General features: G+C 64.5%; 55 protein-coding genes and 2 tRNA genes (2 of these 57 only partly in view). 25 read left to right on the forward strand and 32 right to left on the reverse strand.

The features are described 5' to 3' along the window. A protein-coding gene (locus SynRS9909_RS02100) for a queuosine precursor transporter (RefSeq protein WP_240307720.1) crosses the window boundary here: on the reverse strand, positions 1-211 show its beginning. It extends 554 nt beyond the left edge of the window; the window shows 211 of its 765 coding nt (coding positions 1-211); it begins with the start codon at positions 209-211; the stop codon falls past the left edge of the window. A 2-nt stretch (positions 212-213) separates the two neighbouring features. On the opposite strand from SynRS9909_RS02100, the gene SynRS9909_RS02105 reads away from it, so the two are divergent. Further along, positions 214-855 carry a DNA-3-methyladenine glycosylase gene (locus SynRS9909_RS02105; RefSeq protein WP_007100715.1) on the forward strand — a complete coding sequence of 214 codons (642 nt, stop codon included), beginning with the start codon at positions 214-216 and terminating at the stop codon, positions 853-855. After that, complete coding sequence (locus SynRS9909_RS02110) at positions 852-1898, forward strand: aspartate carbamoyltransferase catalytic subunit (protein WP_007100714.1); 1047 nt, start codon at positions 852-854, stop codon at positions 1896-1898. Before SynRS9909_RS02105 ends, SynRS9909_RS02110 begins: the two co-directional genes overlap by 4 nt. On the opposite strand, the gene SynRS9909_RS02115 is transcribed toward SynRS9909_RS02110, so the two are convergent. The 6 genes from SynRS9909_RS02115 to SynRS9909_RS02140 all read right to left on the reverse strand — a co-directional run bounded on the left by SynRS9909_RS02115 (position 1841) and on the right by SynRS9909_RS02140 (position 4677). Next, on the reverse strand, positions 1841-3352 hold the full coding sequence (locus tag SynRS9909_RS02115) for an NAD(P)/FAD-dependent oxidoreductase (RefSeq protein WP_007100713.1): 1512 nt from the start codon (positions 3350-3352) through the stop codon (positions 1841-1843). The genes SynRS9909_RS02110 and SynRS9909_RS02115 overlap by 58 nt on opposite strands. Before the next feature lie 77 nt (positions 3353-3429). Further along, entirely contained in the window at positions 3430-3771 is a 342-nt protein-coding gene (locus tag SynRS9909_RS02120; protein WP_007100712.1) for a DUF565 domain-containing protein, read from the reverse strand. Positions 3772-4024: 253 nt separating this feature from the next. Continuing rightward, positions 4025-4225, reverse strand: a complete 201-nt coding sequence (locus SynRS9909_RS02125; protein ID WP_007100711.1) for a hypothetical protein — start codon at positions 4223-4225, stop codon at positions 4025-4027. Between the two features lie 42 nt (positions 4226-4267). Beyond that, a complete protein-coding gene (locus SynRS9909_RS02130; protein WP_007100710.1) occupies positions 4268-4426 on the reverse strand; it encodes a hypothetical protein in 159 nt (52 codons plus the stop codon). After that, complete coding sequence (locus SynRS9909_RS02135) at positions 4423-4584, reverse strand: PCP reductase family protein (RefSeq protein WP_007100709.1); 162 nt, start codon at positions 4582-4584, stop codon at positions 4423-4425. Before SynRS9909_RS02135 ends, SynRS9909_RS02130 begins: the two co-directional genes overlap by 4 nt. 20 nt (positions 4585-4604) lie before the next feature. After that, a tRNA-Ala gene (locus tag SynRS9909_RS02140) sits at positions 4605-4677 on the reverse strand. A 57-nt stretch (positions 4678-4734) separates the two neighbouring features. Between SynRS9909_RS02140 and SynRS9909_RS02145 the strand changes: the two genes are divergently transcribed. Continuing rightward, entirely contained in the window at positions 4735-4932 is a 198-nt protein-coding gene (locus tag SynRS9909_RS02145) for a DUF2555 domain-containing protein (protein WP_007100708.1), read from the forward strand. Between the two features lie 41 nt (positions 4933-4973). Further along, entirely contained in the window at positions 4974-6257 is a 1284-nt protein-coding gene (coaBC, locus tag SynRS9909_RS02150) for a bifunctional phosphopantothenoylcysteine decarboxylase/phosphopantothenate--cysteine ligase CoaBC (RefSeq protein ID WP_255479199.1), read from the forward strand. On the opposite strand, the gene SynRS9909_RS02155 is transcribed toward coaBC, so the two are convergent. Then, on the reverse strand, positions 6230-6547 hold the full coding sequence (locus SynRS9909_RS02155) for a hypothetical protein (RefSeq protein ID WP_050752582.1): 318 nt from the start codon (positions 6545-6547) through the stop codon (positions 6230-6232). The genes coaBC and SynRS9909_RS02155 overlap by 28 nt on opposite strands. Before the next feature lie 116 nt (positions 6548-6663). Between SynRS9909_RS02155 and SynRS9909_RS02160 the strand changes: the two genes are divergently transcribed. The 5 genes from SynRS9909_RS02160 (at position 6664) to SynRS9909_RS02180 (ending at position 11996) form a co-directional block, all read left to right on the forward strand. Continuing rightward, positions 6664-7488, forward strand: a complete 825-nt coding sequence (locus tag SynRS9909_RS02160; protein ID WP_007100705.1) for a photosystem II manganese-stabilizing polypeptide — start codon at positions 6664-6666, stop codon at positions 7486-7488. Between the two features lie 120 nt (positions 7489-7608). Beyond that, a complete protein-coding gene (gene sat, locus SynRS9909_RS02165) occupies positions 7609-8778 on the forward strand; it encodes a sulfate adenylyltransferase (RefSeq protein WP_007100704.1) in 1170 nt (389 codons plus the stop codon). A gap of 46 nt (positions 8779-8824) precedes the next feature. Then, on the forward strand, positions 8825-10675 hold the full coding sequence (gene ftsH3 / locus SynRS9909_RS02170) for an ATP-dependent zinc metalloprotease FtsH3 (RefSeq protein ID WP_007100703.1): 1851 nt from the start codon (positions 8825-8827) through the stop codon (positions 10673-10675). Between the two features lie 7 nt (positions 10676-10682). Then, entirely contained in the window at positions 10683-11336 is a 654-nt protein-coding gene (locus tag SynRS9909_RS02175) for a bifunctional 4-hydroxy-2-oxoglutarate aldolase/2-dehydro-3-deoxy-phosphogluconate aldolase (protein ID WP_007100702.1), read from the forward strand. Positions 11337-11375: 39 nt separating this feature from the next. After that, on the forward strand, positions 11376-11996 hold the full coding sequence (locus SynRS9909_RS02180) for a hypothetical protein (RefSeq protein WP_007100701.1): 621 nt from the start codon (positions 11376-11378) through the stop codon (positions 11994-11996). On the opposite strand, the gene aroC is transcribed toward SynRS9909_RS02180, so the two are convergent. The 3 genes from aroC to SynRS9909_RS02195 are packed head-to-tail and all read right to left on the reverse strand — an operon-like array spanning position 11974 to position 14826. Next, a complete protein-coding gene (aroC, locus tag SynRS9909_RS02185) occupies positions 11974-13080 on the reverse strand; it encodes a chorismate synthase (RefSeq protein ID WP_007100700.1) in 1107 nt (368 codons plus the stop codon). The genes SynRS9909_RS02180 and aroC overlap by 23 nt on opposite strands. A gap of 39 nt (positions 13081-13119) precedes the next feature. Continuing rightward, a complete protein-coding gene (locus SynRS9909_RS02190) occupies positions 13120-13974 on the reverse strand; it encodes a cyclopropane-fatty-acyl-phospholipid synthase family protein (RefSeq protein WP_007100699.1) in 855 nt (284 codons plus the stop codon). A 3-nt stretch (positions 13975-13977) separates the two neighbouring features. Further along, entirely contained in the window at positions 13978-14826 is an 849-nt protein-coding gene (locus SynRS9909_RS02195; protein ID WP_007100698.1) for a class I SAM-dependent methyltransferase, read from the reverse strand. Between the two features lie 319 nt (positions 14827-15145). Here SynRS9909_RS02195 and SynRS9909_RS02200 point away from each other — a divergent pair, with 319 nt between their 5' ends. Genes SynRS9909_RS02200 through SynRS9909_RS02210 form a run of 3 tightly spaced genes read left to right on the forward strand, consistent with a single transcriptional unit; the run spans position 15146 to position 18155 of the window. Further along, on the forward strand, positions 15146-16279 hold the full coding sequence (locus SynRS9909_RS02200) for a glycine betaine/L-proline ABC transporter ATP-binding protein (RefSeq protein WP_007100697.1): 1134 nt from the start codon (positions 15146-15148) through the stop codon (positions 16277-16279). Further along, a complete protein-coding gene (locus tag SynRS9909_RS02205) occupies positions 16279-17175 on the forward strand; it encodes a proline/glycine betaine ABC transporter permease (protein ID WP_007100696.1) in 897 nt (298 codons plus the stop codon). The genes SynRS9909_RS02200 and SynRS9909_RS02205 overlap by 1 nt, the downstream gene beginning before the upstream one ends. Next, entirely contained in the window at positions 17172-18155 is a 984-nt protein-coding gene (locus SynRS9909_RS02210) for a glycine betaine ABC transporter substrate-binding protein (protein ID WP_038000867.1), read from the forward strand. The genes SynRS9909_RS02205 and SynRS9909_RS02210 overlap by 4 nt, the downstream gene beginning before the upstream one ends. Here SynRS9909_RS02210 and SynRS9909_RS02215 read toward each other — a convergent pair. Next, on the reverse strand, positions 18119-19417 hold the full coding sequence (locus tag SynRS9909_RS02215) for a hypothetical protein (RefSeq protein ID WP_007100694.1): 1299 nt from the start codon (positions 19415-19417) through the stop codon (positions 18119-18121). The genes SynRS9909_RS02210 and SynRS9909_RS02215 overlap by 37 nt on opposite strands. A gap of 69 nt (positions 19418-19486) precedes the next feature. Here SynRS9909_RS02215 and SynRS9909_RS02220 point away from each other — a divergent pair, with 69 nt between their 5' ends. Both SynRS9909_RS02220 and SynRS9909_RS02225 read left to right on the forward strand, forming a co-directional pair. Beyond that, on the forward strand, positions 19487-21226 hold the full coding sequence (locus tag SynRS9909_RS02220; RefSeq protein ID WP_038000864.1) for an alpha-amylase family glycosyl hydrolase: 1740 nt from the start codon (positions 19487-19489) through the stop codon (positions 21224-21226). Next, positions 21208-22020, forward strand: a complete 813-nt coding sequence (locus SynRS9909_RS02225) for an HAD-IIB family hydrolase (protein WP_007100692.1) — start codon at positions 21208-21210, stop codon at positions 22018-22020. Before SynRS9909_RS02220 ends, SynRS9909_RS02225 begins: the two co-directional genes overlap by 19 nt. Before the next feature lie 24 nt (positions 22021-22044). On the opposite strand, the gene SynRS9909_RS02230 is transcribed toward SynRS9909_RS02225, so the two are convergent. From SynRS9909_RS02230 to psbA, 4 genes are all read right to left on the reverse strand, one after another. After that, positions 22045-22503 (reverse strand): cupin domain-containing protein, encoded by a 459-nt coding sequence (locus tag SynRS9909_RS02230; protein WP_007100691.1) that lies wholly within the window; start codon positions 22501-22503, stop codon positions 22045-22047. Positions 22504-22552: 49 nt separating this feature from the next. Beyond that, on the reverse strand, positions 22553-22798 hold the full coding sequence (locus SynRS9909_RS02235; protein WP_007100689.1) for an acetolactate decarboxylase: 246 nt from the start codon (positions 22796-22798) through the stop codon (positions 22553-22555). Beyond that, positions 22728-23090, reverse strand: coding sequence for a thiamine pyrophosphate-binding protein (locus SynRS9909_RS13885; RefSeq protein WP_240307719.1), 363 nt, complete (start codon positions 23088-23090; stop codon positions 22728-22730). Before SynRS9909_RS13885 ends, SynRS9909_RS02235 begins: the two co-directional genes overlap by 71 nt. 151 nt (positions 23091-23241) lie before the next feature. Then, positions 23242-24321 carry a photosystem II q(b) protein gene (gene psbA / locus SynRS9909_RS02245; RefSeq protein WP_007100687.1) on the reverse strand — a complete coding sequence of 360 codons (1080 nt, stop codon included), beginning with the start codon at positions 24319-24321 and terminating at the stop codon, positions 23242-23244. A 150-nt stretch (positions 24322-24471) separates the two neighbouring features. Between psbA and SynRS9909_RS02250 the strand changes: the two genes are divergently transcribed. Beyond that, positions 24472-26088 carry a photosystem II high light acclimation radical SAM protein gene (locus SynRS9909_RS02250; protein WP_050752447.1) on the forward strand — a complete coding sequence of 539 codons (1617 nt, stop codon included), beginning with the start codon at positions 24472-24474 and terminating at the stop codon, positions 26086-26088. Here the strand turns inward: SynRS9909_RS02250 and SynRS9909_RS02255 are convergent. From SynRS9909_RS02255 to SynRS9909_RS02265, 3 genes are all read right to left on the reverse strand, one after another. Then, complete coding sequence (locus SynRS9909_RS02255; protein WP_007100685.1) at positions 26052-26843, reverse strand: CPBP family intramembrane glutamic endopeptidase; 792 nt, start codon at positions 26841-26843, stop codon at positions 26052-26054. The two genes, SynRS9909_RS02250 and SynRS9909_RS02255, sit on opposite strands and share 37 nt — an antisense overlap. Before the next feature lie 68 nt (positions 26844-26911). Further along, complete coding sequence (gene clpS / locus SynRS9909_RS02260; protein WP_038001626.1) at positions 26912-27226, reverse strand: ATP-dependent Clp protease adapter ClpS; 315 nt, start codon at positions 27224-27226, stop codon at positions 26912-26914. 38 nt (positions 27227-27264) lie between these two features. Then, complete coding sequence (locus tag SynRS9909_RS02265; RefSeq protein ID WP_007100683.1) at positions 27265-28494, reverse strand: LL-diaminopimelate aminotransferase; 1230 nt, start codon at positions 28492-28494, stop codon at positions 27265-27267. A 95-nt stretch (positions 28495-28589) separates the two neighbouring features. Between SynRS9909_RS02265 and SynRS9909_RS02270 the strand changes: the two genes are divergently transcribed. From SynRS9909_RS02270 to SynRS9909_RS02280, 3 genes are all read left to right on the forward strand, one after another. Continuing rightward, entirely contained in the window at positions 28590-31310 is a 2721-nt protein-coding gene (locus SynRS9909_RS02270) for a TIGR03960 family B12-binding radical SAM protein (protein ID WP_007100682.1), read from the forward strand. A gap of 249 nt (positions 31311-31559) precedes the next feature. Then, the gene (locus SynRS9909_RS02275; RefSeq protein WP_007100681.1) at positions 31560-33527 is read left to right on the forward strand and encodes an Rne/Rng family ribonuclease; all 1968 of its coding nucleotides are present in this window, start codon (positions 31560-31562) and stop codon (positions 33525-33527) included. Positions 33528-33546: 19 nt separating this feature from the next. Then, complete coding sequence (locus SynRS9909_RS02280; RefSeq protein WP_038000858.1) at positions 33547-34185, forward strand: ribonuclease HII; 639 nt, start codon at positions 33547-33549, stop codon at positions 34183-34185. On the opposite strand, the gene SynRS9909_RS02285 is transcribed toward SynRS9909_RS02280, so the two are convergent. After that, complete coding sequence (locus SynRS9909_RS02285; RefSeq protein WP_007100679.1) at positions 34115-34636, reverse strand: DUF1997 domain-containing protein; 522 nt, start codon at positions 34634-34636, stop codon at positions 34115-34117. The two genes, SynRS9909_RS02280 and SynRS9909_RS02285, sit on opposite strands and share 71 nt — an antisense overlap. 51 nt (positions 34637-34687) lie before the next feature. On the opposite strand from SynRS9909_RS02285, the gene pheA reads away from it, so the two are divergent. Then, positions 34688-35533 carry a prephenate dehydratase gene (gene pheA, locus SynRS9909_RS02290; protein WP_007100678.1) on the forward strand — a complete coding sequence of 282 codons (846 nt, stop codon included), beginning with the start codon at positions 34688-34690 and terminating at the stop codon, positions 35531-35533. Here the strand turns inward: pheA and SynRS9909_RS02295 are convergent. From SynRS9909_RS02295 to SynRS9909_RS02335, 9 genes are all read right to left on the reverse strand, one after another. Then, positions 35530-36474, reverse strand: coding sequence for a methyltransferase domain-containing protein (locus SynRS9909_RS02295; RefSeq protein WP_007100677.1), 945 nt, complete (start codon positions 36472-36474; stop codon positions 35530-35532). The two genes, pheA and SynRS9909_RS02295, sit on opposite strands and share 4 nt — an antisense overlap. Continuing rightward, positions 36468-37124, reverse strand: a complete 657-nt coding sequence (locus tag SynRS9909_RS02300; protein WP_007100676.1) for an LON peptidase substrate-binding domain-containing protein — start codon at positions 37122-37124, stop codon at positions 36468-36470. The genes SynRS9909_RS02295 and SynRS9909_RS02300 overlap by 7 nt, the downstream gene beginning before the upstream one ends. Positions 37125-37180: 56 nt before the next feature. Continuing rightward, the gene (gene rpsJ / locus SynRS9909_RS02305; RefSeq protein ID WP_006042265.1) at positions 37181-37501 is read right to left on the reverse strand and encodes a 30S ribosomal protein S10; all 321 of its coding nucleotides are present in this window, start codon (positions 37499-37501) and stop codon (positions 37181-37183) included. 122 nt (positions 37502-37623) lie between these two features. Beyond that, the gene (gene tuf / locus SynRS9909_RS02310) at positions 37624-38823 is read right to left on the reverse strand and encodes an elongation factor Tu (protein WP_007100675.1); all 1200 of its coding nucleotides are present in this window, start codon (positions 38821-38823) and stop codon (positions 37624-37626) included. Between the two features lie 42 nt (positions 38824-38865). Next, complete coding sequence (fusA, locus tag SynRS9909_RS02315; protein ID WP_007100674.1) at positions 38866-40941, reverse strand: elongation factor G; 2076 nt, start codon at positions 40939-40941, stop codon at positions 38866-38868. Positions 40942-41028: 87 nt separating this feature from the next. Next, positions 41029-41499 (reverse strand): 30S ribosomal protein S7, encoded by a 471-nt coding sequence (gene rpsG / locus SynRS9909_RS02320; protein ID WP_007100673.1) that lies wholly within the window; start codon positions 41497-41499, stop codon positions 41029-41031. A gap of 83 nt (positions 41500-41582) precedes the next feature. Beyond that, positions 41583-41957 (reverse strand): 30S ribosomal protein S12, encoded by a 375-nt coding sequence (rpsL, locus tag SynRS9909_RS02325; protein WP_007100672.1) that lies wholly within the window; start codon positions 41955-41957, stop codon positions 41583-41585. Between the two features lie 75 nt (positions 41958-42032). Next, complete coding sequence (locus SynRS9909_RS02330; RefSeq protein WP_007100671.1) at positions 42033-42359, reverse strand: hypothetical protein; 327 nt, start codon at positions 42357-42359, stop codon at positions 42033-42035. A gap of 28 nt (positions 42360-42387) precedes the next feature. Then, entirely contained in the window at positions 42388-44085 is a 1698-nt protein-coding gene (locus tag SynRS9909_RS02335) for a phosphodiester glycosidase family protein (protein ID WP_007100670.1), read from the reverse strand. Positions 44086-44176: 91 nt separating this feature from the next. Here SynRS9909_RS02335 and gltB point away from each other — a divergent pair, with 91 nt between their 5' ends. Beyond that, complete coding sequence (gene gltB / locus SynRS9909_RS02340; RefSeq protein ID WP_007100669.1) at positions 44177-48784, forward strand: glutamate synthase large subunit; 4608 nt, start codon at positions 44177-44179, stop codon at positions 48782-48784. Positions 48785-48802: 18 nt separating this feature from the next. Then, entirely contained in the window at positions 48803-49144 is a 342-nt protein-coding gene (locus tag SynRS9909_RS02345) for a YciI family protein (protein ID WP_007100668.1), read from the forward strand. On the opposite strand, the gene SynRS9909_RS02350 is transcribed toward SynRS9909_RS02345, so the two are convergent. After that, positions 49104-50507, reverse strand: coding sequence for a TolC family protein (locus SynRS9909_RS02350; protein ID WP_255479200.1), 1404 nt, complete (start codon positions 50505-50507; stop codon positions 49104-49106). The genes SynRS9909_RS02345 and SynRS9909_RS02350 overlap by 41 nt on opposite strands. A 105-nt stretch (positions 50508-50612) precedes the next feature. Between SynRS9909_RS02350 and SynRS9909_RS02355 the strand changes: the two genes are divergently transcribed. The 3 genes from SynRS9909_RS02355 to SynRS9909_RS02365 are packed head-to-tail and all read left to right on the forward strand — an operon-like array spanning position 50613 to position 53201. Beyond that, positions 50613-51863: a hypothetical protein gene (locus tag SynRS9909_RS02355; protein ID WP_007100666.1), complete on the forward strand. Its 1251-nt coding sequence runs from the start codon at positions 50613-50615 to the stop codon at positions 51861-51863. 23 nt (positions 51864-51886) lie between these two features. Further along, the gene (locus SynRS9909_RS02360) at positions 51887-52090 is read left to right on the forward strand and encodes a hypothetical protein (RefSeq protein WP_162858275.1); all 204 of its coding nucleotides are present in this window, start codon (positions 51887-51889) and stop codon (positions 52088-52090) included. After that, the gene (locus SynRS9909_RS02365) at positions 52080-53201 is read left to right on the forward strand and encodes an FUSC family protein (protein WP_007100664.1); all 1122 of its coding nucleotides are present in this window, start codon (positions 52080-52082) and stop codon (positions 53199-53201) included. The genes SynRS9909_RS02360 and SynRS9909_RS02365 overlap by 11 nt, the downstream gene beginning before the upstream one ends. On the opposite strand, the gene lipA is transcribed toward SynRS9909_RS02365, so the two are convergent. Then, positions 53189-54067 carry a lipoyl synthase gene (gene lipA / locus SynRS9909_RS02370; protein WP_007100663.1) on the reverse strand — a complete coding sequence of 293 codons (879 nt, stop codon included), beginning with the start codon at positions 54065-54067 and terminating at the stop codon, positions 53189-53191. The two genes, SynRS9909_RS02365 and lipA, sit on opposite strands and share 13 nt — an antisense overlap. Positions 54068-54085: 18 nt before the next feature. Between lipA and SynRS9909_RS02375 the strand changes: the two genes are divergently transcribed. Next, positions 54086-54159 (forward strand) — tRNA-Pro (locus SynRS9909_RS02375). Between the two features lie 11 nt (positions 54160-54170). Here the strand turns inward: SynRS9909_RS02375 and cobJ are convergent. Continuing rightward, positions 54171-54865 carry the end of a precorrin-3B C(17)-methyltransferase gene (gene cobJ / locus SynRS9909_RS02380; RefSeq protein ID WP_007100662.1) on the reverse strand. It continues 1186 nt past the right edge of the window, so only the last 695 of its 1881 coding nucleotides appear in the window; its start codon lies beyond the right edge, outside the window; it ends in the stop codon at positions 54171-54173.

The following is a 54865-nucleotide window of genomic DNA, read 5'->3' on the forward strand; positions in this document are numbered from 1 at the left end:
TGCAGAGAAACGTCACCGGGTAGGGCAGGGCGCCGACGGCAACGACGATCGGCCAGGAGCCGATGTGGCCCAGGTCCAGGAAGCGGGTGAGGCCGAGAATGTTGAGCATGCCCAGCGTGCCTAGAAACAGGCCCGACAGCACTAGGAAAACGAGTGTGCGGCGTGCCTGGTGATCGGGAGTCATCCGGTTGGCGCCAGCAGGCTTGCCCATGATTGAGGGACGCTCGGCTTCTGTCTATCGCTCCCTCAGCTCTTCCCCAGGCCTTCTTCGCGCGCCCCGCCCAGCGGGTCGCCCCCGACCTGATCGGCTGCCTGCTGGTGAAACGCCAAGCGGATGGCGAGTTGCTGTGGGGCGTGATTGTGGAAACGGAGGCGTATTCCCAGGAGGAGCCTGCCTGCCATGGCTACCGCCGCCGCAGCCCCAGCAACGAAACCCTGTTTGGTGAGCCTGGGCGGTTTTACGTGTATGTGAGCTATGGCATTCACCACTGCGTGAATGTGGTGACCGATCGGGCCGACTGGGCCAATGGCGTGCTGCTGCGGGCGGTGGCATTGCCGGGCGAGCCTGAGCGGGTGGCGGCGGGGCCTGGGCTGCTGGCCCGGCGCTTCGGCATCGACCGAGCTCATGACAGCTGGTCCGTCTGTGGTGAGAATGACCTGTGGCTGGCTCCCCGGCCTTCCGTTCTCGGTCATCCTGAGCTTGTGAGCACCACACGGATCGGCATTGCTCAGGGCCAGGATTGGCCCTGGCGTTGGTATCTCAAGGCCAGTCGGAGCGTCAGCCGGCGGGCGAGCGGCGATCGGATGCCAACAAAGGCACAGGCCTGGAGCCCTGAGGGGATCAGCGCGGTATGAGCGCCTGGAGCCATCGCCACATTCTCGATCTCGCCGCCTTCTCGCGGGAGGATTTCGCTGCCGTGCTCGAGTTGGCCCACCGCTTCCGGGCCCTGCCCGTGACCGGTGCCCGCAAGCTGCCCGCGCTTCAGGGGCGCTTGGTGGCCACGCTCTTTTTCGAGCCCAGCACCCGCACCCGCAGCAGCTTCGAGCTGGCGGCCCGCCGACTATCGGCCGACGTGGCAAGTTTTTCGCCCGCCAGCAGCTCCCTCAGCAAGGGAGAGTCGCTGCTCGACACCGCGCGCACCTACGTGGCGATGGGGGCCGATGTGTTGGTGGTGCGCCATCAGTGCACCAGTGTTCCCCAGCAGCTGGCGGAGGCCTTGGAGGCGGCCGGAGAGCGCACCGTGGTGCTCAACGGTGGCGATGGACTCCACAGCCATCCCAGCCAGGGACTGCTGGATCTCTACACCCTGGCCCAGGTTTTCGACCCTCTGCACCCTCTGCCCGAGGCCCTGCGGGGCAAGCGGATCCTGATCGTGGGCGACATTCTCCATTCCCGGGTGGCCCGCTCCAATCTCTGGGCCCTGACGGCCTGCGGCGCGGAGGTGGTGCTCTGCGGCCCTCCCAGTTTGGTGCCGCCGCAGTTCGCCGCCTTTGTGGAGGCGCCTCCTCCAGGGCAACCTGGGGATCCGGTGCCGCAGCGGGGCCGGATCAGCGTGATCCATGACCTTGATGCCGCCCTGCCAGGCGTTGATGCCGTGATGACGCTGCGTCTGCAGAAGGAGCGCATGCGCCAGCACCTGCTGACGGATCTCGACCGCTATCACCGCGCCTATGGACTGAGCCATGCCCGTTTGCAACGCTGCGGCAAGCCGGTGCCTGTGCTCCACCCGGGGCCGGTGAATCGGGGGGTGGAGATGACCGGGGCCCTGCTCGATGATCGGCGTTGCTGCCTGGTGGAGGAGCAGGTGCGGAACGGCGTGCCGATCCGCATGGCCCTGCTCTATTTGATGGCGGCGGTGGAGTCTTCAGCGGAATCGGCGCTGGGTTCGCCGGCCTGATCCCCCAGGCCGGACACGTGATTGGAGTAGTAGTCGATCGCTGCCTTGAGGGCAGCATCGGGGGAGGCGATCGAGGGGCCGCTGCCGCTCTTCATCGGGAAGGGCGCATCCGGTGCATCCAGGCCCATGTGCTGGCTCGGCATGCCGGTGAGCAGCATGGAGGCACGCTCCTGCGACACCACGGCGAACAACCACTTGATCAAAAGGGAGATGCGGTTCTCGGTGTTGGGCATGAAGGCCAGGTGGGCGACCGCCCAGAGCAGCCAGCCGATGCCGCCGGAGAATTTGAAGCCGCGCAGGTCGGCCACGGCCGAGACCCGATCGAGCACGGCCATGCTGCCGAAGTCAAACCAGCTGAAGTTGGGCCGATTGCTTCCGGCCACGATCGCGGCGATGTCTTTGCCGACGAAACCGCCGGCCTGGGTGGCGGGCCCTGCCATTCCAGGCAGCGGCTTGCCGTCCTTGGTGTGCGTGTAGCAGCAGAGATCTCCCACCACCCGGATTTCTGGGTGCCCTTTCACGGAGAAGTCGGGCTCCACCACCACCCGGCCGCCACGATCGAGATCACAGTCGATTTCCTCCGCCAACTTGCGGCCGAGGTGGGAGGGGCGCACGCCGGCGGTCCAGATCACCGTGGCCGCCTGCAGGCGACGATCACCTTCCGGTGTGCCAACCGTGACTTCGCCGGGACGCATGGTCTGAACGCGTCCCTTGAAGAGCATCTCCACCCCGAGGCCTTCCAGGGTTTTGCGGGCCGACTCCGAGAGCATCTCCGGCATCGCCCGGAGCACCCGATCACCGGGATCCACCAGCACGATCCGCGTGGTGTCGGGGTTCAATTGCCGAAACTCCCGACGCATGGCGTTGCGCATCAGTTCCGAGACGGCGCCGGCCATTTCACAGCCGGTCGGGCCGCCACCCACGATCACCACGGTCTGCAGGAATTGACGCACCTGGGGATCGGGAGTCTGTTCCGCCTGTTCCAGCGCCATCAGAAGACGGCGGCGGATTTCCTCAGCGTGCTCAAGGATCTTCATCGGTGGCGCGAAGGTGCGCCAGTCTTCATGGCCGAAGAAGGTGCTGCCCGAGCCGGTCGCCAAGACCAGGTGGTCGTAGCTGTAGGCCTTGCCGTTGAAGACGATCTGTTTCCCGGCCGGGTGGATCTGGGTGACCTCTCCGAGCAACACCTGCACATTGCGCTGCTTGCCCACCAGCTGGCGCAGCGGTGTGGCGACATCACCGCGCGACACCAGACCGGTGGCCACCTGATACAGCAGGGGCTGGAACAGGTTGAAATTGCGTTTGTCGATCAGAGTGATGCGCACTTCAGCGTTGGCCAGGGCCTTGCAGGCGCGTACGCCGGCAAAACCACCTCCCACGATCACCACGTGGGGGGCATGGCGCAGCCGCTCCTCAGGGGGCTCCAGCTCCAGGAAGAAATGCTCACCAGCCATGGGGCTTCGCTTCGATGCTCTGTCTCCGCAGACTATGGAGAACCGCCCGTTTTGTCTGTGCCCTTCAAACGGGCCCGTCACAGCAGCTTGAAGCCCTCGAGCAGAAGGCCATACAGCAGTCCGATCCTGGCCATGTCGAGCATTTGGACGCTCAGCCCACCCCGCAGGTCGGGGCGCCAGGAGCGGCGGAGGCGCACCATCACCTCCCAGATCACCACCGTCACCAGGGCGGCGATCGGATCCATCAAGCCGCTGGCACCGGCGATGCTGCCAATGGCGTTGCCGAGGAAGAACCCCGTCATCAGAACGATCAGCAGCAATGAACCCCGCCGCCAGGGGTTCTGCGCCCACTCACTCAGGCGTGTCGTCCATTCACCAACGCGGGTCTGCAGCCGAGTGGATTGCAGGCGGGAGGTCATGGCCCTGCAAGACGAACTGACTGCAGAAGAGGTTGGTTAAGAAAAAGTGGCAGGGAATCGTCCCAAGGATCCCCATCACCCAGCCCGAAGCCCTGCCAAGGCCTGTATACACCAAATAGGGAGAATGTGCCGTTGCCAAACACTACTGATAGGGTTTCGCGATCGCTCGCTCCGATCACGTCGGGCTGGCTGATGGGATTGGCATCAACAAAGCCTTTGTCGAGCGATTTGGCAAGAGGGCTAGCGCAGGATCTCAGTCTGATTCGGCCTTGGCTTTGCGTGAACCCTTGCCTTCCAGCAGTTCCAGCAACGCTTCCATCTGGGCCATGACGCCGCGCACCTCTCCCGCTTCCGGAAGCAGGCCGTCTTCCATGACGCCTTGATGCATCTCGCGCAATTCCTGTCGGATGTAGCGCAGATGACTCACCACCTGTTCCCGTTTGGACTGTGACATTGCTGCGGCGACCCTTCAGCCTCCCTTTTACCAAATTGCGGGTCAGCCCCTGCGACCCGACCGCCCGAGTTGTCCGGCCAGGGCAATCAACCCGAAGGTGAGCAGAGCCGAAGGCCTGGCGATCACACTGAGGGTTGCCAGACAGCCCAGCCCTGTCAGCCAGGTGGATCGGCGCATCGCGATGGGCGAGGGGAAGGTCATGGCTGCCCGAAGCGGGCGCGCGCCTCTGTGTAAAAACTGAGATCGATCGGATCCCGCTTCGACTCCCGGGCCATGGCTTCGATGCGTTTCCGCACGGCAGGCCGCACGAAGAAAGGCACTTCTTTGAGAGCCTGCTCGGCTTCGCTGGTCCAGTTCATCCGCGCTGACGGATCCTCGATGGAGAATAGGAGATTCGAACTCCTGACCTCTGCGGTGCGATCGCAGCGCTCTACCAGCTGAGCTAATTCCCCGATGAAGGGAATGTAGCGCTGTCCTCCAGGCAAAATGAAGCAGATGTCAGCGCCGCCATGACGCAGGATCGACTCGACGCTTTTGACGAAGAGGCTGTCGCTGTGCTGGCGCAACGGCTGGAGGAGGACGACTACCCTTCGCCCTTCGCCGGTCTCGACGATTGGCATCTGTTGCGGGCTCTCGCCATCCATCGACCGGATCTGACGCGTCCCTACGTCCATCTGATCGATCAGGAACCCTTCGATGAGGACTGAGTCGTTTGTCCGGGCCTGATCGTTTCGTTTCGGGCCCACTGGTGGGCAGGCGTGTGCTTGTCGCGGCCAGCGGCAGCATCGCTGCAGTCAAGACCCCTTTGTTGGTGAGTGCTCTTGTGCGTGCCGGTGCGGAGGTGCGCTGCCTGCTCACCCCCAGCGCCGCCAGGCTGGTGAGTCCGGTGGCGCTGGCCTGCCTCAGCCGGCATCGCTGTTATCAGGACGTCGACCAATGGCAGCCGAGCGAACCGCGCCCACTCCACATCGACTTGGCCGAATGGGCCGAGCTGGTGATCGTTGCTCCCCTCAGCGCCACAAGCCTGGCCCGATGGACGCAGGGGTTGGCGGATGGCCTGCTGGCCGGGGTGCTGCTGGCCTGCGAGCGGCCGGTGCTGGCGGCCGCGGCCATGAACACCGGCATGTGGACCCAGGCCGCCGTGCGCCGCAATTGGCAGCAGCTGCAGGTTGATCCGCGGGTGTGGGCCCTCGATCCTGCCGCGGGTCTGCTGGCCTGCGATCGCATCGGCGATGGACGGATGGCGTCGCCCGAGTTGATTGAACTGGCTGCCGTCCATGCTCTGATGCAGGCCGACCCGGACGGCCACCTGCCCAGGGACTGGGCCGGGCGCAGGCTGCTGGTGTCTGCGGGGCCGACGCTGGAAGCGCTTGACCCGGCGCGCTTGATCAGCAATCGCAGCAGTGGGCGCATGGGAGTGTTGATCGCCCAGGCGGCTCGGCTGCGGGGTGCTGCGGTCACGCTCGTGCATGGTCCGCTCAACCTGCCTGAGGCCTGGCTGGAGGGGCTGTCTTGTGAACCGGTCGAGAGCGCCGTGCAGATGGGGCGGGCCCTGGAGGCCCGCTGGCCTGAGGCCGACGCCCTGGTGATGGCCGCTGCCGTCGCTGACTGGCGGCGACGCGGTGGTCCGGCGGCGTCGAAAGCCAGCAAGGACACCACGGCGGCGGCGCTCGTGGGCGACCTGGAGCTTGTGCCCGATCTCCTGGCGACATTGGTGCAAACCAGACGGCGCGACCAGGTCTGCCTCGGTTTTGCCGCCCTCAGCGGCGATGACGCCACCCTTCAGGAGCGGGCCGACGCCAAGATCAGGGCGAAGCGCTGCGACTGGCTGTTCGCCAACCCGATCGATCGGCCTGGGCAGGGCTTCGGCGAGGCCGCTAACGGTGGCTGGTTGCTGGGGCTGGAGCGTACGCCGGCGGCGGAGACGACGCTGGAGTCGATCCCAGCGATGGACAAATCACTCCTGGCCCACACGCTGCTGGACCGGCTGCTCGAACGTTTGGATCAGGCGGCCATGCCCGCCGGATCCTGATCGAGCAGTTCGATGAACGTTTTCAACTGAAGGCGGGGGATGTAGGGCCAACCGCCACTGCGTTCCATCGCCTGAAGCAAGGTGAAGAGCTTGTTGCGATCTTCGGGAAGACTGCTTCGGAAGGGGCCGTCCTGAATGCTGCGATGCAGGCCCTCAATGCTGCGCAGGATCTCCAGCAGTGCTTCAGGCTGGTCGCTGCACGCTTCGGCAAGGTCCTGCAGGGCGGTGAGCAGGGGGACCAGCCGCTCCTGCAGTGCTCCCGGGGGAGTGGTGGCGTCGGGGCTGGACACGGGATCGCGACGGGTTGTTGAGAGCTGCAAAAGGCTAGCCAAACCTCCGGTTTGACCCCTGTAGGATCCGCCTGATCGGTGGATACCGTCGTCGTCTGGCCATTCGGCTTCCTTTCATGAGCATCCGTCCCCTGCTGGCCCTGGTGCTGGCTCTCTGTCTCACCCTGGTCACTGCATGCAGTGGTGGTGCCCAGGCGGTCGACCGCTCCAGTGCCACCCGTTACGAAGACATCGTCAACACGGGCAAGGCGAACGATTGCCCGACCCTGTCTGATGCCGCCCGTGGCTCCATTGCGCTCGATATCGGCGGTTCCTATGAATTGCGCGATGTCTGCATGCACCCCTTGCAGGTGTCTGTGAAGGGCGAGCCCGCCAACAAGCGCCAGGAAGCCCAGTTCGTGGAAGGCAAGATTCTGACGCGCTACACCTCCAGCCTTGATGAGGTGTATGGCGACCTTGAAGTGAGCGAGGAGGGTCTCAGCTTCTCGGAAAAGGGTGGCATCGATTTCCAGCCGATCACCGTGCTCATTCCAGGTGGTGAGGAGTATCCCTTCACTTTCTCCAGTAAGAATCTCCAGGCCAAGGCATCGGGAGCCGCCATCACCACCAGCACTGATTTTGAAGGCACCTATCGCACCCCCAGCTATCGCACCAGCAACTTCATCGACCCCAAGGGTCGGGCCCTGACCACCGGTGTCGACTACCCCCAGGGACTGATCGGCCTGGGTGGTGATTACGAGGAGCTGCAGACCGAGAACGTCAAGCGCTACATCGATGGCACCGGTGTGATGAGCCTGTCGATCACGAAGGTTGATCCGGAGACCGGTGAATTCGCTGGTGTGTTCACCGCCATACAGCCCTCCGACTCCGATATGGGTGGTCGCGAAATCGTGGATGTGAAGATCACTGGTGAGCTTTACGGCCGTCTGGAAGAGGCCTGATCCCCTGATCAGGCTGTCCACTCTGGGATCGAGGGGGGCGTTGCCCCCCTTTTTTGATGCCGATCCGGGGGTGTGATCTGGGAGAATCGCGCCGTCTCCCGATCGATCGCCGCGCCTGTCATGACTGCCACCACCTCCAGTTCTCAGGCCTCCGGCGTGATCGCCCCCTATGGCGGCACCCTGGTGGATCTGATGGTGCCCGCCAGCGAGCAGGCAGCCGTCAAGGCGTCGGCTTCCACCAGCATCGAGTGCTCCGATCGCAATGCCTGCGATGTGGAGCTGTTGGTGGTGGGAGGGTTCTCCCCCGAGCGTGGCTTCATGCATCGCGCCGACTATGAGGCGGTGGTGGCGGGGCATCGCACCACCTCCGGCTACCTCTTCGGCCTGCCGATCGTGATGGACACCGATCGGCAGGATCTGGCCATTGGCGACAAGGTGCTGCTGACTTACCAGGGCCAGGACCTGGCGGTGCTCACCATCGAGGACAAGTGGGAGCCCGACAAGGTTGTGGAGGCCAAGGGCTGCTACGGAACCACGTCGCTGGAGCATCCGGCGGTGCGCATGATCGCCACAGAGCGTCGTCGTTTTTATCTCGGTGGCCTGGTACAGGGGCTGGAGCTGCCGAAGCGGGTGTTCCCGTGCAAGACGCCGGCGGAGGTGCGGGCTGGCCTGCCGGAAGGTGAAGACGTGGTGGCCTTCCAGTGCCGCAATCCGATCCATCGCGCCCACTACGAACTGTTCACCCGGGCGCTCCACGCCAGCAATGTGAGCGAGAACGCTGTGGTGCTGGTTCATCCCACCTGCGGCCCCACCCAGCAGGACGACATTCCCGGCACGGTGCGGTTTCAGACTTATGAGCGACTCGCCGCCGAGGTGGAGAACCCCCGCATCCGCTGGGCCTACCTGCCCTACGCCATGCACATGGCGGGGCCTCGCGAGGCGCTCCAGCACATGATCATTCGCCGCAATTACGGCTGCACCCACTTCATCATCGGCCGCGATATGGCTGGTTGTAAGTCGTCGCTCACTGGCGAGGACTTCTACGGCCCTTATGACGCTCAGAACTTTGCCAAGGAGTGTGCCCCTGAGCTCATGATGGAAACCGTGCCCTCGCTCAACCTCGTGTACACCGAGGAAGAGGGGTATGTGACTGCTGAGCATGCGGAGGCCCGTGGGCTGCATGTGAAGAAGCTCAGCGGCACCCAGTTCCGCAAGCTGCTCCGCAGCGGCGAGGAGATCCCTGAATGGTTCGCCTTCCGTAGCGTGGTGGACGTGCTGCGGGCCGCCTGAGCTCTCAGGAACCCATTAACATTCCTTCATCAGAGGCGAAACAACCTTGAACAAGCGCTGGCGCAATGTGGGGCTCTACGTGCTCCTCGTCGTGGTCGTGATCGTGGTGGGTACCGCCTTCCTCGAACGACCGGATCCATCCACAGCGGCCCGCACCCTTCGCTATAGCGACTTCGTGGAGGCGGTGCAGGACAACCAGGTCAGCCGGGTGTTGATCTCACCTGATCGGGGCACCGCCCAGGTGGTGGAGAACGATGGTCGCCGCGCTGAGGTGAACCTCGCCCCCGACAAGGACCTGCTTAAGCTGCTCACCGAGCACAACGTGGACATCGCCGTGCAGCCCACCCGGCAGCCCGGTGCCTGGCAGCAGGCAGCCGGCAGCCTGATTTTCCCCCTGCTGCTTCTGGGGGGGCTGTTCTTCCTGTTCCGTCGCGCTCAGGGGGGCGGCGGTGGCGGCAACCCGGCCATGAATTTCGGCAAGAGCAAGGCGCGGGTGCAAATGGAGCCTTCCACGCAGATCACCTTCGGGGATGTGGCGGGGATTGAAGGCGCCAAGCTTGAGCTCACCGAGGTCGTGGATTTCCTCAAGAACCCCGACCGTTTCACCGCCGTCGGTGCCAAGATCCCCAAGGGTGTTCTGCTGGTGGGGCCTCCCGGAACAGGCAAAACCCTTCTCGCCAAGGCCGTGGCTGGAGAAGCTGGCGTTCCGTTCTTCTCGATCTCCGGCTCCGAGTTCGTGGAGATGTTTGTGGGCGTCGGTGCCAGCCGTGTGCGCGATCTGTTCGAGCAGGCCAAGAAAAACGCCCCCTGCATCGTGTTCATCGATGAGATCGATGCGGTCGGGCGTCAGCGTGGCGCTGGTCTGGGCGGCGGCAACGACGAGCGTGAACAAACCCTCAACCAGCTGCTCACCGAGATGGATGGCTTCGAGGGCAACACCGGCATCATCATCGTGGCGGCCACCAATCGCCCCGACGTGCTGGATGCGGCCCTGATGCGTCCTGGTCGCTTTGACCGTCAGGTGGTGGTGGATCGTCCTGATTACAGCGGTCGCCTTCAGATTCTCCAGGTTCATGCCCGTGGCAAGACCCTGGCGAAGGATGTGGATCTCGACAAGGTGGCTCGCCGCACGCCCGGCTTCACCGGCGCCGATCTGTCCAATTTGCTCAATGAGGCCGCCATCCTCGCGGCTCGTCGTGAACTCACCGAAGTGAGTAACGATGAAATCAGTGATGCGATCGAGCGGGTGATGGCCGGTCCGGAGAAGAAGGACCGGGTGATGAGTGAACGGCGGAAGCGACTGGTTGCTTATCACGAAGCGGGGCATGCCCTCGTCGGTGCGCTCATGCCCGATTACGACCCGGTGCAGAAGATTTCGATCATTCCCCGCGGTCAGGCCGGTGGTCTCACCTTCTTCACCCCCAGTGAGGAGCGGATGGAATCGGGGCTTTACTCCCGTGCTTATCTGCAGAACCAGATGGCTGTGGCGCTCGGTGGTCGCGTTGCTGAGGAGATCGTCTACGGCGAAGACGAAGTCACCACCGGTGCCTCCAACGATCTGCAGCAGGTGGCTCAGGTGGCCCGCCAGATGGTCACCCGCTTCGGCATGAGTGACAAGCTGGGCCCGGTGGCGCTGGGCCGTGCCCAGGGCGGCATGTTCCTGGGGCGCGACATCGCCGCGGAGCGCGATTTTTCGGAAGACACCGCAGCCACCATCGATGAGGAGGTTTCTGATCTCGTGTCGGTCGCTTACAAGCGGGCCACCCAGGTGCTCACGCAGAATCGTTCCGTGCTCGATGAACTGGCCGAGATGCTGGTGGATCAGGAAACGGTCGACGCGGAGGATCTGCAGGAGCTGCTGATGCGTCGCGACGTCCGGGTTGCCGAATACGTCTGATTCAGGCGTGGCCGACCACTCCCGCTGGCGTAAGCGTCAGCGGGAGTTGATCGTGTCGCTTCGATCCCATCCGCTCCTGATGGTGTTCCGACCCGATCCTGCCGATCTCAGCGCGATTGATGTCTCACGCACCCGGCTGTGCGGCTGGATCGATCAGCTCTCCGATCGGGGCGTTCGCCATGTGGAGCTGGCCTGGTCAAATTCCCCCCAATGGCCTGATCTGATCCGTGCTCTGCAGCAGCGTCACCCGCGACTGAGCATCGGTGCCGCTTCGATTCGCTGCCAACGCGCGCTTGAGCAAGCGGCGGAGCTGGGATTGACCTACGCGATGTCGCCTTGCCTTGATGAGGTTCTGTTGGCGTTGGCTCGGCGCCTCGATCTGGTGCTTGTGCCCGGAGTGATGACGCCGTCGGAGATCCATCGTGCTGTGACCTGCGGATGTGAGCTGGTGAAACTGTTCCCTGCCGCCAGCCTCGGCATCGACTACCACCGCCTGCTGGCGGCGCCGATGGCACCGTTGCCCTTCATGATTGCCGCCGGTGGTTTACGGGCTGATGGCTTGCGGGCCTGGCTGGCTGCTGGCTATGACGCGATCGCCCTGGGCCGTTCAGCGATCGTGGCTGAAGGCCTTGACCCAGCCCTGGATGAGTGGTTGACGTGAGACTTGGATGCTACAGAGGAGATAGACGTCTGTGGTTCTATGTCTCAACTCTCGATTCAATTGAGTGACAAGGCCGATGCCCTGATCGCTCAGCTGCAGAAGGAGATCTTCAATCGACGGCGCAAGAAGGTCACCGCTGCCGGCGTGGTGGAGTCTCTGGTCGAAAGTGGTGCCCGCTCCCAGTCTGATAAGCGCTTTGCCACATCCTGGGCCAACCTGATCAAAGACATCGAGAAAGCGGCCAAACTCGCGGATGCGCATGGCAGTAAGCCGTCGTCACTCAGCGACGAGGAGTGGGTGCTGGTGTTGAGCCACCGGGCGCGCCTGGGCACAACCTCTGGCAGCAGGAAGCCTGCGAAACGGGCAACAACGCGCAAGCCAGCTGCGGCCAACACAACCGCCGCGAAAACAGCCCCTGCGAAAACAGCTTCAGCGAAAACAGCCGTGGCCAAAAAGCCCCCAGCCCGCGCCGCTGCTGCTGATCAAGCTCCAGAGAGCAAGCCCAGGCCGGCCAGGCGCGCCCGCAAGAGTGCCGCCGCCGGTTCCACCAACACCTCGGTCGCCAAGCGCATGGCCAAGGCGGTGGGTCGCCTCGGCTCCACCCCCTTGCCTTCCCTCACCAGCGGCGGCAACGGCATCAGCTCTCCGGCCCGGAGCTGAGCAGGCTGCACTGGCCGTGCTGGCGGAGCAGATGGTCCGCCAGCACCAGGTTCACCATCGCTTCCACCATCGGCACCGCACGGGGCAACACGCAGGGGTCGTGACGCCCTTTGGCGGCCAGGGTGGTGGCCTCGCCGGCAGCATTGATGGTCTCTTGTTCGCGGCGGATCGTGGCCGTTGGTTTGAAGCCCACCCGGATCAGGATCGGTTCGCCGTTGCTGATGCCCCCCTGGATGCCGCCGGAGTTGTTGGTGGCGGTGCGCAACCGGCCGTCGGTGCTGGGGAGGAAGGCATCGTTGTGCTCACTGCCCTTCAGGAGGGTGCCCGCAAAGCCTGAGCCGATCTCAAACCCCTTCGTGGCGGGAAGCGACATCACCGCTTTGGCGAGATCAGCCTCGAGCTTGTCGAACACCGGCATGCCCAGCCCCACCGGCGGGCGTCGCACCACGCATTCGATCACGCCACCGCAGGAGTCGCCGTCGCGGCCGATCGCCTCGATGCGCTCGATCATGCGCTCGGCCATGGCGGTATCGGGGCAGCGCACGATGGTGGCTTCCACATCGGCCCGCTGCACCTGGGCAGGGTCCACTTTAGCTTCCAGGTCGTGGATGCGTGTCACCCAGGCGATCACCTCCGTGCCATGGATTGTGTGAAGAAGCTGTCGCGCGATCGCCCCAGCCGCCACGCGACCGATGGTTTCACGGGCTGAGGCGCGACCGCCGCCGCTGCGGGCCTGAATGCCGTATTTCGCTTGATAGGTGGCATCGGCATGGGAGGGGCGGAAGGCCACGTCCATCTCCCGATAGTCCTGGGGGCGTTGGTCCTTGTTGCGCACCAGCATCGCGATCGGTGTGCCCAGAGTCACGCCGTCAAGCAGGCCGCTGAGGATCTCCACCTGGTCGGCTTCGTTGCGCGGTGTGGTGATTTTGCTCTGGCCCGGTCTGCGCCGGTCGAGCTCCGCCTGAATGGCCGCCAGATCGAGTGGAAGCCTCGGCGGGCAGCCATCCACGATCACCCCCACGCCACCGCCATGGGATTCGCCGAAGGTGCTGATGCGAAACAGTTCGCCGAAACTGCTGCCCATGGGATCTCTGCGCTGGCTAGAGCGTAAAGACCCGGCCCCTCAGTGTTTGCGGAAACGCATCAGGCCCCAGCTGAGCCGGCCCGCTTTGCCGCCGTCCACCCAATGGCCGAGGCCCGCGTCCATCCGTTCCAGGTAGGTGGGGCTGATGCTCTGGCTGAGTTCAGCTTTGCGCTGTCGCAATTCCTCGCGCACTCGGCTGTAGTGGCGCACCAGCATGCTGGTGCGATCGTTCCAGATCTCCCGCGCCAGGCCAACGGCCTCGGCCCACTGCTGATAGCGGCAAGGAGAGCCGAGATCGGCGAGATGGATGCGTTGGAGAATGGCGTCGAGGGAGTCGGCGGCCACACCATCGGCTGCCATCGGATCGGTCATCACCATCACACCGCCGGGCCGGAGCACGCGGGCCGCTTCGCGCATCACCTGCTGGCGATCGCCGGAATGGAGAATCGCATCCTGACTCCACACCACATCGGCGCAGCCATCCGGCAGGGGCACCGCTTCAAAGGAGGCATCGTGCACGGTGATGCGCTCCTGCAGGCCGGCTTCAAGGTTGAGGCTGCGATGGCGTGAATTTTCGACCCTGGAAATGTTGATCGCATCCACCTGCACCCCGGGATGACGACAGAGGTACCGGGCGGCACCGCCGTAGCCGGAACCCAGATCCACGATCCGGGAGCCGGCTGAAGCCCTGGCGGCGATGGTGTCGTCGATCAGCGCTTCCAGCGCTTCAACCGTGCGGCGGCTGGCCTGGGCGATCGGCTCGTTGTCGGTGGCGTAGAGGCCCACATGGATGTCTTCACCACCCCAGATCTCGGCGTAGAAGCGGTCGGCGTCGTCACTGTCGTAATACCCGGCGGCGGTGGTGGCCGCCGGAGAGAAGGAGGTCTGGCTCATGGTTCAGATCGCTGTGACGTCGGTGTCGCAGAGGTACTCCTTCTCGGCCACGTGCACGTAGAAGTCGGGATCGTCGTGACCGCGTTGGTAGTCGCCGTAGGTGCTGATGCGCTGGAAGCCCACCTCGCGCATCAGGCGACGCACGTAGCCATGACGCAGCGGAAACATGTTGAGGTGATAGGTGCTGCCGTCGCTGAAGGCGTAGCGGAAACGGGCCAGGCCTTCATCGACGCAGTCGGGGCGCACCTCCACGTCCTTGCCGCAGTACACGTTGCCCTTGCCCTGCTTCACCGCAGCACCGCCCTCGAGCAGTCGGTCGTAATTGCGGTGGTCGAGAATCAGGATGCCGTTGTGCTTCAGAACGGCGTAATACTCAGCGAGCGACTTGCGACGGTCTCGCTCGCGGAACAGATGGGTGAAGGAGTTGCCCAGGCAGATCACCGCATCGAATTCGCCATGAATGTCGCGGTTGAGAAAGCGCCAGTCGGCTTGAGCGGTGCGCAGCAGCTGATTGCGCTCGCGAGCATTGTGGAAGGCGCGCGCCAGCATGTTGGGGCTGCCATCGGCGCTCACCACGTCAAACCCCTCACGCAGCAGCCGGATCGAGTGAAATCCGGTGCCGGTGGCCACATCCAGCACCGACTTGGCGCCATGCTCATGCAGCAGCTTCACGAAGAAGTCACCTTCGGCTTCTTCCCTTGCATCCCAGTCGATCAGCCGATCCCAGCGATCCGCGAATTGTTCGACATACTCCTGCTGGTAGTGATCGGTTTCTCGAACGCTCTCAGGAGATTCTCCGAACCGTTGGGCATCGGCGACTTCGGCTGATGCGTGGTTCCTGGTTGAGGTCATGCTGGTCTCGTCCTGTGTTGCGCAGGGATGTCAGCGTTTCCGGCAGCACGATGTGCTTCCGGTGATCGCGCAGGCGACACCCTGACGCCGAATCGCAGCGGATTCTCGCCACCTCCCGAACCTAACCCTCAGAGCTCAGGTTGTCAGCATCGCAGTCAACATCGTTGGATCACGATGCTTCGGGATTCACTCAGAAGCCAATGCTGCCAATGGGTCTGCCTGGATCGAGCCTCGCCTCGATGGCGTCATTGTTTGCTTGTTCCTGCGGAGTCTGCGTGCAGGTTGCTAGGGTCAAGAAATGGTGAAATGCGGATCCGAGATGCAATCGGAGATCTGTCTTCAGTCTGTCTGGAAAATATTCGGCGGTGCTGCGGATGAGGTGATTGCTCAGCTTCGTGCTGGTGAAGATCCCGCTGTTTTGCATCAGCGCAGTGGTGCGCGTGCTGCTGTGCAGGATGTGTCTCTCGAGATTGGACACGGTGAGATTTTTGTGGTGATGGGGCTCTCCGGCTCCGGCAAGTCCACCCTGCTGCGCATGCTCAACGGCCTGATCGCGCCCTGTTCCGGGGAGGTGGTGGTGCAGGGGCGTGCCCTGTCGTCGATGACCAGTGTCGACCTCAACGCCATGCGTCGCCACCAGATGGCGATGGTGTTTCAGTCGTTCGCCCTTTTCCCGCAGCGCAGCGTGCTCGAAAACGCTGCCTTCGGCCTGGAGGTCGCCGGCGTTCCCAGGCGGGAGCGCCATGACAAAGCGCTGCAGGCGCTGGAGAGGGTCGGCTTGGCCCAGGAGGCCCGAAAACGGCCTCGCCAGCTTTCCGGTGGCATGCAGCAGCGGGTCGGGCTGGCCCGCGCCCTGGCCCTGGATCCACCCATCCTGTTGATGGACGAGGCGTTCTCAGCCCTGGATCCCCTGATCCGGCGCGACATGCAGACCCTGCTTCTCGAGCTTCAGAGTGAGCAGCAGCGCACGATCGTCTTCATCTCCCACGACCTCGACGAAGCGATCCGCCTCGGTGATCGCATCGCCCTGATGCAGGGCGGATGCCTGTTGCAGTGCGACACCGCCGAAAACCTGCTGCATCATCCGGCCAGCAACGCAGTGCGTCATTTCTTCCGCGACGTGGATGTGGCCTCGGTGCTGGCCGTGGAAGCGATCGCGCAACGTCCCTCCCGTCTGGCGGTGATCGCTGCCGACGAGGCCCTGCCGGAGGCGGCTGGCGAGCCCCTCTATGTGCTCGGTCGGGATCAGGCCTTTCGGGGTGTGTTGTCGGAAGCCAGAGGTTGGGTGAGTGCCGAGCGGGGCCCGGCCCTCACCACCGGAATGCGGGTGCGGGAGGCGATCGAGCTGGTCGCCAGCACCCCCTATCCGCCCCCTGTGCTGGATGACGCCCATCGCCTCGTCGGTGTGATCAGCCCGCGCCAGTTGTTGCAATCGATGGAGGGAGGCACCTGATGCTGTTGTTCGCTGCTGCCCATCAGGCCGGTTGGCTCGGCAAGGCGGTGGATGCGGCGGTCGCCTGGCTGCTCACCCATGCCCAGGTGCTCTTTCAGGCGATCAATGGGGTGGTGCTGGCGATCGTGGCGGCCACCGAAGCGGTGCTCCAGTGGCCATCGGCCTGGTTCTTCGCCTTGCTGGTGGCCTTGCTGGGGCTCTGGCGCGTCAATGGCGGCTTCGCCCTGTTCGTGCTGCTCGGCCTCAATCTTGTTTTGTCGATGGATCTCTGGGCACCGATGATCACCACTCTGTCGCTGGTGTTGGCGGCATCGCTGCTCGCCCTGATCGTCGGGCTGCCTCTCGGCATCCTGTCGGCGCGTCACGCCATGGTCTGGCGCCTGGTGCGTCCTGGCCTCGATCTGATGCAGACGATGCCGGCCTTCGTGTATCTGATTCCAGCTGTGATGCTTTTCAGCACCGGCGCGGTTCCCTCGATCATCGCCACGCTGATCTTTGCCATGCCTCCGGTGGTGCGACTCACCCAGCTGGGTCTGTCCCAGGTGCCCGCCGATCTGCTCGAGGCTGGCCGATCCTTCGGTTGCAGTGAGCGTCAGCTGCTCTGGAAAGTGCAGATGCCCAGTGCCCTGCCCACGGTGATGACCGGGGTGAATCAAACGATCATGCTGTCGCTCTCGATGGTGGTGATCGCCTCGATGATCGGTGGCGGCGGTCTCGGCGATGTGGTGCTGCGCGGAATTCAGCAGCTCGATGTGGGCCTTGGCTTTGAAGGCGGGATTGCCGTGGTGATCCTCGCGGTGATTCTCGATCGGCTCAGTCAGAGCCTGGCCAGTGATGCCACACCGTCCTTGCCGGAGCGGCTCCGCACCTGGCGGTTGCTCTGGAGGTCGGCATGAGTGGATCGCCGATGCGTCGACGCACTGTGCTGCTGGGAGGTCTCGGCCTGGCAGGAGCTTCAATCGCCAGTCTGGTGCAGCTCAGTCGGCCCAAACCCGGGCAGACCACGCGATTGGAGGATGGCGGACCGGTGGGATCGTCGTCGACCCGTCCCCTCGCTTCTTCTGCCAGTGGACGTCCGACGCTGCGCATGGGCTGGTCGCCCTGGGCCGATGCGGAGGTGGTGAGCTTGATCGCTCAGCAGGTGATCCAGCAGGCCTACGACATCCAGGTGGAGCGGGTGCTCGCCGATATCGGCATTCAGTACGCCTCCGTGGCCCGGGGCGATCTCGACATGATGCTGATGGCCTGGCTGCCGCTCACCCACCGTGATTACTGGACGCGGGTGCGCGACCGGGTGGTGGATTTCGGTTCGATGTACTCCGGGCGGCTCGGTTGGGTGGTGCCCGATTACGTGAGCGAGAGCGAGGTGCGCTCGATCCCCAACCTGGGCGATCCCGCGATCGCCTCCCGTTTTGGCGATCAGGTGCAGGGAATCGACCCCGGTTCCGGTCTCAATCAGGCCTCGGAAGAGGCCTTGCGTGTGTACAACCTGCGTGATCTGAAGCTGGTGTCATCCAGCAGTGCGGCGATGACGGCGGTGCTGGATCAGGCGATCCGTCAGCAGCGCTGGGTCGTGGTCACGAGCTGGACGCCCCACTGGATGTTTGCCCGCTACAAGCTGCGGTTCCTTGACGATCCTGATCGGGTCTTCGGTGGGATCGAATGGATCCATGCCCTGGGTCGTCAGCAACTGGATCTGGACATACCGGAGGTGGCCGGTTTTCTCACGCGGTTCCACCTGCCGGACCGGGAGTTGTCAGATCTGCTGCTGGCCGCCAATGAGACCTCCGCTGAGGCGGCGGTGGAGGCCTATCTCGCCCGCCATCCCGCCAGGGTCCGCTACTGGACCACCGGCGAGATCGGTGCTGCCGGCTGAGGTTGGCGGCAGGGTGCGCTGCCACCCCGATGCCGCAGACTCGGCCGTTGATGCAGGGTGGGCGTGCTCCGGGTTGGCCGTGCACCAGCCGTCACCAGGTCGGATTGCAGCCCATGGGTGCAGCTGAGCAGACGTGACCAGCTCGGGAGCTGATGGGCGACGGGGGTGGTCATCAAGCCCTGCACACCCGGACGCAGCAACGTGGCGAAACTCTGCACGGCGAGTTCTTCGTTGTGGCGGTTGTAGGGCAGGCGATTGATCGCGGCGTCGAGGCCGAACTGGCGCACGTGGTCTTCACCGACGCGGCGGTAGAGCACTTCGAGGGTGGGAATCTGCTCGCTGGCCAGGCTGCGGCCCTCGTGCTCCATCAGGCCGCGCAGCACGGTGCCCAGGATTTCGCTGGCCATTTTCTGCAGACCTTCGCTGGGCTGGTTGCCCAACGCCTTGTGTTTGTGGTCGAACAGGCCCAGGTCCACCTGGGCGATCCGGCTCGATGCCACATGGCGATACACCTCAGAGAGCAGGCCGATCTCCAGACCCCAGTCGCAGGGAATGCGCAGATTCATGGCCAGATCGCGACGGAAGGCGAATTCCCCGGCGAGCGGGTAGCGAAACGCCTGGAGATAGCGCAGGTAGGGCACGGGCCCGAAAATCTGTGCCAGGGCGGTCAGCAAGGGACCCACGAACAGGCGTGTGGCGCGACCCTGCAGGGCCTGGGTCTCCAGCGACAGGCGGCTGTAGTAGGCCTTCACGTAGGCGACGCCATGGGATGGGTCGAGCAGCGGCCGCAGCATCCGCTCCGGATAGGCCGGCGAGAAGGTGCGGATGTCGGCATCAAACAGGCCGATCACCTCAGCCTCCCGACAGGCCAGCCCCAGCCCTTGCCACACGGCCCAGCCTTTCCCGGCTGGACCGGTCACATCCAGACCCAGGCCACGCATCGATTCCAGCAGTTCGCGCACGGCCGGACCATTGGTCCAGTGCACACGCACCGGGAAGGGCATGCCCCTGAAGAACGTCTCCGCGGCTGCGACGTCATCGCTGCTGTCGGCGGCGAGGGCGATCACCAGTTCATGCAGTCCGCTCAGGTCGGAGAGCACCTCGCGGATCAGCCCCAGGGCCGGTCGGCTGAACTCCTCCATCAGACAGGGAATCAGCAACGCCGTGGGGCAATGCTTGAGTTGACGCCGGAACTCCGCCAGATCGAGATTGCCGAGGCCGTAGTCATGGATGGTGCTGATCAGGCCCTGCTGAAAATCCATGCGGTGATCAATGCGACAACAGGAGGAAGAGCCCTGGTCCATACCTGTGGCACGCGCCCCAGGTGAGTGATGAGGCAGCCCATGGCCAATGCAGCATTGCCAGCGCTTCTCAAGGAGCTCTACCCCACGCATTGTTTGGAGGATCTCGAAACTCTGTCGTCGCAATTGCTGCAATCTGCCGGGCATCGGTCAGCGAATGCCCATGGCAGTGCTGCCGCGCAGGAGCGTTGGCATGCCGGCACGTGTGTGTTGATCACCTACGCCGACACGGTGGTAGCCGAGGGGCAACCGGCGCTGCGGCAGCTGCAGAGGCTGTTGGAGGGGCCTCTCGCCGGCCTTTCCTCCGTGGTGCATGTGCTGCCGTTTCTCAAAGCCACCAGTGATGGTGGCTTTGCCGTGGCCAGTCATGAGGCTCTGGAGGAGCGTTTCGGCGATTGGGACGATCTGGCGGCGCTCGCTGCAGGGCGTCAGCTGATGGCCGATCTGGTGCTGAATCACGTGTCGGCGTCCCATCCCTGGGTGCGCGCGTTTCAGCGCGGTGCTGAGCCTGGGTCACGCTGTGTGCTTGCGGCCTCGGCTGATCCCTGTTGGGACCGGGTGGTGCGGCCGCGCAGTTCGGCCCTGTTCACCACCCTCGCCACCGATCGCGGCCCGGAGACGGTGTGGACCACCTTCGGCTCTGACCAGGTGGATGTGAACTGGCGGCAGCCTGAGGTGCTGATCGGGTTCACCCGTCTGCTCGATCGCTTCTGCGCGCACGGGGTGAGCTGGTTGCGCCTGGATGCGGTGGGATTTGTCTGGAAGGAGCCCTTCACCGACTGCATCCATCGTCCGGAGGCACACCGGTTGGTGGAGGTGCTGCGGTTGCTGCTGGGCGCGCGTTGCCGCCGCGGTGTTGTGGTGACGGAAACGAATGTTCCGGAGCAGGAGAACCTCTCTTATCTCCGCAGTGGCACTGAGGCGCATCTGGCCTACAACTTTCCCTTGCCGCCGCTGTTGCTGGAGGCCTGCATCAGTCAAAGAGCCGACCTGCTGAACCGCTGGCTCGCCCGCTGGCCCAAGTTGCCCGCCGGCACCGGACTGCTCAATTTCAGCGCCTGCCACGACGGCGTTGGCCTGCGGCCTCTGGAGGGGCTGATGGCGGAGGAGCGGTTGTTGCGTTTGCTCGGCGCCTGTGAACAGCGTGGCGGTTTGGTGAGTCACCGGCGTTTGGCCGATGGCCGAGACGTGCCTTACGAGATCAATATCAGCTGGTGGAGTGCGATGGAGAGTGCCGGCAGGGATCCGGCCCATCGACAACGGGAGCGGTTTCTGTTGAGCCAGTTGTTCGTGCTGGCCTTGCCCGGTGTGCCAGCGTTCTACTTACCGGCGGTGCTGGCCACGGCGAACGACAAGGCCCGGTTCAGGCGCACGGGGCATCGCCGCGATCTCAACCGCCCCCAGTTCCAGATTGAGCGCCTGGAACGGTTGCTGGCTGACCCCCAGAGTGATGCCAGTCGGGTGTTGGCCAGCATGCGCCGGGCGATGGCGCTGCGCCGCACTCAGAACGCCCTTGCTCCGTCGGCGTCGATGACGCTTCTCAGCGGCGGGCGAGCCGATTGCGTGGTGGTGCAGCGAGGTTCGGGTGAGGATGTGCTGCTGGCGGTTCACAATTTCAGTGAGGTTCGTCTCAGCCTGTCGCTGACCAACTTGGTGCAGGCACCAGCCGGGCGTTGCTGGCACGATTGTCTTGCCGATGCTTCCCTCCCGGACGGGCAGCAGTGGATCGATCTGGAGCCCTTCGCCGTGCAATGGCTGATCCCACGATGAAGGCCGCCATGAATGCTGCGCCGGCCTGGTGGGTGGTCACCGATCTGGATGGCACCCTGTTGGATCACCGCTACGACTGGCAGCCGGCCGAGGCGGCGATGCGGGGCTTGCAGGATCGGGGCATCCCCGTGATTCCCTGCACGAGCAAAACGGCAGAGGAGGTGCGGCGCTTTCGTGCTGAGGCGGGGTTGCACGATCCCTTCATCGTTGAGAACGGTGGTGCGGTTTGCGGTGAGACGGAGGATGGCGTTCCCTGGGAGTTGGCCTTGGGGGAGCCTGCTGAAGCGCTGCGCCCTGTGTTGCGGGAGCTTGAGCGCCTTGTGCAGGAACCGCTTCAGGCCATTGATGCACTGACCGAGGAGCAGGCCGCGGCCCTGTTGGGGCTCACCGGTGAGGCACTGCAGCGGGCGGCGCGGCGCCGTTGGAGTCTTCCCTTTGTGCCCCCCTCAGCAGCAGCTCGTCTGCGACTGCCTCTCTTGGCCCAGAACCTCGGTGTGTCGGTGGTGCAGGGCAACCGTATGGGCCATCTGCTCGGTGCTCAGGTCAGCAAGGGCCGGGCGCTTGAGCGCCTGAAAACCAGGATGGGCGGCGCCTCGGTGCGGGTGCTTGCTTTAGGAGATTCTCCCAATGATCTTCCCCTGCTCGAGGCCGCCGATGTGGCGGTGGTGGTGCCAGGTTCCGATGGCCCCCATCCGGTGTTTGCCGAGGCGCTGGCGTCGGGTCGTTTTCAGCTGGCCAGTGCACCCCATGCCGCGGGCTGGGCGGAGGCCGTGCAACAGGTGGTGATGGCTTGACTGCCCTGATCGGGGCGGTCGGTCTCAGATCAGCTCCTCTAGCGCTCCGGGGGGCCATTGCTCCTTGACGAGATCGTGAAGCAGGTCGAAGTCTGCGAAGTCAAAGCCTGGGCCGACGCAGCAGCTCACCAGGGCATAGCTGCCTTGGGGCCGGGCGGCTTGCCAGTGATCCGCTGGGATCACCTGGATGGGATGGTCCGGTGAGAGCATGGTGCTGCTGGCACGGCCTCCCGCCGGTGCAAGCGAGAACAGCTCCAGCGGCGCACCCTGCAGATGCACCCACATTTCGTCGGCACCGCGCACGCGATGCCAGCGACTGATCGATGCAGCATCCAGTAGGAACAGGATGCTGGTGAGCCCCGGGCGCGTTTGTCCATCCTTGCGGATGACGAGGGCAGGGCTGCGATGCACCTCCTTGTACCAACCGCCTTCGGGGTGGGGCGCCAGCTCCCACCGATGGATCAGTTCCTTGCACAAGCTCATGGGCGCCGTCTTCTGGAATCCCTTCCGGAACCCCGTGGTGGGGTGGGGGTTAGCTGTGTTTGCTCTCGGCCTTGGCCAGGGCCTCGGCTGGATCTCCCTGGAGATCGGCCATGAGGAAACCCGGTGTTTCCGGTAGAGCGAGATGCACATGGTTGTCCATATGCAGTTTCACGCTGAGATCACTGGCCTGCAGATCAAGGATGTGGCCCCCGTGCTGATGGTCATCACTGAGAAGGTGCAGGTGATAACCAGGCACGTTGATCGTGCGGGCATAGCTGGGTGTCCAGAAGCCCACGAGAGTGCCGCGGATGCTGTTGTTGCTGAATTCGGCCTGATGGCTTGTGGCCGTGACCGACCCGTCCGGTCAGACGTCCGAAGGCCTGGGCCATGAAGGCGGCGTTCTGCTCATGTCGGCAGAGCACCAGTTCAATGGGCGAATCGAGCAGGGCTGTGAACACGCTGTCGACCTTGGCGCCGGGGATCCCGAACACATGCGTGACCCCGTGGGCTTGCAGGGCCTTCACCAGGAATTCCGCGCCGTTCATGGTTGTTGCTGATGTCACCAGCACCCTGACCAGGGGAGCCATCGGCAGTCGGGTTGTTCACGATTTATTTGTTTTCTTGCTTCGGCTCTGGCTGCCTTGATCGCCAACAAAAAGCCCCCACCGTGCGGTGAGGGCTTTCCGATTCAGTTGACCTGAATCGTTATTGTTCGCTAAGGAACGTGTTGACTTCAGATCAACCGATGGCGGGAGCCTGCAGAGCCACGGGGGTGGACTCAGCAGCAGCCAGGTCGAGGGGGAAGTTGTGAGCGTTACGCTCGTGCATCACTTCCATGCCGAGGTTGGCGCGGTTCAGCACATCAGCCCAGGTGTTCAGGACGCGGCCCTGACCATCAAGGATGGACTGGTTGAAGTTGAAACCGTTCAGGTTGAAGGCCATGGTGCTGACGCCCAGGGCAGTGAACCAGATGCCGACCACAGGCCAGGCAGCCAGGAAGAAGTGAAGGCTGCGGCTGTTGTTGAAGGAGGCGTATTGGAAGATCAGGCGACCGAAGTAACCGTGGGCAGCCACGATGTTGTAGGTCTCTTCCTCTTGGCCGAACTTGTAGCCGTAGTTCTGGGACTCGCTCTCAGTGGTTTCACGCACCAGGGAGGAGGTCACCAGGGAACCGTGCATGGCGGAGAACAGGGAACCACCGAACACACCGGCCACACCCAGCATGTGGAAGGGGTGCATCAGGATGTTGTGCTCAGCCTGGAACACCAGCATGAAGTTGAAGGTGCCGGAGATGCCGAGGGGCATGCCGTCGGAGAAGGAGCCCTGACCGAAGGGGTACACCAGGAACACGGCGGAGGCAGCAGCCACAGGAGCGCTGTAAGCAACGCAGATCCAGGGGCGCATGCCGAGGCGGTAGGAGAGTTCCCACTCGCGACCCATGTAGCAGAAGATGCCGATCAGGAAGTGGAACACAACCAGCTGGTAAGGACCGCCGTTGTAGAGCCACTCATCGAGGGAGGCCGCTTCCCAGATGGGATAGAAGTGCAGGCCGATGGCGTTGGAGGAGGGCACAACAGCACCGGAGATGATGTTGTTGCCGTAGATCAGGGAGCCGGCGACGGGCTCACGGATGCCGTCGATGTCGACGGGAGGCGCTGCGATGAAGGCAACGATGAAGCAGGTGGTGGCAGCCAGCAGGGTGGGGATCATCAGCACACCGAACCAACCCACATAGAGGCGGTTGTTGGTGGAGGTGACCCACTCGCAGAAGGACTGCCAGCCATTGGCGCCGGAGCGCTGCTGAATGGTGGTGGTCATGAGAACGGGAAAGAAAGCTCCGAAGAGCAGTTACGGAAGGGCAGGGATGCCCTGCCAATGCCGACTGTAACGGAAGATTGCGGGATGTGTGCGGCTGTTCATGAAATTCGAGCGGAACGCTGGTCATGGCGAGATTGTTAGCGTCCGGCCATGGCCCGCTCCACGCCGTTGACACCTGATTCGCCGTTGTGCCCTGCTGCTGGTGAGCGGGTGCTGTTTGTGCGCCTGCCCTGCAATCCGATCTTCCCGATCGGGCCGATTTATCTGGCCGACCATCTGCACAAGTGCTTTCCGGCTCTTCCTCAGGCCATCCTCGATCTGGCGGCCCTGCCCGTGCTCGATGTGGAGCGGGTGCTGTTGGCCGAGATCGATCAGTTCCGGCCCACCCTGCTGGTGTTCTCCTGGCGCGACATCCAGATCTATGCCCCGGTGGACGGCCGGGGGGGCAATCCGCTGCAGAACTCCTTTGAAGTTTTCTACGCCCAGAATCCGTTGAAGCGTCTCCGCGGTGCCCTCGGTGGAGTTCGGCTGATGGCGAGCCATTACGGCGAGCTCTGGCGCAATCAGCGCCTCGTGCGTCGGGGCCTGCGGCGGGCCCGACGCCACCACCCTGCCGCCCGTGTCGTGCTGGGGGGTGGAGCCGTGAGTGTGTTCTATGAACAACTCGGTCGCTCCCTGCCCCGGGGCACGATCGTGTCGTTGGGGGAGGGAGAGCCGCTGCTGGAGAAGTTGCTGCGGGGTGAAGCGATCACCTCCGAGCGCTGTTATGTGGTCGGTGAGACCCCACGTCCAGGCCTGATTCACGAACAGCCGGAGAGTCGGCCGAAAACCGCCTGCGATTACGACTACATCGCCAGGATCTGGCCCCAGCTCGACTGGTATCTCGAAGGCGGCGACTTCTACGTGGGAGTGCAGACCAAACGGGGTTGCCCTCACAACTGTTGCTACTGCGTTTACACCGTGGTGGAGGGCAAGCAGGTGCGCCTCAATCCGGTGGAGGAGGTGGTGAAGGAGATGCGCCAGCTCTATGACCGCGGCGTGCGCGGCTTCTGGTTCACCGACGCCCAGTTCATCCCGGCTCGCCGCTACATCGAGGATGCCAAAACCCTGCTGCAGGCGATCCAGGCCGAGGGGTTGGAGGGAATCCGCTGGGCGGCCTACATCCGGGCCGACAATCTCGATGCCGAGCTGGCCGAGCTCATGGTGGCCACCGGCATGAGCTATTTCGAGATCGGCATCACCTCCGGCTCCCAGGAGCTCGTGCGCAAGATGCGCATGGGCTACAACCTGCGCACCGTGCTGGAGAGCTGCCGGATGTTGGCGGCGGCAGGGTTCCGCGATCACGTGTCGGTGAATTACTCATTCAATGTGATCGATGAGCGGCCCGACACCATCCGCCAGACCGTGGCGTATCAACGGGAACTGGAGCAGATCTTCGGTGCTGAGCGGGTGGAGCCTGCGATCTTCTTCATCGGGCTTCAGCCCCACACCCATCTCGAGCAGTATGGCTTTGACCAGGGGCTGCTCAAACCTGGCTACAACCCGATGAGCATGATGCCCTGGACCGCCCGAAAGCTGCTCTGGAATCCGGAGCCGATGGGCAGCACCTTCGGCCGCCTCTGCCTGGAGGCGTTCGATCGCAATCCGACCGACTTCGGTCGCACCGTGATGGCGTTGTTGGAGCGGGACTACGGCGTTGCGCCGTTGGATGAAGCTCTGCGGGCTCCTGTTCAGGGGCGGGCGGCCTTGGCCCGGGCGGTGAGCTGACGCTGCACCCCCAGCAGGGCCGCGATGGCGACGATGCCCACCAGGCCGCCGAGCGGGTTGCCGCCTGGACCGGTGAGCCAGGTCGGTGAGGCCGGAGACCAGGTCATCAGCCCGGCCTGGAGGGCAAACCAGCCCCCCACGAGGCCGCCGTGGAGCCCGATGCAGCCCCACAGCGAGCCGCCGTCCAGGCGGCGACGGCTCGCCAGGGTGAGGCCGAGCAGAAAAAGCCCGAGCAGCAACCCCAGCATGGGCAAGAGACCAAGGTTGAAGCGGGTGTGCACCAGGCTGAAGATCAGAGCCTGGCCAGGCAGGGCCCAGCGCCGGCCGATCAACAGCTCCAGTTCCCCCCAGAGCCAGCCCCGGAACAGCAGTTCCTCAGCAAGGCCCACGCCGAAACACAGCAGCAGAGCATTCCAGAGGCTGGCCGGGTCGAGCACTCCGAGCCAGGCGCCCCAGGGGCCGGCGAGGCTGATGCCAGCGATCAGCAGGAGCAGAAGCAGGGCCCAGGCCAGGCCTCGCATCAGGGCCTTGGCTTCGGCGGTCTGGCCTGCATCGCGGCGAAGCCCGAGGCTGTGCCAGGGCTGAGGAACCCGCCAGCGACTCCGCACCCAGCTCGGCAGCAGACCGAGAAACAGCAGCAGGCTGATCAAGGTTCCGAGCAGATCCAGGCTCCCTCTCGGCACTCCTGGGATCAGGGCCCCGACCGGTTGGATCAGCAGCCACCCCAGCCCGTAGAGGGCTGGAATGAACACCACGGTGGGAAGCCAGCGACGGCGTTGCCGAAGCCAGCACTCCCAGAGGGAGGGGCGGCGGCTTGGGGTGCTCAGGTCTCGGGCTCCAGGGTGCTGGTGAGGCCCTTGGCCTTCAGGGTTTCGCAGTAGAACTCAGCCGGCTCGAGATCACACACAATCACCAACCCCACACCGGTGTTGTGGGCCTCAAGCATCACCGCCATGGCATCTTGCTCGCTGAGCTGTGGCACGACCTGCCGCAGGGTCGTCACCACATACTCCATGGTGTTGACCGGATCGTTGTGCAGCAGCACTTTGTAGCGGGGAGAATGTTTCCTCACCCGCTCGGTCTGCTTGTCGAGCACGGCGGCCCCGCCGGGGCTGGTGCTGGAGGTGGAACCCACCATGGCCAGATCGCTGCGGTGCATTGAATGTAAGGCGGCCATCATCCGAGGCGGCGGATCCGGGCCATGGCCTCCTCCACGTTGCTGCGGCTGTTGAAGGCGGAGAGGCGGAAGTAGCCCTCACCGGCAGCGCCGAACCCACTGCCGGGGGTGCCCACCACATGGGCCTTGTGGAGAAGATGGTCAAAGAACCCCCAGGAGTCGAGGCCTTCGGGGGTCTTCAGCCACACATAGGGCGCATGTTCACCGCCATGCACCTCGATCCCCGCGGCTGATAACTCCCGTCGAATGATGGCGGCGTTCTCCATATAGAAGCTCACCAGTGCCTTCACTTCGGCCTGGCCCTGGGGTGAATACACCGCTTCTGCGCCTCGCTGAATGATGTAGCTCACCCCGTTGAACTTGGTGCTCTGGCGGCGATTCCACAGGCCCCACAGTTCCACCTCGCTGCCATCGGCGGCCTGGCCCTTGAGCCCCTTCGGCACCACGGTGAAAGCACAGCGGGTGCCGGTGAAGCCGGCATTTTTCGAGAAGGAGCGAAATTCGATGGCGCAGTCGCGGGCGCCCTCGATCTCGTAGATCGAATGCGGCAGGGAGGGATCCTGGATGAAGGCTTCATAGGCCGCATCGAACAGGATCAGGGCCTTGTGGGCGCGGGCGAAATCGACCCAGGCTTTCAGTTGTTCCTTGCTGGCCACCGCACCGGTGGGGTTGTTGGGGAAGCAGAGATAGATCAGATCCACCGGTTCACTCGGGATCTGGGCGGCGAAGCCGTTCTCGGCACTGATCGGCAGGTAACGAAGGCCGCCGTAACGACCGTTCTCACCAGCCTCGCCGGTGCGGCCGGCCATCACGTTGCTGTCGACGTACACCGGATACACCGGATCGGTGACGGCGATGCGATTGCCCTCTCCGAGGATGTCGAGAATGTTGCTGCTGTCGCATTTGGAGCCGTCGGAGACAAAGATCTCCTCCGCATCCACGGCGCAGCCCCGCGCCTGAAAATCGTTGGTGGCGATTGCTTCGCGGAGCCAGCCATACCCCTGTTCGGGGCCGTAGCCATGAAAGCCCTCCGGCGTGCCCATCGCGTCGATCGCCGCCTTCATCGCCTCGCGGCAAGCCTGGGGCAGCGGTTCGGTCACATCACCGATCCCCAGGCGGATCAGGGCGGCATCAGGATGCTCGGCACCGAAGCTTTTCACCCGGCGGGCGATCTCCGGAAACAGATAGCCGGCTTTGAGTTTCAGATAGTTGCTGTTGACCAGAACCACGGGCACAGGGGGGGCGTTTCTGGGGGGCATCCTGCTATGCGGTCGGCAGATCCGGGGCGATCGCTCCATACGATGCGGGAAGCGCTTGCCTGGCCATGACCATTGCGTCCACCAGTCCTGCCGCCGGGATCCCAGCTGGAGCGGCGCCGGCTCTGGATCGGTGGCCGCCGGTGGCGTTTGAAGCGCTCGTGGCCGAGGGCATCAACAAGCCCGCGCGTTACATGGGCCATGAGCTGGGGGTGAAACCTCGCGACTGGACGACCGCCAGGGTGCGATGGGCCCTCACCTACCCCGAGGTCTACGAGGTGGGGGCCAGCAATCTCGGCCACATCATCCTGTATTCGATTCTCAACGCCGTTCCTGGTCAGCTCTGCGATCGGGCCTATCTGCCCGCGAGTGATCTGGCCACGCGCCTGAGAGACCGGCAGCTTCCCCTGTTTGCGGTGGAGAGTCGGCGTCCCTTGCCGGCCTTCGACATCCTTGGTTTCAGTCTCAGTTACGAGCTGGGGGCCACCAATATCCTCGAGATGCTGGATCTCGCCGGGGTGCCGCTGCATGCCAGCGAACGGGGCGATCGTCCCTTGCAGGATCCCGAGGCGCCACCGCTGATCTTTGCGGGTGGACCGACGGCCACCAGCAACCCTGAGCCCTACGCCGCCTTCTTTGATTTCATTGCCCTCGGCGATGGTGAGGAACTGCTGCCCGAAATCGGGCTGGTGGTGGCCGATGCCAAGGCAGCGGGCTGGTCCCGTTCACGTCTGCTTCGCGATCTCGCCCAGGTGCCGGGCGTGTATGTGCCCTCGCTCTATGCCCCCGGCGCCGACGGCGTCACGGTGGAGCCCCTGCATGCCGATCTGCCCCGACGCCTGCTGCGTCGCGTCGCCACCCCGATGCCGCACTACGCCATGGGCCTGGTGCCCCACGTGGAAACCGTTCATGACCGGCTCACCGTGGAGATCCGCCGCGGCTGCACCCGCGGCTGTCGGTTCTGCCAACCGGGCATGCTCACCCGCCCCGCCCGGGACGTGGAACCTGACGCCGTGATCGAGGCGGTGGAAACCGGGATGGCGATGACTGGCTACAGCGACTTTTCCCTGCTGTCGCTGAGCTGCAGCGACTACCTGGCCCTGCCGGCGGTCGGGGTGGAGTTGCGCAACCGTCTGGCCGATCGCAACGTGACGCTCCAGCTGCCCAGCCAGCGGGTCGATCGTTTTGATGACGACATCGCCCATATCCTCGGCGGTGGTCGCCAGGCCGGTCTCACCTTTGCGCCGGAAGCGGGAACGCAGCGTCTGCGCGACATCGTCAACAAGGGCCTCACCGATGCGGATCTGCTCAACGGAATCCGTACGGCGATGCAGAACGGGTATCGCAAGGTGAAGCTCTATTTCATGATCGGTCTACCCGGGGAAACGGATGCCGATGTGCTCGGCATCGCCGAGACCTGCCGGATGCTTCAAGAGCGTTGCCGCGACCTGGGGCGGCTGAATCTGAACATCACGATCAGCAATTTCACGCCGAAGCCCCACACACCGTTTCAGTGGCACAGCGTGTCCACCAGCGAATTCCGGCGCCGCCAGGAGCTGTTACGGCACGCGTCCCGGTCGCTCCGGGGGGTGCGGTTCAACTTCACCGATGTGCGGCTGTCGGCGATGGAAGACTTCGTGGGGCGAGGAGACCGGCGCCTGGCCCCCGTGATCGAGGCGGCCTGGCGGGCCGGTGCCGGCATGGATGCCTGGTTTGAGTCGTTGGATCGCACCGATGCCGCCTGGACGGAAGCGATCGCTGCTGCCGGGCTCGAGGGTCGCTACCGGGATCTCGAGCTCGGCGGCTGGAGTGCAGCCGCTGCGTTGGATCGGGATGATCTGGAGCGGTTCTGCCTGCAGCCGCTGCCCTGGGATCATATCGACACCGGCCTTGCCAAAACCTGGCTGGCCGAGGATCTGCAACGGGCGCTGGCGGCGGCGGTGGTGCCCGATTGTTCCTTCGAGGGGTGCAGCAGCTGCGGCGTGTGTGGACCGGATCTCGGTCACAACGTGGTGGTGCCTCCCCCCCAGGTGCCCGAGCAGCGCCCAACGCTGCCACCGCCGAGTGCCCGGGTCTGTCGCCTCCGCTTCGGCTTCAGCAAAACAGGCGCGATGGCCCTGCTCAGTCATCTTGATCTGGTGCGGATGCTGGAGCGCTCCCTGCGGCGTTCCGGCTTGCCGGTGAGTTACACCGGCGGATTTCACCCCCTGCCCCGCCTGCAGATTGCCCTGGCCCTCCCCCTGGGGGTGGAAGCCTATGGGGAATGGTTGGATCTGGAATTTCTGGAGATGGTGGATCCTGCCGCTGCGATGGAGGCCTGGCAGCGCACGCTTCCCGCAGGCTTCCAGTTGCGCTCTGTGGAAGCGGTGCCTGTCTTCGAGCCGAGCCTGTCGCAACGGCTGGCATCGGCCGAATGGCGATTTCGTCTTCGGCCCGTCTCGGGCGAGATCCTGACCCCCGAGCGGTGGGATGGGGCAATGGCTGCTGTGTTGGCCAGGGAGGTGTTGGTGTGGCACGACACCGATAAAAAAGGGCGGCCGCGGCAGCGGGACTGCCGCCCATCGCTCCTGGCCCTGCGTCGACTCGAGGCGGAGCCGGCCGTCCCCATGCCCTTCGCCCTCGAGGCTGCCATCGATGCCCAGGGGCGCAGCCTCAGGCCAGTGCAACTTCAGCATTGGCTTGCGGAAGCCCTGGCACTCGAGCTGAGCGTTCACTCCCTCGAGCGCACAGCGTTACGGCTGCACCCCGCCGCCACGCCAGTGCTAGGTTGCCATCAAGACGACACCTGATGGGCGTTTTCGCCATCACGACGTCCCGGCTTCTTGCTCCCAGATCCTGAGGACAACGAGGCCCTACCGCCTCCGGTTCCGTCCAATTCGATGGTTGGGTCGGAATTGTTCATAGGAGGTCATCCTCCGATTTCTTTGATAGCGGCTCCGGCCATTGCGGCTTTAGCCCTTGTTGTTTCTTCCCCGTGCAGCGGGCCGGTAGGCCCTTGATCGGGTTCCAGCCCCGACGGGCGCTCACTGACCTTCTCCATGCCCCAGCAGATAGTCATCGCCGAGCAGCTGCGGATCGCCGCAGTGCTCACCGATGAGCGTGTTGATGAACTGATCGTTGCCCAGGGCCGATACCAGATCGGTGACGTGTATCTCGGCACCGTTGAAAATGTGTTGCCTGGAATCGACGCCGCTTTCGTCAACATCGGTGAGAGCGAAAAGAATGGATTCATTCATGTCACCGATCTCGGCCCCCTCCGCCTGAAGAAAGGGGCGGCCGGCATCACCGAATTGCTCGAGCCCCGTCAGCGGGTGTTGGTGCAAGTGATGAAGGAGCCCACCGGCACCAAGGGGCCAAGGCTCACCGGCAACCTGGCCTTGCCCGGTCGCTATTTGGTGCTTCAGCCCAGTGGCCAGGGCGTTAACATCTCTCGCCGGATCAGTGCCGAAGGCGAGCGCAACCGTTTGCGAGCCCTCGGTGTGTTGGTGAAGCCGCCCGGCGCTGGCTTGCTGATCCGCACGGAAGCGGAGGGGATCAGCGAGGAGCTGCTGATTGATGACCTCGAGGCCCTGTTGCGGCAATGGGAGGCGATCCAGCGGGCTGCAGAAACGGCCACCCCTCCGGTGCTCCTCAACCGTGATGAAGACTTCATCCACCGTATCCTGCGCGATCACACCGGCCCTGAGCTGGTGCGCGTTGTGGTGGATGATCCCGCTGCGGTGGAGCGGGTGAGCAGCTTCTTGGGTGAGGAGGGCGCCAATGTGCTGGTGGAGTCCCACCCGGAGCCGGGCGAACTTCTTGAGCATTACAAGGTCAATGCGGCCATCCGGGATGCCCTCAAGCCCCGCGTCGATCTTCCGTCCGGCGGCTACGTGATCATCGAGCCCACCGAGGCGCTCACGGTGATCGACGTCAATTCCGGCTCGTTCACCCGTTCGGCCAATGCGCGCGAAACGGTGTTGTGGACCAACTGTGAGGCGGCTGTGGAGATCGCCCGACAGCTGAAGTTGCGCAACATCGGTGGCGTGATCATTGTCGATTTCATCGACATGGATTCGCGGCGTGATCAGCTCCAGTTGCTGGAGTATTTCACCGCCGCCATTCGCAACGACAGTGCCCGGCCTCAGATCGCCCAGCTCACGGAGCTCGGCCTCGTGGAGCTGACCCGTAAACGGCAGGGCCAGAACATCTATGAGCTGTTCGGACGGGCCTGCCCCAGCTGCGGAGGGCTGGGCCATGTGGCCGTGCTGCCCGGCAAGGATCTGCTGCAACCGTTGGCCACGGCAACGGGCCTGGTGCGCTCGGCTGCGTCGGCCCGGGCAGAGGTGGCGCCGCCTGCGGAGGCTGGATCCGTCCGTCGCCGTCGCGGCGGACGGGGGCGTGGCGGTGCTGCAGCCGCTGCTGACGACACCATCAGCACCGTCAGTGCCGACGCCAGCTCGGCCGAGGTGGATGTGTCGGATGCCGTGGCCACCCAGGAGTTGCCATCCCGCCGCCAGGATCCTGAGTTGGTGGCGGTGCCGATGACGGATCAGCAGGAGGAGGTGTATGGCTGGTTGGGCCTCAATCCTGCGCTGCTGTTGGATGAGCCGCCCGAGAGTGACAACCTCATGGTGCGGGTCGTGCGCCCCGGTGCCGATGCGGAGGCGGTGTTGGAGGAAGCGCGCCAGCACCTGGCCGCTGCGGGCAGCCGGCGGCGGCGGCGGGGCAGTCGGGGCGGCACCCGGAGCAACGGTCGCGGTGCCGGCGCGAACGGTGACGCAGGCGCTACCGATCGCGGCAGTGCGGAGCGCGACGCTGCCCCTCTGATGGTGGAGATCACGCCTCTGGAGATCACCCCGTTGGACACCAGTCCGCTGGAGCCTGCACTTCAGACGCCTGAACCGCAGACGCCTGAACCCGTTGGCACCATGCCGTTGTCTGCCACCAGCGCCGATGAGGGCGTCGATCCGGATCAGGAGCCTCGCCGCCGCCGTCGCCGCTCCTCGGCGGCCACAGCGGACTGATCCCCTGTCCAGAGCCGCGATGGCGGAATGGACGGCGGGGGTGGATGAAGTCGGCCGGGGCTGTTGGTTCGGTCCGGTGCTGGCGGCGGCCGTGGTGTTGTCGGAGCCCGCAGCATCGCGTCTGCTGGCCCAAGGGCTCACCGACAGCAAGCGGCTCAGCCAGCGTCGTCGCGCCCAGCTGGTGCCGTTGATTGAAGCGGAAGCCTGCGCCTGGGCTCTGGGGCAGGCGTCGGCGCAGGACATTGACAGCGGAGGCATCCGCGCAGCGACCGAGCTGGCGATGCTGCGCGCCTTGCAGCGCTTGCCTCGCTGTCCTGATCAGGTGCTGGTGGATGGGGTGTTGCCGCTCCGGCTCTGGCTGGGCCCCCAGGAGACGATCGTGCGAGGTGACAGTCACTGTGCCTCCATTGCGGCCGCCAGTGTGTTGGCCAAGCAAGCCCGCGATGGTCTGATCCAGCGTCTGGCCTGCCATTTTCCTGAGTACGGTCTGGAGCGCCATGCCGGCTATGGCACCGCCCGGCATCGCCAGGCGCTGCTGAGACACGGCCCCACGCCTCTGCATCGCCGCACCTTTCTGCGCAAGCTGTTCAGCGCGATGCCGGATCCCGGCACCAGGCCTGAAAGTCGGCCACCAGCTGCCGACCGACGCGTCCCTTGATCGTGAGCAGGATGCCGTTGAGGATGGATTCGCCGGTGCTCTCCAGCACCTTGCGAGGAATCAAGCGCAGCAAGGGCGGCTGACTCACCTGCACTCCGAGGGTGGCGAGTCCCTGCAGACCGGAGTCGCCGGCTTCCAGCACCGCTTCCAGGCTCAACTGAAAATCATCCACCAGGCCGAGGCCTTCAAGATTGGCCTCGATCGCCCGCATGATCAGCCGATGGTCGGAATGGCTGATCTCCAGGCTCACCACCGGCTTCACCCGCAACTGAAACACCTGCAGGGTGGTGACGGTGTAGCGGTACCGGCCAGGAGACAGCAGGGTGAGTTGCTGAGGATCCAGGAGGGCCTTGATGACCCGGTCTGTTTCCTGGAGGTAGGCCGGCAGTGCCTCCGCCTGCTCGTGGACAGGAAGATCCAGGTGCTGGCTGGCGCGGAAGGCCAGGGGCATGGGCGGCGGCAGAGGCGGCATGATCCTATCGAGTGTCTGTGGAACGAATCGATGCCCACCCGCGTGGCTTTTCTCGGGCCGGAAGGGACCTATGGCGAGCGTGCGGCCCGTGCCATGGTGAGGCTGGAAGGCCTGGAGGCGGTGGAACTGGTTCCCTGCGCTGGCCTGCGGTCGGTGGTGGAGCACGTGGCCGATGGCCGTTGTGGCGCCGCCGTGGTGCCCGTGGAGAATTCCGTGGAGGGTGGGGTGACCGCCAGCCTCGATGGGCTCTGGTCCCATCCCCAGCTGTGCATTCGCAGGGCGCTGGTGCTCCCGATCCGTCATGCCCTGCTCAGCAGTGGCCGCCTGGACCAGATCTCGGAAGTGCTCTCCCACCCCCAGGCCCTGGCCCAGTGCAGTGGCTGGTTGGCTGAGCATCTACCGGGTGCCCTGCAGCTCCCCACCAGCTCCACGGCGGAAGCTGCACGCATGGTGCGAGGCAGCCAGTTTCGAGCGGCGATCGCCAGCCGTTCGCTCGCCACGCCGGGAGCGCTGGAGGTGTTGGCCTATCCGATCAATGACGCCGTCGGCAACTGCACCCGGTTTCTCTTGTTGCAACGCGGCGATCGATGCCAATCGGGTGACGTGGCCAGCCTGGCCTTCTCCCTGCATCGCAACGCGCCTGGAGCCCTCCTGGAGGCCCTGGGCGCTGTGGCGGCGCTGGGCCTGAACATGAGTCGGATCGAATCGCGACCGTCGAAGCGTGAACTGGGTGAATACGTGTTTTTTGTGGATGTGGAGCTGCCCCCGGGAGACGATGGTCTCCTGCTCAGTGCCCTGACGGAACGCTTGTCTCCGTTCTGCGAGCACCTGAGCCAATTCGGCGCCTATCCCAGCACGGAGTTGGAGCCTGATTAATCACGGCGGAACACCCCGAACTGCATCAGCCCGGTGGCGAACGCCCAGTGCATCAAAAGGAGCGTTGGCGTTTCCCTCAAGCCTTGCAGCACTGCCTTGGGGCCGAGGCTGAGCACGGCGCCGGGGCGACGCACGCCCTCCATGATCGAGTCAATCCAGGAGGGCAGGGTCGCCGCGGTCCAGTCGGCGCTGACGATGGTGCCGCCATGGTTGTAGGGGCTGGCGTTGAGATTGGCGCCAAAGCCTTTGATGCTGGCAAATTCCGGATGGGCCCACTGCGTGAGCAGTTGGTGCATCACCTGCCGCTCGAGCCCCGACATGGCCCCGTCAGAGACATCGCGGCGATTCCAGTCCGCCACGGCGAGAACGCCGCCGGGGCGGAGCACGCGCAACAGTTCATCGGCGTAACGCTGTTTGTCGGGCATGTGGGGACCGGCCTCGACGCTCCACACGGCATCAAACTGGCCGTCGGCGAGTTTCAGATCGAGGGCATCCATCACCGCAAAGCGGCAACTCAGACCCGTGGGGGTGAGGCTGGTGGCGCGGGCCACCTGAGCGGGACTGATGCTGATGCCCAGAACATCAAAGCCGTACTCACGCGCCAGGATTCGGGCGCTGCCGCCAATGCCGCAGCCCACATCGAGAAGGCGCGAGCCGGGGGGCAGCTGATCAAGACCACTCCAGTGCACGAGGGCATGCACGAAATCGGCCTTGGCGGCTCGGAAGTCTCGGCGCCGAGGCGGCTCGCCGTAGTGCCCGAGGTGCACGTGTTCGCCCCAGAGCTGCTCGAGCAAGCGATCGTCGGTCCAGGCGTCGTAAGCCGCAGCGACACTGGCGCTGGAGTGATAGGCGCGATTGCGGCGACTCCAGATCGCAAGGCCCACGGCAGCGGCGGCCGTGGGAATGCCAAGGGCCAGGGCGAAGCCGGTGGCGTTCAGCATCCCTCTGAATTCGCCAGCGTGTCGCGGAGCACTGTCCGCGCCGCCAACTGGCGGCGCGTTTCATCGAGCATGGCGAATTCCTGTTCCAGTCGCTCTCGGGTGTTGGTGAGTTCCAGCAACTCCTGTTGCTGGTCTGCCACAGGACCTCCCAGGTGGGCGCCGATCCAGAACGACAACTCCCGTGGCAGATCGGGCAGGTCATCGGGAAGGCTGGCGGGTGATCCGGTCAGTTTCCCGGTCAGTTCCACCACATCGCGGAGGGCGTGATCGACGGAGCGAGTGAGTGATTCAAGGTCGGACTCGGCCGTGACCGGCTCATCTTCGATCCAGCTCACCATGGCCGTGCGGAAGGGGGTCTCGCGCACCACATCCAACACGCGGAAACGCTGTTGGCCCAGGGTCACGATGTTGCTGCGACCGTCCTCAGCGGTTTGATGCTGCAGAACTTCAGCACAGCACCCCACCGCAGCCATCGCTTGATTCTGTGGATCCCAGCGCACAACGCCGAAACGGCGATCATCTTCCAGCACGCTCTTGAGCATCATCCGGTAGCGCGACTCGAAAATATGGAGTGGCAGCACCTCACGCGGAAAGAGAACAACATCCGGCAGAGGGAACAGCGGTAACTCTCTGACGGACAGGTCAGCCACGCAGTTTCATTGCAATCACAGCAATCCTAGGCAGCTGACCCGGGTGACGGGGAGGCTCAGAGCTTCACTTCAATATCGACACCACTGGGAAGATCCAGCTTCATCAGGGCGTCAATCGTCTTCGCCGAGGGGCTGTAGATGTCGATGATCCGGCGGTGGGTGCGGGTCTCGAAATGTTCGCGGGAATCCTTGTCCACATGGGGTGAACGCAGAACGCAATAGATCTTGCGTTTTGTGGGGAGGGGAATGGGGCCGATGGCGGTTGCCGCGGTGTTGTCGGCCGTTTCAATGATTTTGTCGCAGGAGAGATCCAGCATGCGGCGATCAAACGCCTTCAGGCGGATGCGAATCTTCTGCTGAGCAATGGCAGTGGACATGGAAAGCGCAGGAGAGGCCCCCGCCGGTGGCGGAAGCTGTGAATTGTCGAGGTTCGTCTTGAAAACTTTAGGGGATGGCCCTGCCAGAGCAGAACCATCCCCCGAGACTCATCGCCGTGCGATCACTCGATGATCTTGGACACCACGCCGGCACCGATGGTGCGGCCACCTTCGCGAATGGCGAAGCGCATGCCCTGCTCAATGGCGACGGGGCAGATCAGTTCGCCGGTCATCTTGATGCGGTCACCGGGCATCACCATTTCCACATCGCTGCCATCGTCAGCGGTGAAGGCGGTGATCTGACCGGTCACATCCGTGGTGCGGATGTAGAACTGCGGGCGGTAACCCGCGAAGAAGGGGGTGTGACGACCACCTTCTTCTTTCTTGAGCACATACACCTCACCCTCGAACTTGGTGTGGGGGGTGATGGAGCCAGGCTTCACGAGCACCATGCCGCGCTCGATGTCTTCTTTCTGGATGCCGCGGAGGAGCAGACCGACGTTGTCGCCAGCCATGCCCTCATCGAGAAGCTTGCGGAACATCTCCACACCGGTGACGGTGGTTTTGCGGGTGTCCTTGATGCCGACGATTTCGATTTCCTCGCCTACCTTGACCTTTCCGCGCTCGATCCGGCCGGTGGCTACGGTGCCGCGACCGGTGATGGAGAACACGTCTTCCACGGCCATCAGGAAGGGCTTGTCAATCTCCCTCTCAGGCTCGGGGATGTTTTCGTCAACGGCTTTCATCAGCTCGTCGATCTTGGCTTCCCACTCGGCGTCGCCTTCGAGGGCCTTCAGGCCAGAGACCTGCACGACGGGGATGTCATCGCCGGGGAAGTCGTAGCTGGAGAGTAGTTCGCGGATTTCCAGTTCCACCAGTTCGATGATCTCCTCATCGTCGACCATGTCGCACTTGTTCAGTGCCACGACCAGGGCGGGCACGCCGACCTGCTTGGCCAGGAGGATGTGCTCCTTGGTCTGCGCCATCGGGCCATCGGTGGCGGCGCACACGAGGATGGCGCCATCCATCTGGGCGGCACCGGTGATCATGTTCTTCACGTAGTCCGCGTGACCAGGGCAGTCCACGTGGGCGTAGTGACGGGTGTCCGTCTCGTACTCAACGTGGGCCGTGTTGATGGTGATGCCACGCTCACGCTCCTCGGGAGCACCATCGATGTCGGCATAGTCCTGTTTCTTGGCCATACCCTTCTTGGCGAGCACGTTGGTGATCGCAGCGGTGAGGGTGGTTTTGCCGTGGTCAACGTGGCCGATGGTGCCGATGTTGACGTGGGGCTTGTTCCTTTCGAACTTCTCGCGAGCCATTGTGGTTAAAGAATCGGGGGTGGAATTAGGGTTGGGTAGAGATCAGGAATTGCCCTGATTCTTGGAGATGATGGCTTCAGCGACGTTGCGAGGAACATCCTCGTAGTGGCTGAATTCCATCGAGAAGATACCCCGACCCTGGGTCATGGATCGGAGCTCAGTGGCGTAGCCGAACATTTCGGCCAAGGGCACCTTGGCCGAGACCTTTGACGTGCCATCGTCAATGGCCTGACCTTCAACCTGTCCCCGACGGGATGACAGGTCGCCGATGATCGAGCCGAGGAAATCCTCGGGGATCTCGACCTCGACCTTCATCATCGGTTCAAGCAGCACGGGATTGCACTTCTTCACCGCATCTTTGAAGGCCATGGAGCCGGCAATTTTGAACGCCATTTCCGACGAGTCCACATCGTGGTAAGACCCGTCCACCATGGTGACTCTGACGTCGATCATGGGGAATCCAGCGATGACGCCGGATTCACAGGTTTCCTTCATGCCCATTTCTGAGGGCTTGATGAATTCCTTGGGAACGACACCGCCAACAATTTTATTGACGAACTCAAAGCCAGACTCGGGTTCGCCGGGCTCCATTTCGATTACCACGTGGCCGTACTGGCCCTTACCGCCGGTCTGGCGGGAGAACTTGCCTTCACCCCGTGCTGAGGCGCGAATCGTTTCGCGGTACGACACCTGTGGTGCGCCGATGTTGGCTTCCACCTTGAATTCCCGCAGCATGCGATCCACAAGGATTTCCAGGTGAAGTTCTCCCATGCCGGCAATCACGGTCTGGCCGGTTTCAGCGTCGGTGTTGACACGGAATGTGGGGTCTTCTTCGGCGAGGGCCACCAGGGCCTTCGACAGCTTCTCCATGTCGCCCTTGGTTTTGGGTTCCACGGCCACCGAGATCACCGGCTCGGGCACGAACAGGGTCTCGAGAACGATGGGATCGTCCGCTGCACAGAGGGTGTCGCCGGTGGTGGTGGCTTTCAAGCCCAGAACGGCTCCAAGGTCACCGGCGCGCAGTTCATCCACCTCTTCCCGATCGTCTGCTTTCAGCACCACCAGGCGGGAGATGCGTTCCTTTTCCCCTTTAGTGGAGTTGAGCACGTAGCTGCCCTTCTCCAGCACGCCGGAATACATCCGCACGAAGGTGAGCTTGCCGTAGGGATCGGCCATCACCTTGAAGGCCAAGGCACTGAATGGAGCCTTGTCGTCGGAAGGGCGAACCGCTTCCTTGCCGTCGGGCAGCACGCCCTGGATGGGCGGCACATCCACGGGGGCGGGCAGGTAATCGACCACGGCGTCGAGCACCAGCTGCACGCCTTTGTTCTTGAAGGCGGAGCCACAGAGCATGGGCACCAGCCCATGCTTCAGTACACCAATGCGGATTCCGCTCTTGAGTTCCTCGTCGCTGAGTTCACCCGTTTCCAGGAACTTCTCGATCAAAGCCTCATCGGTTTCCGCAACGGCTTCCATCAAGGTGTTGCGCCACTCCGCAACTTCGTCGGCCATGTCTGCGGGGACATCGGTGATTTCGATGTCTTTCCCTAAATCATCTTTGTAGATGTAAGCCTTGTTGGCGACGAGATCAATGATGCCGCTCAGGTCACCTTCAGCACCGATCGGAAGCTGGATCGGCACCGCATTCGCCTTGAGGCGATCCTTGATCTGACCATGCACCTTGAGGAAATCAGCGCCGGTGCGGTCCATCTTGTTGACGAACACCATGCGGGGCACGGAGTAGCGATCGGCCTGGCGCCAGACGGTTTCCGACTGGGGCTGCACGCCACCCACGGCGCAGAACACAGCGATCACACCATCGAGAACACGCATGGAGCGCTCCACCTCAATGGTGAAGTCCACGTGTCCGGGAGTATCAATGATATTGATTCTGTGGTCTTTCCAACTGGTGGAGATGGCGGCCGCAGTGATGGTGATTCCGCGTTCGCGCTCCTGGGCCATCCAGTCGGTGACGGCGGCGCCATCGTGCACCTCACCAATCTTGTGCACCACCCCGGAATAGAACAGGATTCGTTCGGTGGTGGTGGTTTTGCCGGCGTCGATATGGGCGGCGATACCGATATTTCTGACGCGTTCCAGGGGAAAGGCGCGAGCCACAGGATACTCCGGGTTGGGGCGTTAAAAGGCGGGTGAGACTCTACAGGTCCGCCCTGAACAGGCGAGAGCTGGCAGGGCGACGCTGAGTCAGTAGCGGTAGTGGGCGAAGGCCTTGTTGGCTTCAGCCATCTTGTGGGTCTCTTCCCGCTTGCGAACGGCGTTGCCCGACTCATTCGCCGCATCCATCAGCTCACCGGCCAGCTTCTGGGCCATGCTGCGGCCGTTGCGGGAGCGGGAGAAATTGACCAGCCAGCGCAGGGCCATGGCAGTGCCCCGCTCCTGGCGCACTTCCATCGGCACCTGGTAGGTGGCACCACCGACACGGCGGGCTCGGACTTCCACCAGGGGGGTGGCGTTCTTCACCGCGGTTTCGAACAGCTCAAGGGGATCGCCGCCGGTGCGCTCTCCGATCAGGCCGAAGGCGTCGGACAGGATCCGCTGGGCCGTCGACTTTTTGCCGTGCTTCATTAGGCGGGCCACCATCATCGTGGCCAGGCGGCTGTTGAACTGGGGATCGGGAAGGATCGGGCGCTTTTCGGCAGCGTTGCGGCGGGACATGAACCGTTAAGGAAGAGGAGGGGATGGACGGGAAAAACGAGAACGCGACAGCAGATCAATGGGCTTGCGTAAGGCCCGACTGATCACTCCTTCGGAGTCTTGGCGCCGTACTTAGAGCGCGATTGACGGCGATCCTTCACGCCGGCCGTATCCAGCGTTCCACGGATGATGTGATAACGAACGCCGGGCAGATCCTTCACACGACCGCCGCGGATCAGCACTACGGAGTGTTCCTGCAGGTTGTGACCGATGCCGCCGATGTAGGCCGTGACTTCGAAACCGGAGGTCAGGCGCACACGGGCCACCTTGCGCAGCGCCGAATTGGGCTTTTTCGGAGTGGAGGTATAGACGCGGGTGCACACACCACGGCGCTCAGGGCAGGCCCGCAGGGCCGGCGATTTGGTCTTCGCCTTGAGGCTCTGACGCTCGTGACGGATCAGTTGTTGGATGGTTGGCATCGACGGTCGGGTTGCGGCCGGAGACCCGACCTGATTCGACAATCCACAACCATACCGGGTCGCCTGCCCCGCGCTTCAGAGCCGGGTGAAGGCACTGCCGCAGGGGCAGCAACGGATGCCGGTGCGGGCGGTCACCAGGAAACCGCCGCCACTGAGGTCGCCGCGATAATCCAGGCACAGCCCTTCCAGAACCTGGGCCTGGCTGCTGGGAGCGTGCAGGGTGATGCCGTCCGCCCGGGCAATCGGCTGCCCGCCCATCGGTCCCGGTTGCAGGCGGATCACATGCTCTTCACAGCTGCCGCTCACCAGGTCGAGGTGCATCTGGCCGGGGGTGCCGGCCGCTGCGGCCTGACGACCCAGCTCTGCAGCGGCGGCAGGGGTAATCAGCAGGTTGGCACCCATGGAATCGTCAACTCAGCTGGGGATTCCATCACTCTGGCACCAGCCCCAGGGCGTTCTGCACCCGGGGCGGGAAGGAGCGCCCTGTCATCACCAGTTGGTTGGCGACGAGCAGGGAGGTGGAGCTGCCGCCATCCAGATTCAGCGCATCTCCGAGGCCGAGTTGCTGGAGGGCAAGGCTGGTCTCCAGCAGGGTGGGATCGCTGCCTCTGGCGCCTTCGATCGTCATCAACCAGAGCCGCTGCTGATCCTGAGCCACGACCGTCCGGGGGGCCCGCAGCGCCATGAATCCCGCGCTGAAGCCCTCCTGGCGTCCGTTGAGCACGACCCGGCCGTTGCTGAGCAGCAGTGGACCGCCGCCGAGCACCTGGGACCGCTCACCGAGGGGAGCGGAACTGCTGACCTTGATCTCCACCGCGTCATCCAGGCCTGCCGGTAGCGGGGCGCCGCCCCGGGCGACGATCAGATCGGTGCCGCTGGCCAGGGGGACGCCACGGGCCAGTTCGGCTCTGCTGTGGAGGGCGACGACACGGCCTGCGCGCACGCTCAGCGCCTGCTCTTCGCCGCTGAGAGCGCGGTAATAAGGACCCCAGGCTCGGGTGTAGCGACTCAGGCCCCGTTGCACGAAGCCGCTGTTGAGCAGTCCCAGACCCCAGCGTTCCCCGCCGGAAAGGATGAGTTCCTGATTGAGGCGCAGCCGACCGAACGCGAGGCGCTCGCCGGGATCCCAGCCAATGGCGCCCCGATTGAGGATCGGCCCGGAAAGCCAGGAGCCGTTGAGGCGCACCGCCCCGAGGGGCAATTGACGCACCCGGTTGAAGAAACCACCGTTCACGGCCACCAGGGCGCCGGCCGGTTGGGCCAACTGGTTCAGGAAGCGCAGCCCCTGCTGGGCCTGCGTGGGCGCCAGGGGGAGCAGGCGGAGCCCCTGGCCCTGGGGAACCGTGCCGGCCCGATACACGGTGAGGGGTTTGACGCCGACGGTGACCGTGCGTCGATCGAGCACAAGCCCGCGGCTGATCAGGGATTGGACCGCTGGGCTCATCAGGGCGGTCGCCAGGCGGTCGATGCCCTGGCTGCGGTTGCCTTCACCCCCGGCAGAGACGCCATCGAGAACGATGCGCCAGGGATCGGCCAGGGTGAGGGTGGCGAGAGCCTGGCCCTGGCCGGGTAAGGCCAGTTGGGACCGCTGGCGCTGGATCCGCAGCCCCATGCCGCGCAGTTGGCCGGCCTGGGTGGGCGTCGTGCTGACGCCAAGCACCAGATCATTGCCGAGGCGCTGCACCAGGGCCGGGCCGCTGAGATCCAGAACCAGCCGATTGGCGGTGCTGCCCTTGCCCCGTCGCAGCTGCTGCACCCGGGGCGCGGGGAGTGAGACCCTCAGGCTGCGGCTCGAGCGGCTGGTCTGCACGCCGGTGGAGTCCAGCCACCCGGCGACCTCGATCGCCACTTCATCCTCGAGGCTGCGTTGCGGCAGAGAGCTGAGCGTTGCTTTGCGGCCATACCACTCCAGCAGTTCGCCCCGATCGGACTGGGTGCGTGCAAAACCGAACTGGCTGATCAGAAGATCTAACGGCAGCCAGAGTTGCTCGGGCCGCCGGTTGTCGCTTCCGACCCAAAGCCAGGCTGCCTCGAGGTCATGACCACCGATCCGGATGCGATCGCCGCGCTGCGATGGGGAGAGCCGCACCTCGGCGATGGGGCTGGGTGGTGGCGGCAGATCGACCATCGCGCAGACGCTAACCCCGTGGCGCAGACGCTAGCCCGGTCTTTGGGGCTGCACCGTGCCTCCTTAAGATCTGAGATCGCGTCGATGGGTTATGACACACCTCACAGGCTCTTCCTGGCCCCATTCCGACAGCCGCGCTCCGGCTGCCGTGGCTGGTGAGAAGGATGCCTGTGGTGTGGGCTTCCTCGCCAATCTTGAGGGTGTCGCCAGCCACTGGCTCCTGGAGCAGGCGCTGCGCGGGCTGGGTTGCATGGAGCACCGTGGCGGCTGCGGCGGCGATGGGGACTCAGGTGATGGCGCCGGTGTGCTCTGCGGCATCCCATGGCCCTATCTGGAGGCGGTGTGGCCTGAGGCGGCAGCCGTGGAGACGCCACGCGGCCTGGGCATGCTCTTCATGCCAATCGATCCGGAGCGGCGCGCTGAGGCGCAGCGTTTTGCGGAACAGGAGGCTGCGGCCCTCGGTCTCCGCTCCAGTGGCTGGCGAGAGGTTCCTGTCGATTCCCTGGTTTTAGGGCCCCTGGCGCGGGAGACCGCCCCCAGCATTGTTCAGTGGTTGTTGTGTGGCGGCAGTGATGGCGACGCCCTGGAGGCGCTGCTGTTCCGCCTCCGCCGTCGCATTGGTGAGCGCGCACGTCAGGCCTGGGGTGCGGAGGCCGCTCGCGACCTCTACATCGCCTCCCTGAGCTCCCGCACCGTTGTTTACAAGGGGATGGTGCGCTCGGAGGTGCTGGCAGCCTTTTACGCCGACCTTCGGGATCCCCGTTTTGCGGTCAGCTTTGCAGTCTATCACCGGCGCTTCAGCACCAACACCCTGCCGCGTTGGCCCCTGGCGCAACCGATGCGCCTGTTGGGACACAACGGTGAAATCAACACGCTGCTGGGCAATCTGAACTGGGCCCGCGCTTCAGAAGCTCATCTTGAGGATGTGTGGGGTGATGCGGCTGCCGATCTCAATCCGGTGGTGAATCCCGCTTTCAGTGATTCCGCCAATCTCGATGCCACCCTCGAGCTGCTGGTTCGCAGTGGTCGTTCGATCACCGACAGCCTGATCACTCTGGTGCCGGAAGCGTTCCGCCATCAACCCGAGCTGGAGCATCGCCCGGCGGTGCGAGCGATGTATGAGTTCAATGCCGGTTTGCAGGAGCCATGGGACGGCCCGGCGTTGCTGGTGTTCGCCGATGGTAAGCGGGTCGGCGCCACGCTGGATCGCAATGGCCTGCGGCCCGCGCGTTACTGCATCACCGACGATGGCTTTGTGGTGATGGGTTCCGAAACCGGCGTCGTTGATCTCAGTGGGAAAACTGTGATCAGTCGTGGTCGACTCGGGCCTGGGCAGATGCTGGCGGTGGATCTCGAGCGCGGCGAGCTGCTGGAGAACTGGGCGGTGAAAGAGGATGCGGCCGCTCGCCATCCCTATGCCCAGTGGCTGGAGCAGCACCGCCGCAATCTGGCGCCCCAGCCCTGGAGCAACGACCAGCAGCTGGCTGATCTCGATCTGCTGCGGTTGCAGACGGCCACCGGATTCACGGCCGAGGATCTGGAACTGGTGATCGAAGACATGGCGGGCGCCGCGAAGGAGCCCACCTACTGCATGGGGGATGACATCCCACTGGCGGTGCTCTCCGACAAGCCCCATCTCCTCTACGACTACTTCAAACAGCGGTTCGCCCAGGTCACCAACCCGCCGATCGACCCCCTGCGGGAACAACTGGTGATGAGCCTGGAGATGTATCTGGGGGAACGTCGTCCGGCGCTCCGCCCTCAGCCCGAGGCCGCCGCCCTCGTCCATCTCGATTCGCCGGTGCTGAATGAAGCGGAGCTCGAGGCGATTGCCCATCAAGGATTGCCCTGCACTTCGCTCTCCACCCAGTTCGATCCCGCCGCCTCACTCGATGGGCTCGAGAAGGCGCTGGATCGGCTCTGCGCTGCGGCATCCGCTGCGGTGGAGGCGGGATCTCAGATCCTGGTGCTGAGTGATCGCCATGGCCTGGCCGGTGCTCCCGCCCATCCAGCAGCCACCGCCGCCTCCCTGCCACCGCTGCTTGCGGTTGGGGCTGTGCACCATCACCTCCTCCGCGCCGGACAGCGCCTGCGCTGTTCCCTGGTGGTGGACACCGCCCAGTGCTGGAGCACCCACCATCTCGCCTGTCTGATCGGCTACGGCGCCAGTGCCGTCTGTCCTTGGCTCACCTGGGAGACAACGCGCCACTGGTTGGCCCATCCCAAGACTCAGAAACGGATCGAGCAGGGCAAGCTGCCGTCCCTGACTGCCGCCAAGGCCCAGGCGAATGTGCGGCTGGCTCTGGAGAACGGTCTGCGCAAGATCCTCTCCAAGATCGGGATTTCTCTGCTCGCCAGTTATCACGGCGCCCAGATCTTTGAGGCCATTGGCCTCGGTGCCGATGTGATCGATCGCGCTTTCTCCGGCACCACCAGCCGGGTGGCCGGGCTTTCACTCCAGGAGTTGGCTCGCGAGACCCTGCTGTTGCACGCCAAGGCGTTTCCCGAGCTCAATCGCAGCAAGCTCGAGTTCATGGGCTTCGTGCAGTACCGCACCGGCGGGGAATACCACCTCAACAGTCCGGAGATGGCCAAGGCCCTGCACAAGGCGGTGCATGAAGGACCGGGTTATGACCATTTCTCCACCTATCGGACCCTGTTGGAGAACCGGCCGGTGACGGCGTTGCGGGATCTGCTCGAGTTCAAGCCGGCCACCACACCGCTGCCCCTCGATCAGGTGGAGAGTGTGGACAGCATCTGTGCCCGCTTCTGCACCGGTGGCATGAGTCTCGGGGCACTGTCGAGGGAGGCCCATGAAGTGCTGGCGGTGGCGATGAATCGCATCGGCGGCAAGAGCAACAGTGGTGAGGGGGGTGAAGATCCAGCGCGCTTCAAGGTGTTGAACGACGTTGACGCGGCCGGCCACTCCACCACCCTGCCCGCGATCCAGGGACTCCGGAACGGTGACACCGCCTGTTCGGCGATCAAGCAGATCGCCTCGGGGCGTTTCGGCGTGACGGCGGAGTATCTGCGCAGCGGTAGACAACTGGAGATCAAGGTGGCGCAGGGCGCCAAACCCGGTGAAGGGGGCCAGCTGCCTGGACCCAAGGTCGATGCGTACATCGCCTGGCTTCGCAACAGCAAACCGGGCGTGGCCCTGATCTCACCGCCACCCCATCACGACATCTATTCCATCGAGGATCTGGCCCAGCTCATTCATGACTTGCATCAGGTGCATCCCAGCGCCAGGGTGTCGGTGAAGCTGGTGGCGGAAATCGGCATCGGCACCATCGCCGCCGGTGTGGCGAAGGCCAATGCGGATGTGATCCAGATTTCCGGCCATGACGGTGGCACCGGTGCTTCCCCGTTGAGTTCGATCAAGCATGCGGGCAGCCCCTGGGAGCTCGGTCTCACCGAGGTGCATCGCAGCCTCATGGAGAACGGTTTGCGGGATCGGGTGCTGCTGCGCGCCGACGGTGGCTTGAAGACCGGCTGGGATGTGGTGATGGCCGCCCTGCTCGGCGCTGAGGAATACGGCTTCGGTTCGGTGGCGATGATCGCGGAGGGTTGCATCATGGCCAGGGTCTGTCACACCAACAATTGCCCCGTGGGCGTGGCCACCCAGAAGGAAGCCCTGCGCAAGCGCTTCACCGGTCTGCCGGAGCACGTGGTGAACTTCTTCCTCTATGTGGCCGAGGAGGTGCGTCAGTTGCTGAGTGTGCTCGGCGTGGCCCGCCTGGAGGATCTCATCGGTCGCAATGAGCTGCTCCAGCCCCGGCAGGTGGCATTGGAGAAAACCGCCGCGCTCGATCTCACCACCCTGTTGGCACCGGTGCCCGGCCATGGTGAGCGCACCTGGTTGCAGCATGCCGCTGAAGCCCATGGCAATGGCCCGGTTCTGGAGGATCAACTCCTGGCCGATGCCGAGCTGATGGCTGCAATCGAGAGTCACGGTTCGATTCGCCGCAGCCTGGAGATCGTCAACACCGATCGCAGCGTTTGTGCGCGCCTGGCCGGTGAGATCGCCGCTCGCCATGGCAATCGGGGCTTCCGAGGCCAGCTGCAGCTCCATTTCCAGGGTGCTGCCGGTCAGAGCTTCGGCGCTTTTCTGGTGCAGGGCATGGATGTGCGGCTGCAGGGCGAGGCCAATGACTACATCGGCAAAGGCATGAACAGTGGCCGCATCGTGCTGGTGCCGACGGCCGAGGTCCTCTCCCCCGGCGAGCAGGTGATCATCGGCAACACCTGCCTGTATGGCGCCACTGGAGGCGAGGTGTTCGTGCATGGTCGCGCCGGGGAGCGCTTCGCTGTGCGCAACAGCGGCGCCCGCACTGTGGTGGAGGGCGCTGGCGATCACTGCTGCGAATACATGACCGGTGGCGTTGTGGTGGTGCTCGGCAGCACCGGTCGGAACGTCGCCGCGGGCATGACCGGTGGGGTGGCTTTCCTGCTTGATGAGAACGGAGGAGTCGCTGACCGGGTGAATCCGGAGATCGTTGAGATCTGCAGCCTCGAGACCGCAGAGCAGGAGGCCGTGCTCAAACCTCTGCTCGAAGCCCATCAAGCCGCAACCGGCAGCGAGAAAGTCGCGGCGATCTTGTCGGACTGGCCACGCTGGAGGCCACGCTTCAAGCTGCTGGTTCCCCCCAGCGAGAGAGCGGCCATGGGGCTGGTGGATCGCGCGGCCGTCACGGCCTGATCGGCCAGGCTCCTCACCGTGCCCTTCTTCATCAAACATGAGACGTTCACGCCTGCCACGGCGGCCTTGTCCGTGGCTCAGCGTCGTCGTCACCTGGAGGCCCATCGCGATTGGGTGGAGCAGCAGCGGACCTTGGGATCGATTCTCTCCAGTGGCTTCCTTGTCGATGGCGCGGGCCAACCCGGCGGCGGCGGGCTGCTGGTGCTGGAGGCCGAGAGTTATGCCCAGGCCCTGGCGCTGGTGCAGCAGGATCCGATGGTGGCCCGTGGCCTGGTGAATTGGACTCTGCAGCAGTGGCGGCCGGTGGCGGGGCTGCCGCTCATTGACGCCCCGTCTCCAGCTCCAGACCGGCCCGACTGAGATTCCATTGCTGGATCGCCGTTGCTTCAGCGCTGCGGGCTGCTTGCAGGTCGCGTTGGGCCAGCAGCAGTTCGGTGACCGGCGCGATGCCGGCGCGATAGCGCAGCTGGGCGTCACGCACCGCTTCTTCGGTGGCGATCACAGCCTCCCTGCTGGAGACCATGGCGGCCTTGGCGCTGCGGTGGGTGTGCCAGAAGGTCTCCACCGCCTGGATGATCGCCTGTTTGCGTTGTTCCAGCAGCAGGCGTTGTTGGTCGACCTGACTGCGCGCCAGGGCTGCACTCTGGGCTGACAGCCCACCGTCGAACAGGGGTTGGCGCAGGGTGAGCAGCACGCCGTAGTCGTAGAAGCTGCCGCTGGCACTGCCGCTGCTGCTCAACGTTGGCAACTCCAGCTCACCGGCGACGGGTACGTTGCTGAAGCGACCATTGCTGTTGAGCACCGGCACATTCAGGTTGTCGCCACTGATGCCGCCGCCGAGCAGGAGCCCCACCCGCGGCAGCATCGTGCCACTGGCGGCCCTTACTTTCGCTTCCGCGGCGGCCTGTGCCTGCGCGATCACCTCCAGAGCCGGGCGATTGCGGGTGGCGGCCTCGATCGAAGCCTGCAGCTCCAGGGGCCATGACGACTCGGCCAGGAGGGGATCGGTGGCTTCCACCCTCTGATCGGCCGGAAGGTTGAGCAATCGGGCCAGGGCGCTGGCGGCAATCGCCCGGGCCGAGCGGGCGGCGCTGAGTCCGCGCTGGTCGGTGGCGAGCAGGGCACGAGCGCGGAACACATCGATGCGTGCGCCCAGGCCGCCATCTCGCAGCGCTTCCGCATCCTTGAGCAGCTCGCTGGAGAGGGCGATCGATCGCTGCCACACGGGGATCAGCGCGTCGCTGAGCTGCAGGTTCAGATAGGCATTGGTGATGGCGAACCGGCTTTGCCGCCGCTGCTCGGCGATCCGTGCCGCGGCGGCCCGATCCAGGGCCTTGGCCGCCGACAGCAGCGGTCCACGTTCGAAGTCGATCAGGGGATAGGTGAGTGCGAGCCCGATGTTGCCGAAGGTGTTCTGGATCACGGCGTAGCCATCAGCGCCGAGATCGAGATCGAGGTCGCCGATGGTGGGCAGATTGGAGATGAACCCGATCGAGCTGCCCACCTGGGCCCAGCTGCCGAGGCCCACCACATCGAGCTTCGGCAGAAACAGGCTGCGGCTGACGCCGACACCCGCTGCGGTGCTTGCCTTTTCGGCCTCGCTCTGCTGGAGCATGAGCGAGTCTTCCATGCCCTGCGCCAGGGCCTGGTCCAGGCTCAGGCCGAGAGGGTCGCTCAGCCTTTCGGGTGCGGCGTTGGCCGGCAGCCAGGATGCGGCGGCCATCAGCAGGGAAACCAGGAGCCGTCGTCGGAGCATGCCGGTGGAGCCTTCAGCGGTGGCGCGGAGCCATCCAAAAACGGCGCTACCCTACGCGCGTTTTCAAAGCGCATGGGTGAAGCGCGGATGAGTGCTCTGTTGCAACGGTGCTGGCCGATTGCCCTCGTCACCGGTGCGACAGCGGTGTGGGCGGTGGTTCCGGCGATCAATGTGCAGGTGTTCGGATCCGCCGTGTTGCTCGCCCCTGGCGACCGCCGGGGGCTGTACAGCCGCTCACCCGGCCAGGTGCTCAACCTGAGCGTTCCAGTCGGAACACGTGTGGCCAAGGATCAGGTGCTCGTCCGGCTCGATCGCATCGATCAGGCCGCCCCTGGTGGTGCCGCCCCCACCGGTCAGCCCCAGGCTCTGGATCGTCAGCTCGAGGCCAACGCGGATCAACAGCAGGGACTGGTGGAGCAGTTGCGCGCCAACACCTCTGAGGTGGAGGCCCTGCGTCAGCAGATCACCACGCTGCAGGTGAGCAATCAACCGGTGGGGCAGCAGCTCACGGCGCTGGAAAGCTTGCGTCAGAAGCAGGTGATCCCCACCTACAGCCCCCTCTGGGTGGCCGCCCAGGATCTTTATCTCGGCAATAAGGCGGCCATCCGTTCGCTCGAGGCGAAGATCGCTCAGCTGGAAGCGAATCGCGGGCTTCTTCAGGCCCAGCAGGCCGAGTTGCGGGCGGTGCGGGCCGAGCTGGAGGCCGTGAGTCAGTCGCTGGAGCTGCGTGCTCCCGAGCCCGGCCGGTTGGTGAGCTGGGCCGTGGAGGAGGGCCAGCCCGTGCTGCCTGGCGAGCGCCTGGGCACGTTGGCTCTGGAGCGGCCGAGTGCGGCATCCAGGCAGGCGATGGCGCTGTTCACCGAGGCGGATGCCACGCGGCTTCGCGTCGGCGCACCGATCGAAATCGAGCCGATCCTGCAGAGCCGCAATCAATACGGCGGCACGGCGCAGCGCTACGGCGGCGTCGAAGGAACGATCAAGGCGATTTCGCCCACACCGCTGGATGCAGCTGCCCTTGCCAGTGTGGTGGGCGAAGCCGATCTGGCGCTGTCGCTGGTGGCGCGGGCCCGGCAGGAAGCCTATGGAGAAGGCGGTGATCCGCTGGCGATTCTTCCTGGCAAGGCCACAGCGCCACTGATGCTCGTGCGGGTGGAGTTGGAGTCGGCGCCAACCCCCTCCGGATTGCGCTGGAGTGGGGGCCGCGGGCCTGATCTGCGGTTTGACGATGGTCAGCCCGCTGAAGCCAAGGCCTCCGTCGAACGACGGTCTCTGGTGAGCTACGCCCTGCCGTTTCTGCGCTGGATTGCCGGCTTCAATCGCTGACCTTTCGATCTCCCCGCCTCCCCGTGTCCCGTCACCCCCTTGCCCCATCCAGTTGGTTGCACGCCCTGCGTCAGCCGGCCCCGTGGATCGCCCTCGTGTTGTTCACGATCACGGTGTTCAGCACGGCACCAAGGCTCTGGTTCTGGTTGGCGCTGCTGATGATTGTGCTTCTGGTGGGCTGGGTTCAGGCGCTCAAGCATGACCCGGCCGATCCCCATGGCGACTGAGGCCCAGTGGCTCGGCTTGCGGGCAGCTCTGGCGATCGGCCTGGCTGCGAGCATCACGCGGCTGATTTGCCTCACGCTTGGTCTGGGCGACATCCCCGCCGCCTACGGCGTGGTGGTGGGCGTGTTGGTGGTGCGTCCCGATTTCTGTCGCTGGCCTCCGCTCATCTACCCGGTGTTGATGGTGATCGCCGCTGTGGCGATGGGCGTGGGGCTCAGTGTGCGCATGATGTTTCCCGATGCCCCCCAGGTGTGGTGGTTCGGCATTGTTGGTGTGGTGATGCAGCTCCTGGCGGTGGCACTGCCGGCCAAGCTGGCGTTGCTCACCAACGTGGTGGCCGCCGCCGGGGTGTTGCCCCTGCTGGATCCGTCGGCGACCTGGGCTGACTGGGGACATCAGCTGGAGGCCATCGCCATCGGGTTGGCCGTTGGCACCGCCCTGCAGTGGGGGTTGACGCCATCGGGCTATGGCGCCCCGGCACCACCGAGTGGGCCGGAAGGGGAGGATTTGCCTCTGGCGGAGCGGTATCGCTTGGCCTTCGCCAGCTGGAGCTTCTGGCGCAAACTCGTGCTGGCGGCGTTCGCCCTGGCGATCGGCGTTGGCCTGGGAACGCTGACCCCCAAATACCTCTATTTCGGTGTGGTGCTGCTGCTCAACGACAGCATCGGCGCCACCATGGCCCGGGTGCGTGACCGGATGGTGGGGGTGAGCCTGGGGGTGTTGATGCCCCTGCTGGTGTTCAACACCATCGGTCTCAACAGCGTGGGTGTGGGGTTGGCCATGGGTGGCACGGCGGCCCTGGTGGCTGCCCTGAATCTCGGCCCCTACCTGCGCACGGCCCTGATCTCCAGCGGGGTGGCGTTTGCCGGCTATGGGCCGCTCGTGGCCTGGTATATCCCGAATCGCTGGATCGACTACCTGCTGGGAAGCGGCCTGGCGCTGTTGTCCGGGGTGCTCCTCTTCCCCCAGTCATCGCTGCGCCGCTACCGCCGTCTGCTCGATCGGGGTGATCCGGACAGTCTGGAGCAGCTGCGCCGGCTCTACCCGGCGGCCCGTGAAGAAGCCGCCTGGTTGGGGCAGGGCCTTGTCAGTCCAGACGCTCAGCGTGGGTGAGTGGCCATCAGCCGTTGAACCTCCGCCGCGTGATAGCTGCTGCGCGTCAGCGGGCTGCTCACCACCTGCAGGAAGCCGAGCTGGTCTTCACCATGTCGGCGGAAGCTCTCGAATTGCTCCGGGGTCACGAACCGATGCACCGGCAGATGCTTAGGCCCCGGCGAGAGGTACTGGCCGATGGTGACGATGTCGACCGCATGGCGCCGCAGGTCGGCCATTGTCTCGCGCACCTCGGCATCGGTTTCCCCCAGCCCCACCATCAGGCCTGATTTGCTGTAGGCCTTCGGCCAGCCCTCCCGAACGCGTTGCAACAGCTCCAGCGAGCGGCTGTACATCCCCTGCGGTCGCGCCCGTTTGTAGAGGCTGGGAACGGTTTCGATGTTGTGGTTCAGCACATCCGGTGCGGCGTCCATCACGGTGGCCAGGGCGTTCCAGTCGCCGCAGAAATCAGGAATCAGCAGTTCGATCGTGGTCAGGGGAGAGCGCTGACGCACCTGTTGGATGCAGGCGACGAACTGACTGGCCCCGCCGTCGTTCAGGTCGTCGCGGTTCACCGAGGTGATCACCACGTGGCGAAGTCCAAGTCGCGCCACCGCCTCGCCCAGCCGTTCGGGCTCGGTGGGGTCGAGTTCCCGCACGCTCTTGTCGAAATCGATGTCGCAGTAGGGGCAGGCGCGGGTGCAGCCGGGCCCCATGATCAGAAACGTGGCGGTGCCACCGGCGAAGCACTCGCCGATATTGGGGCAGCTCGCTTCCTGGCAGACCGTGTTGAGCCTGAGATCGAGCAGCAGATCGGCCACGGCGCCGATCCGTTCCCGCTGCGGCGCTTTGACGCGCAGCCACTCAGGTTTCAAGGCGGAGGTCATCTTCTACAGTCGAGCCATCGGGATGTAGCGCAGCTTGGTAGCGCACTTCGTTCGGGACGAAGGGGCCGCAGGTTCGAATCCTGTCATCCCGACTGCATGACGATCAGCTCAGGGCAGCGCCGGGGTACCCCCTCGGCGTCACCATCCGATCTGAGGCCACGTAGGTGCTGCTGTTGCCCACGAGCAACACTGTCAACATATCGACGTCGTCTGGATTGAGAGCACCCAGGGTGGTGTGGTGCAGGCTCTCCTCCGGGCGGCCGAGCTGGCGAGCCAGCAGCACGGGTGTGACATTGCTCCGTTCCGCCAGCAGCAGGTCTTTGGCCCGGGCCAGTTGCCAGTCCCGATCCCGGGAGCGGGGGTTGTAGAGCGCTACGACGAAATCGCCCTTGGCGGCTGCCTCCAGCCGTCGTTCGATCACGGGCCAGGGGGTGAGGCGATCACTGAGGCTGATCGTGCAGAAGTCGTGCATCAGGGGGGCTCCTGCCCGGGCTGCCGCCAGCTGCAGGGCGGAGATGCCGGGGTGCACGGTAAAGGCGGGTCGCTCACATTCCGGCAATGCGAGCCAGAGCTCCAGGGCCAGTCCCGCCATGCCATAGATGCCGCTGTCGCCAGAGGACACCAACGCCACCCGCACGCCCTGCCGGGCCAGGTCCAGCGCCTGGACACAGCGTTCCCGTTCCCGGGTCAGCTGGCCATCCAGGCGCACCTGATCGCAGCGCCGCAAGGGTTCCAGCAGGTCGAGGTAGAGGCCATAGCCCACCCAGACGCTGCACTGGGCCAGGGCGCGCCGGGCCT

Origin of the sequence: Synechococcus sp. RS9909 (assembly GCF_014279595.1) — a bacterium.
Classification (GTDB): domain Bacteria; phylum Cyanobacteriota; class Cyanobacteriia; order PCC-6307; family Cyanobiaceae; genus Synechococcus_C.

What these genes read in the sequence shown, in the direction of transcription:
- SynRS9909_RS02110 (WP_007100714.1), top strand. Translation starts at nt 852, where the DNA reads ATGAGCGCCTGGAGCCATCGCCACATTCTCGATCTCGCCGCCTTCTCG.
- SynRS9909_RS02115 (WP_007100713.1), bottom strand. Translation starts at nt 3,352, where the DNA reads ATGGCTGGTGAGCATTTCTTCCTGGAGCTGGAGCCCCCTGAGGAGCGG.
- SynRS9909_RS02120 (WP_007100712.1), bottom strand. Translation starts at nt 3,771, where the DNA reads ATGACCTCCCGCCTGCAATCCACTCGGCTGCAGACCCGCGTTGGTGAA.
- SynRS9909_RS02125 (WP_007100711.1), bottom strand. Translation starts at nt 4,225, where the DNA reads ATGTCACAGTCCAAACGGGAACAGGTGGTGAGTCATCTGCGCTACATC.
- SynRS9909_RS02130 (WP_007100710.1), bottom strand. Translation starts at nt 4,426, where the DNA reads ATGACCTTCCCCTCGCCCATCGCGATGCGCCGATCCACCTGGCTGACA.
- SynRS9909_RS02135 (WP_007100709.1), bottom strand. Translation starts at nt 4,584, where the DNA reads ATGAACTGGACCAGCGAAGCCGAGCAGGCTCTCAAAGAAGTGCCTTTC.
- SynRS9909_RS02145 (WP_007100708.1), top strand. Translation starts at nt 4,735, where the DNA reads ATGACGCAGGATCGACTCGACGCTTTTGACGAAGAGGCTGTCGCTGTG.
- SynRS9909_RS02160 (WP_007100705.1), top strand. Translation starts at nt 6,664, where the DNA reads ATGAGCATCCGTCCCCTGCTGGCCCTGGTGCTGGCTCTCTGTCTCACC.
- sat (WP_007100704.1), top strand. Translation starts at nt 7,609, where the DNA reads ATGACTGCCACCACCTCCAGTTCTCAGGCCTCCGGCGTGATCGCCCCC.
- SynRS9909_RS02180 (WP_007100701.1), top strand. Translation starts at nt 11,376, where the DNA reads ATGTCTCAACTCTCGATTCAATTGAGTGACAAGGCCGATGCCCTGATC.
- aroC (WP_007100700.1), bottom strand. Translation starts at nt 13,080, where the DNA reads ATGGGCAGCAGTTTCGGCGAACTGTTTCGCATCAGCACCTTCGGCGAA.
- SynRS9909_RS02190 (WP_007100699.1), bottom strand. Translation starts at nt 13,974, where the DNA reads ATGAGCCAGACCTCCTTCTCTCCGGCGGCCACCACCGCCGCCGGGTAT.
- SynRS9909_RS02195 (WP_007100698.1), bottom strand. Translation starts at nt 14,826, where the DNA reads ATGACCTCAACCAGGAACCACGCATCAGCCGAAGTCGCCGATGCCCAA.
- SynRS9909_RS02200 (WP_007100697.1), top strand. Translation starts at nt 15,146, where the DNA reads ATGCAATCGGAGATCTGTCTTCAGTCTGTCTGGAAAATATTCGGCGGT.
- SynRS9909_RS02205 (WP_007100696.1), top strand. Translation starts at nt 16,279, where the DNA reads ATGCTGTTGTTCGCTGCTGCCCATCAGGCCGGTTGGCTCGGCAAGGCG.
- SynRS9909_RS02210 (WP_038000867.1), top strand. Translation starts at nt 17,172, where the DNA reads ATGAGTGGATCGCCGATGCGTCGACGCACTGTGCTGCTGGGAGGTCTC.
- SynRS9909_RS02215 (WP_007100694.1), bottom strand. Translation starts at nt 19,417, where the DNA reads ATGGATTTTCAGCAGGGCCTGATCAGCACCATCCATGACTACGGCCTC.
- SynRS9909_RS02220 (WP_038000864.1), top strand. Translation starts at nt 19,487, where the DNA reads ATGAGGCAGCCCATGGCCAATGCAGCATTGCCAGCGCTTCTCAAGGAG.
- SynRS9909_RS02225 (WP_007100692.1), top strand. Translation starts at nt 21,208, where the DNA reads ATGGCTGATCCCACGATGAAGGCCGCCATGAATGCTGCGCCGGCCTGG.
- SynRS9909_RS02230 (WP_007100691.1), bottom strand. Translation starts at nt 22,503, where the DNA reads ATGAGCTTGTGCAAGGAACTGATCCATCGGTGGGAGCTGGCGCCCCAC.
- SynRS9909_RS13885 (WP_240307719.1), bottom strand. Translation starts at nt 23,090, where the DNA reads ATGGCTCCCCTGGTCAGGGTGCTGGTGACATCAGCAACAACCATGAAC.
- psbA (WP_007100687.1), bottom strand. Translation starts at nt 24,321, where the DNA reads ATGACCACCACCATTCAGCAGCGCTCCGGCGCCAATGGCTGGCAGTCC.
- SynRS9909_RS02250 (WP_050752447.1), top strand. Translation starts at nt 24,472, where the DNA reads ATGGCCCGCTCCACGCCGTTGACACCTGATTCGCCGTTGTGCCCTGCT.
- clpS (WP_038001626.1), bottom strand. Translation starts at nt 27,226, where the DNA reads ATGGTGGGTTCCACCTCCAGCACCAGCCCCGGCGGGGCCGCCGTGCTC.
- SynRS9909_RS02270 (WP_007100682.1), top strand. Translation starts at nt 28,590, where the DNA reads ATGACCATTGCGTCCACCAGTCCTGCCGCCGGGATCCCAGCTGGAGCG.
- SynRS9909_RS02275 (WP_007100681.1), top strand. Translation starts at nt 31,560, where the DNA reads ATGCCCCAGCAGATAGTCATCGCCGAGCAGCTGCGGATCGCCGCAGTG.
- SynRS9909_RS02280 (WP_038000858.1), top strand. Translation starts at nt 33,547, where the DNA reads ATGGCGGAATGGACGGCGGGGGTGGATGAAGTCGGCCGGGGCTGTTGG.
- SynRS9909_RS02285 (WP_007100679.1), bottom strand. Translation starts at nt 34,636, where the DNA reads ATGCCCCTGGCCTTCCGCGCCAGCCAGCACCTGGATCTTCCTGTCCAC.
- pheA (WP_007100678.1), top strand. Translation starts at nt 34,688, where the DNA reads ATGCCCACCCGCGTGGCTTTTCTCGGGCCGGAAGGGACCTATGGCGAG.
- SynRS9909_RS02295 (WP_007100677.1), bottom strand. Translation starts at nt 36,474, where the DNA reads ATGCTGAACGCCACCGGCTTCGCCCTGGCCCTTGGCATTCCCACGGCC.
- rpsJ (WP_006042265.1), bottom strand. Translation starts at nt 37,501, where the DNA reads ATGTCCACTGCCATTGCTCAGCAGAAGATTCGCATCCGCCTGAAGGCG.
- tuf (WP_007100675.1), bottom strand. Translation starts at nt 38,823, where the DNA reads ATGGCTCGCGAGAAGTTCGAAAGGAACAAGCCCCACGTCAACATCGGC.
- rpsG (WP_007100673.1), bottom strand. Translation starts at nt 41,499, where the DNA reads ATGTCCCGCCGCAACGCTGCCGAAAAGCGCCCGATCCTTCCCGATCCC.
- rpsL (WP_007100672.1), bottom strand. Translation starts at nt 41,957, where the DNA reads ATGCCAACCATCCAACAACTGATCCGTCACGAGCGTCAGAGCCTCAAG.
- SynRS9909_RS02330 (WP_007100671.1), bottom strand. Translation starts at nt 42,359, where the DNA reads ATGGGTGCCAACCTGCTGATTACCCCTGCCGCCGCTGCAGAGCTGGGT.
- SynRS9909_RS02335 (WP_007100670.1), bottom strand. Translation starts at nt 44,085, where the DNA reads ATGGTCGATCTGCCGCCACCACCCAGCCCCATCGCCGAGGTGCGGCTC.
- gltB (WP_007100669.1), top strand. Translation starts at nt 44,177, where the DNA reads ATGACACACCTCACAGGCTCTTCCTGGCCCCATTCCGACAGCCGCGCT.
- SynRS9909_RS02350 (WP_255479200.1), bottom strand. Translation starts at nt 50,507, where the DNA reads ATGGCCGCCGCATCCTGGCTGCCGGCCAACGCCGCACCCGAAAGGCTG.
- SynRS9909_RS02355 (WP_007100666.1), top strand. Translation starts at nt 50,613, where the DNA reads ATGGGTGAAGCGCGGATGAGTGCTCTGTTGCAACGGTGCTGGCCGATT.
- SynRS9909_RS02365 (WP_007100664.1), top strand. Translation starts at nt 52,080, where the DNA reads ATGGCGACTGAGGCCCAGTGGCTCGGCTTGCGGGCAGCTCTGGCGATC.
- lipA (WP_007100663.1), bottom strand. Translation starts at nt 54,067, where the DNA reads ATGACCTCCGCCTTGAAACCTGAGTGGCTGCGCGTCAAAGCGCCGCAG.